Annotated in this window: 52 protein-coding genes (1 of these 52 running past the window's edge); 37 read left to right on the top strand and 15 right to left on the bottom strand. The window is 68.8% G+C overall.

Features of this window, described 5'->3' with window-relative positions; all coding sequences use genetic code 11:
* On the bottom strand, window positions 1–2,816 hold the 5' portion of the coding sequence (locus AC1DVU_RS11800; RefSeq protein WP_476922629.1) for an FtsK/SpoIIIE domain-containing protein. It extends 1,750 nt beyond the left edge of the window; only the first 2,816 of its 4,566 coding nucleotides appear in the window; its start codon is at window positions 2,814–2,816; its stop codon lies beyond the left edge, outside the window.
* A 188-nt stretch (window positions 2,817–3,004) separates the two neighbouring features.
* Here AC1DVU_RS11800 and AC1DVU_RS11795 point away from each other — a divergent pair, with 188 nt between their 5' ends.
* Genes AC1DVU_RS11795 through AC1DVU_RS11750 form a run of 10 tightly spaced genes read left to right on the top strand, consistent with a single transcriptional unit; the run spans window position 3,005 to window position 11,828 of the window.
* A complete protein-coding gene (locus AC1DVU_RS11795; RefSeq protein ID WP_476922628.1) occupies window positions 3,005–3,766 on the top strand; it encodes an SAF domain-containing protein in 762 nt (253 codons plus the stop codon).
* On the top strand, window positions 3,763–4,545 hold the full coding sequence (locus AC1DVU_RS11790) for a CpaE/TadZ family protein (protein WP_476922627.1): 783 nt from the start codon (window positions 3,763–3,765) through the stop codon (window positions 4,543–4,545). Before AC1DVU_RS11795 ends, AC1DVU_RS11790 begins: the two co-directional genes overlap by 4 nt.
* 2 nt (window positions 4,546–4,547) lie before the next feature.
* Window positions 4,548–5,855, top strand: a complete 1,308-nt coding sequence (locus tag AC1DVU_RS11785) for a CpaF family protein (protein ID WP_476922626.1) — start codon at window positions 4,548–4,550, stop codon at window positions 5,853–5,855.
* 2 nt (window positions 5,856–5,857) lie between these two features.
* Window positions 5,858–6,733 carry a type II secretion system F family protein gene (locus tag AC1DVU_RS11780; RefSeq protein ID WP_476922625.1) on the top strand — a complete coding sequence of 292 codons (876 nt, stop codon included), beginning with the start codon at window positions 5,858–5,860 and terminating at the stop codon, window positions 6,731–6,733.
* Entirely contained in the window at window positions 6,730–7,644 is a 915-nt protein-coding gene (locus AC1DVU_RS11775) for a type II secretion system F family protein (RefSeq protein WP_476922624.1), read from the top strand. The genes AC1DVU_RS11780 and AC1DVU_RS11775 overlap by 4 nt, the downstream gene beginning before the upstream one ends.
* A gap of 34 nt (window positions 7,645–7,678) precedes the next feature.
* The gene (locus tag AC1DVU_RS11770) at window positions 7,679–7,894 is read left to right on the top strand and encodes a hypothetical protein (RefSeq protein ID WP_476922623.1); all 216 of its coding nucleotides are present in this window, start codon (window positions 7,679–7,681) and stop codon (window positions 7,892–7,894) included.
* 6 nt (window positions 7,895–7,900) lie between these two features.
* Window positions 7,901–8,290 carry a TadE/TadG family type IV pilus assembly protein gene (locus AC1DVU_RS11765; RefSeq protein WP_476922622.1) on the top strand — a complete coding sequence of 130 codons (390 nt, stop codon included), beginning with the start codon at window positions 7,901–7,903 and terminating at the stop codon, window positions 8,288–8,290.
* 53 nt (window positions 8,291–8,343) lie between these two features.
* Window positions 8,344–8,718 carry a TadE/TadG family type IV pilus assembly protein gene (locus AC1DVU_RS11760; protein ID WP_476922621.1) on the top strand — a complete coding sequence of 125 codons (375 nt, stop codon included), beginning with the start codon at window positions 8,344–8,346 and terminating at the stop codon, window positions 8,716–8,718.
* Complete coding sequence (locus AC1DVU_RS11755) at window positions 8,715–9,140, top strand: Tad domain-containing protein (protein WP_476922620.1); 426 nt, start codon at window positions 8,715–8,717, stop codon at window positions 9,138–9,140. The genes AC1DVU_RS11760 and AC1DVU_RS11755 overlap by 4 nt, the downstream gene beginning before the upstream one ends.
* 9 nt (window positions 9,141–9,149) lie before the next feature.
* Complete coding sequence (locus tag AC1DVU_RS11750; protein ID WP_476922619.1) at window positions 9,150–11,828, top strand: hypothetical protein; 2,679 nt, start codon at window positions 9,150–9,152, stop codon at window positions 11,826–11,828.
* 3 nt (window positions 11,829–11,831) lie between these two features.
* On the opposite strand, the gene AC1DVU_RS11745 is transcribed toward AC1DVU_RS11750, so the two are convergent.
* A complete protein-coding gene (locus AC1DVU_RS11745) occupies window positions 11,832–13,148 on the bottom strand; it encodes an aminotransferase class III-fold pyridoxal phosphate-dependent enzyme (RefSeq protein WP_476922618.1) in 1,317 nt (438 codons plus the stop codon).
* 88 nt (window positions 13,149–13,236) lie between these two features.
* A complete protein-coding gene (locus AC1DVU_RS11740; protein ID WP_476922617.1) occupies window positions 13,237–14,745 on the bottom strand; it encodes a CoA-acylating methylmalonate-semialdehyde dehydrogenase in 1,509 nt (502 codons plus the stop codon).
* 95 nt (window positions 14,746–14,840) lie between these two features.
* Here AC1DVU_RS11740 and AC1DVU_RS11735 point away from each other — a divergent pair, with 95 nt between their 5' ends.
* The 12 genes from AC1DVU_RS11735 (at window position 14,841) to ligA (ending at window position 29,239) form a co-directional block, all read left to right on the top strand.
* A complete protein-coding gene (locus AC1DVU_RS11735; RefSeq protein WP_476922616.1) occupies window positions 14,841–16,439 on the top strand; it encodes a PucR family transcriptional regulator in 1,599 nt (532 codons plus the stop codon).
* A 150-nt stretch (window positions 16,440–16,589) separates the two neighbouring features.
* Window positions 16,590–17,438 (top strand): nitrilase-related carbon-nitrogen hydrolase, encoded by an 849-nt coding sequence (locus tag AC1DVU_RS11730; RefSeq protein WP_476922615.1) that lies wholly within the window; start codon window positions 16,590–16,592, stop codon window positions 17,436–17,438.
* A gap of 10 nt (window positions 17,439–17,448) precedes the next feature.
* Entirely contained in the window at window positions 17,449–18,885 is a 1,437-nt protein-coding gene (hydA, locus tag AC1DVU_RS11725; protein ID WP_476922614.1) for a dihydropyrimidinase, read from the top strand.
* Window positions 18,886–18,898: 13 nt separating this feature from the next.
* Window positions 18,899–19,915, top strand: coding sequence for a TIGR03842 family LLM class F420-dependent oxidoreductase (locus tag AC1DVU_RS11720; RefSeq protein ID WP_476922613.1), 1,017 nt, complete (start codon window positions 18,899–18,901; stop codon window positions 19,913–19,915).
* A complete protein-coding gene (locus AC1DVU_RS11715) occupies window positions 19,912–20,793 on the top strand; it encodes an ABC transporter permease (protein WP_476922612.1) in 882 nt (293 codons plus the stop codon). Before AC1DVU_RS11720 ends, AC1DVU_RS11715 begins: the two co-directional genes overlap by 4 nt.
* Complete coding sequence (locus tag AC1DVU_RS11710; RefSeq protein WP_476922611.1) at window positions 20,790–21,596, top strand: ABC transporter ATP-binding protein; 807 nt, start codon at window positions 20,790–20,792, stop codon at window positions 21,594–21,596. Before AC1DVU_RS11715 ends, AC1DVU_RS11710 begins: the two co-directional genes overlap by 4 nt.
* Entirely contained in the window at window positions 21,593–22,396 is an 804-nt protein-coding gene (locus AC1DVU_RS11705; protein ID WP_476922610.1) for an ABC transporter permease, read from the top strand. The genes AC1DVU_RS11710 and AC1DVU_RS11705 overlap by 4 nt, the downstream gene beginning before the upstream one ends.
* Before the next feature lie 51 nt (window positions 22,397–22,447).
* Window positions 22,448–23,590, top strand: coding sequence for an ABC transporter substrate-binding protein (locus AC1DVU_RS11700; protein ID WP_476922609.1), 1,143 nt, complete (start codon window positions 22,448–22,450; stop codon window positions 23,588–23,590).
* A gap of 102 nt (window positions 23,591–23,692) precedes the next feature.
* The gene (locus AC1DVU_RS11695) at window positions 23,693–24,904 is read left to right on the top strand and encodes a cysteine desulfurase family protein (RefSeq protein ID WP_476922608.1); all 1,212 of its coding nucleotides are present in this window, start codon (window positions 23,693–23,695) and stop codon (window positions 24,902–24,904) included.
* Window positions 24,905–24,941: 37 nt separating this feature from the next.
* Complete coding sequence (gene mnmA, locus AC1DVU_RS11690) at window positions 24,942–26,030, top strand: tRNA 2-thiouridine(34) synthase MnmA (protein ID WP_476922607.1); 1,089 nt, start codon at window positions 24,942–24,944, stop codon at window positions 26,028–26,030.
* A gap of 94 nt (window positions 26,031–26,124) precedes the next feature.
* Entirely contained in the window at window positions 26,125–27,090 is a 966-nt protein-coding gene (locus AC1DVU_RS11685) for a methionine synthase (protein WP_476922606.1), read from the top strand.
* A gap of 46 nt (window positions 27,091–27,136) precedes the next feature.
* Window positions 27,137–29,239: an NAD-dependent DNA ligase LigA gene (ligA, locus tag AC1DVU_RS11680; protein ID WP_476922605.1), complete on the top strand. Its 2,103-nt coding sequence runs from the start codon at window positions 27,137–27,139 to the stop codon at window positions 29,237–29,239.
* A 77-nt stretch (window positions 29,240–29,316) separates the two neighbouring features.
* Here the strand turns inward: ligA and AC1DVU_RS11675 are convergent, their stop codons facing one another.
* Both AC1DVU_RS11675 and AC1DVU_RS11670 read right to left on the bottom strand, forming a co-directional pair.
* A complete protein-coding gene (locus AC1DVU_RS11675) occupies window positions 29,317–30,657 on the bottom strand; it encodes an FAD-binding oxidoreductase (RefSeq protein ID WP_476922604.1) in 1,341 nt (446 codons plus the stop codon).
* A gap of 71 nt (window positions 30,658–30,728) precedes the next feature.
* Complete coding sequence (locus AC1DVU_RS11670; protein WP_476922603.1) at window positions 30,729–31,175, bottom strand: iron chaperone; 447 nt, start codon at window positions 31,173–31,175, stop codon at window positions 30,729–30,731.
* A 204-nt stretch (window positions 31,176–31,379) separates the two neighbouring features.
* Between AC1DVU_RS11670 and AC1DVU_RS11665 the strand changes: the two genes are divergently transcribed.
* Entirely contained in the window at window positions 31,380–32,192 is an 813-nt protein-coding gene (locus tag AC1DVU_RS11665; RefSeq protein ID WP_476922924.1) for a pseudouridine synthase, read from the top strand.
* Window positions 32,193–32,201: 9 nt separating this feature from the next.
* Here AC1DVU_RS11665 and AC1DVU_RS11660 read toward each other — a convergent pair whose 3' ends face one another.
* From AC1DVU_RS11660 to AC1DVU_RS11650, 3 genes are read right to left on the bottom strand one after another with little or no spacing between them, the layout of a single operon-like run.
* Window positions 32,202–32,549, bottom strand: a complete 348-nt coding sequence (locus AC1DVU_RS11660; protein ID WP_476922602.1) for a YrdB family protein — start codon at window positions 32,547–32,549, stop codon at window positions 32,202–32,204.
* A gap of 10 nt (window positions 32,550–32,559) precedes the next feature.
* Entirely contained in the window at window positions 32,560–33,396 is an 837-nt protein-coding gene (locus tag AC1DVU_RS11655) for an alpha/beta fold hydrolase (protein ID WP_476922601.1), read from the bottom strand.
* A gap of 45 nt (window positions 33,397–33,441) precedes the next feature.
* Entirely contained in the window at window positions 33,442–33,948 is a 507-nt protein-coding gene (locus AC1DVU_RS11650; protein ID WP_476922600.1) for a cupin domain-containing protein, read from the bottom strand.
* 111 nt (window positions 33,949–34,059) lie between these two features.
* Between AC1DVU_RS11650 and AC1DVU_RS11645 the strand changes: the two genes are divergently transcribed.
* On the top strand, window positions 34,060–35,187 hold the full coding sequence (locus AC1DVU_RS11645) for a helix-turn-helix transcriptional regulator (RefSeq protein WP_476922599.1): 1,128 nt from the start codon (window positions 34,060–34,062) through the stop codon (window positions 35,185–35,187).
* Between the two features lie 3 nt (window positions 35,188–35,190).
* On the opposite strand, the gene AC1DVU_RS11640 is transcribed toward AC1DVU_RS11645, so the two are convergent.
* Both AC1DVU_RS11640 and AC1DVU_RS11635 read right to left on the bottom strand, forming a co-directional pair.
* Window positions 35,191–35,955, bottom strand: a complete 765-nt coding sequence (locus AC1DVU_RS11640; protein ID WP_476922598.1) for an ABC transporter permease — start codon at window positions 35,953–35,955, stop codon at window positions 35,191–35,193.
* 29 nt (window positions 35,956–35,984) lie between these two features.
* The gene (locus AC1DVU_RS11635) at window positions 35,985–36,911 is read right to left on the bottom strand and encodes an ATP-binding cassette domain-containing protein (protein WP_476922597.1); all 927 of its coding nucleotides are present in this window, start codon (window positions 36,909–36,911) and stop codon (window positions 35,985–35,987) included.
* Window positions 36,912–36,972: 61 nt separating this feature from the next.
* Between AC1DVU_RS11635 and AC1DVU_RS11630 the strand changes: the two genes are divergently transcribed.
* The 4 genes from AC1DVU_RS11630 to gatB are packed head-to-tail and all read left to right on the top strand — an operon-like array spanning window position 36,973 to window position 41,122.
* A complete protein-coding gene (locus AC1DVU_RS11630) occupies window positions 36,973–37,722 on the top strand; it encodes a TetR/AcrR family transcriptional regulator (RefSeq protein ID WP_476922596.1) in 750 nt (249 codons plus the stop codon).
* 60 nt (window positions 37,723–37,782) lie between these two features.
* Window positions 37,783–38,091 carry an Asp-tRNA(Asn)/Glu-tRNA(Gln) amidotransferase subunit GatC gene (gene gatC / locus AC1DVU_RS11625; protein ID WP_476922595.1) on the top strand — a complete coding sequence of 103 codons (309 nt, stop codon included), beginning with the start codon at window positions 37,783–37,785 and terminating at the stop codon, window positions 38,089–38,091.
* Window positions 38,091–39,620, top strand: a complete 1,530-nt coding sequence (gatA, locus tag AC1DVU_RS11620) for an Asp-tRNA(Asn)/Glu-tRNA(Gln) amidotransferase subunit GatA (RefSeq protein WP_476922594.1) — start codon at window positions 38,091–38,093, stop codon at window positions 39,618–39,620. The genes gatC and gatA overlap by 1 nt, the downstream gene beginning before the upstream one ends.
* Before the next feature lie 8 nt (window positions 39,621–39,628).
* Window positions 39,629–41,122 carry an Asp-tRNA(Asn)/Glu-tRNA(Gln) amidotransferase subunit GatB gene (gene gatB / locus AC1DVU_RS11615; RefSeq protein WP_476922923.1) on the top strand — a complete coding sequence of 498 codons (1,494 nt, stop codon included), beginning with the start codon at window positions 39,629–39,631 and terminating at the stop codon, window positions 41,120–41,122.
* Window positions 41,123–41,211: 89 nt separating this feature from the next.
* On the opposite strand, the gene AC1DVU_RS11610 is transcribed toward gatB, so the two are convergent.
* From AC1DVU_RS11610 to AC1DVU_RS11600, 3 genes are read right to left on the bottom strand one after another with little or no spacing between them, the layout of a single operon-like run.
* Window positions 41,212–42,096, bottom strand: a complete 885-nt coding sequence (locus AC1DVU_RS11610) for an alpha/beta fold hydrolase (protein WP_476922593.1) — start codon at window positions 42,094–42,096, stop codon at window positions 41,212–41,214.
* 37 nt (window positions 42,097–42,133) lie between these two features.
* Window positions 42,134–42,988: an alpha/beta fold hydrolase gene (locus tag AC1DVU_RS11605; protein ID WP_476922592.1), complete on the bottom strand. Its 855-nt coding sequence runs from the start codon at window positions 42,986–42,988 to the stop codon at window positions 42,134–42,136.
* 37 nt (window positions 42,989–43,025) lie between these two features.
* A complete protein-coding gene (locus tag AC1DVU_RS11600) occupies window positions 43,026–43,877 on the bottom strand; it encodes an ATP-grasp domain-containing protein (RefSeq protein WP_476922591.1) in 852 nt (283 codons plus the stop codon).
* Window positions 43,878–43,973: 96 nt separating this feature from the next.
* Between AC1DVU_RS11600 and AC1DVU_RS11595 the strand changes: the two genes are divergently transcribed.
* From AC1DVU_RS11595 to ilvD, 3 genes are all read left to right on the top strand, one after another.
* Complete coding sequence (locus tag AC1DVU_RS11595; protein WP_476922590.1) at window positions 43,974–44,615, top strand: SatD family protein; 642 nt, start codon at window positions 43,974–43,976, stop codon at window positions 44,613–44,615.
* Window positions 44,612–45,301 (top strand): hypothetical protein, encoded by a 690-nt coding sequence (locus AC1DVU_RS11590; RefSeq protein WP_476922589.1) that lies wholly within the window; start codon window positions 44,612–44,614, stop codon window positions 45,299–45,301. The genes AC1DVU_RS11595 and AC1DVU_RS11590 overlap by 4 nt, the downstream gene beginning before the upstream one ends.
* Before the next feature lie 88 nt (window positions 45,302–45,389).
* Complete coding sequence (gene ilvD / locus AC1DVU_RS11585; RefSeq protein ID WP_476922588.1) at window positions 45,390–47,075, top strand: dihydroxy-acid dehydratase; 1,686 nt, start codon at window positions 45,390–45,392, stop codon at window positions 47,073–47,075.
* A 3-nt stretch (window positions 47,076–47,078) separates the two neighbouring features.
* Here ilvD and AC1DVU_RS11580 read toward each other — a convergent pair whose 3' ends face one another.
* A complete protein-coding gene (locus AC1DVU_RS11580) occupies window positions 47,079–48,398 on the bottom strand; it encodes an alpha/beta hydrolase (RefSeq protein WP_476922587.1) in 1,320 nt (439 codons plus the stop codon).
* A 130-nt stretch (window positions 48,399–48,528) separates the two neighbouring features.
* On the opposite strand from AC1DVU_RS11580, the gene AC1DVU_RS11575 reads away from it, so the two are divergent.
* The 6 genes from AC1DVU_RS11575 to AC1DVU_RS11550 all read left to right on the top strand — a co-directional run bounded on the left by AC1DVU_RS11575 (window position 48,529) and on the right by AC1DVU_RS11550 (window position 55,578).
* The gene (locus tag AC1DVU_RS11575; protein WP_476922586.1) at window positions 48,529–49,992 is read left to right on the top strand and encodes an SDR family NAD(P)-dependent oxidoreductase; all 1,464 of its coding nucleotides are present in this window, start codon (window positions 48,529–48,531) and stop codon (window positions 49,990–49,992) included.
* Window positions 49,986–50,612, top strand: coding sequence for a maleylpyruvate isomerase N-terminal domain-containing protein (locus tag AC1DVU_RS11570; protein ID WP_476922585.1), 627 nt, complete (start codon window positions 49,986–49,988; stop codon window positions 50,610–50,612). Before AC1DVU_RS11575 ends, AC1DVU_RS11570 begins: the two co-directional genes overlap by 7 nt.
* Before the next feature lie 225 nt (window positions 50,613–50,837).
* Complete coding sequence (locus tag AC1DVU_RS11565; RefSeq protein WP_476922584.1) at window positions 50,838–52,604, top strand: acetolactate synthase large subunit; 1,767 nt, start codon at window positions 50,838–50,840, stop codon at window positions 52,602–52,604.
* Entirely contained in the window at window positions 52,601–53,131 is a 531-nt protein-coding gene (gene ilvN / locus AC1DVU_RS11560) for an acetolactate synthase small subunit (RefSeq protein ID WP_476922583.1), read from the top strand. Before AC1DVU_RS11565 ends, ilvN begins: the two co-directional genes overlap by 4 nt.
* Window positions 53,132–53,153: 22 nt before the next feature.
* Window positions 53,154–54,179, top strand: a complete 1,026-nt coding sequence (gene ilvC / locus AC1DVU_RS11555) for a ketol-acid reductoisomerase (RefSeq protein WP_476922582.1) — start codon at window positions 53,154–53,156, stop codon at window positions 54,177–54,179.
* A gap of 169 nt (window positions 54,180–54,348) precedes the next feature.
* Window positions 54,349–55,578: an esterase-like activity of phytase family protein gene (locus AC1DVU_RS11550; RefSeq protein ID WP_476922581.1), complete on the top strand. Its 1,230-nt coding sequence runs from the start codon at window positions 54,349–54,351 to the stop codon at window positions 55,576–55,578.
* Between the two features lie 3 nt (window positions 55,579–55,581).
* Here AC1DVU_RS11550 and yczR read toward each other — a convergent pair whose 3' ends face one another.
* Window positions 55,582–57,030 (bottom strand): MocR-like transcription factor YczR, encoded by a 1,449-nt coding sequence (yczR, locus tag AC1DVU_RS11545; RefSeq protein WP_476922580.1) that lies wholly within the window; start codon window positions 57,028–57,030, stop codon window positions 55,582–55,584.
* Window positions 57,031–57,088 lie beyond the last annotated feature (58 nt).

Genomic DNA, 57,088 nt, shown 5'->3' with positions numbered 1-57,088 from the left:
TCGGCGCCACGCGGACGCCCACCGACGCGTGCGCTCTGGAACGGCGTGAGCGACGAGTGACCTAGGCGCGCGTACGCGCGGCCGGGGAAGCTCTTGGGGATCCTGGCCGCGGCGGGCGACTCGATGACGTCGTCGGAGTCGTTGCTGTCGGTGACCCGTAGTGCGATCCGCAGGTTGGTGTTGGACTTGATCTCGGCATTGACGACGCCGGCGGGGCGTTGCGTGGCGAGGATCAGGTGCACGCCGAGTGAGCGACCTCGTCGGGCGACGTCGACGAGCCCCGTGACGAAGTCGGGCAGCTCGGCGACCAGGGCGGCGAACTCGTCGATCACGATCAGGAGCCGCGGCATCGGCTCGTCACCGGGCTTGCGGCCGGCAAGGTAGTCCTCGATGTCCTTGGCGTCGGCGTCGGCCAGCTGATGCTCGCGGCGGCGCAGCTCGGCGCCGAGGGAGTCCAGGGCCCGGGTCGTCAGGTGCCCGTCGAGGTCGGTGACCATGCCGACCGTGTGCGGCAGGTGCTGGCAGTCCTTGAACGCCGCACCGCCCTTGTAGTCGATCAGGACGAAGTTGAACTCGTCGGGACGGTTGCCGACCGCGAGTGACGCGATGATGGTCTGCAGGAGCTCGGACTTGCCGGAGCCGGTCGTGCCGGCGACCAGGCCGTGCGGGCCGTCAGCGCGTACGTCGATCGTGAACGGCCCGTCGATGCCCTCGCCGATGACCGCGCGGGTCGTACGCCCGCCGGCCGACCAGCGCTCCGTGAGGGCCTCGCCGGTCGGGTGCTCGAGGCGCAGCACGTCGAGCAAACGGCTGGATGCCGGCAGGCTCGAGCTCAGGTCCTCCGTGCTGACATCGCGGATCGGTGCCAGGGCGCGAGCCAGGCGATCCAGCCAGGCCTGGTCGACGACGTCGGGACGGATCGCGTCGAGGTGGTGCTCCTCGGTGGTCTCGAGATTGAGCATGCCGTCGTGGTGCTCGACCACCGCGCGGCACTCCTCGGGCAGCTGGCGTGGCGTCCGGTCGAGGCACACGAAGTACATGTGGACCGCCGGGCCGTCCTTGAGCAGGGAGATCATGCCGGTCGCCATGCGCAGCTCCCGGGCGCCGTCGAGCACGACGAGGATGCGGGAGAGCCCGTCGCGGGCCTTCTCGTCGGTCTGCTTGCGGGCTTCCAGCTCGCCGCTCAGCTCGGAGATCATTCCGGCCCAGTTCTGCTCGTCGAGGGCGAGCTTGATGGGCCGGGGGTGGTCGTCGATGTTGCGGGTGTGCGGCAGCCACTTGGCCCAGTCCCACTGAGCCGCACCCTCGGGGTCGGTGAACACCCACACCGAGGCGTCAGTCGGGCTGTGCAGCGACGCGGTCTGGGCGATGAGCCAGGAGGCCGTTGACCGGCAGTCGTCCGCGGACCCGGCGACGCCGAGCACGCCGGTGCGGCCCATCGACACGATCACCGGGACGTCCGGCGCGGTCCAGCGCAGCGGACCCTCGTGCGCCTCGCGCGTGCCGTCCCGGACGACGACGTCCGACGGGAGATCGCTCGTGCCGAGGCGCAACGTCAGGAAGTCCGGATCCCAGCGCCGGCGCTCCCAGAGCCGCGCCCGTGGTCCGGTGGCGAACAACAGGACGGAGGCCGGATCAGGGTACGTGCTCCGGCGCAGCGAGCGCTCGGCCAGCAGGGAGTCGACCGCGGCCTCCTCGACCTGCACCCGTCGCTTGCTGAACTCCTCGAGCTGCTCCTGGTAGCGCCGCTTCTGCGTACGTCGCGAGCCGGACGCGTTGAGCAGCATCATCATCGGCATCATGACCATGAAGAGGAGCGAGTACATCGAGCGCGTCATGAAGAACATCGACCCGCTCATGATCATGGGTGACATCACCATGAGGAACGGGATGGGCATCTTGTCGGGGCGCCGTGGCTCGGTCGGGAGGCTGAACTCCTTGGTGCGCGGCGCGGGATGCAGGCGCGGTGGCCGGTTGTAGTCGAGCTCCGGCAGCGACGGCGAGCGCGACAGCGAGGCGTCGGGCTCGGTCACCTCGACGCGTTCGAGCAGGACATGGCCGACGCCGAGCACCTCCCCGGCACGCCAGACGACCTCGTCATCGGTGATCGGCCGACGGTCGAGATGGATCATCGGCACGGGCGCCATCGGGTCGACGCGGTCGCCGATCTTGAGCTCGGTCACGACCTTCTTGCGACGCCGACGCACCTTGTGGGTGTCGAGTGAGCTGGCCTGCAGCACGATCGGCTCCGTCGCCGGCTCGCGGCGCAGGGGCGCAGGGATCGTCAGGTCCGCGGTGCCTTCGGCGGGGGAGATGCGGATCGTGCCTTCGCGGTCGACCTCGAGACGAGCGACCTCCTCGGGCACGGCGTCGTCATCGAGTCGGATGGCACAGTGCTGGCCCGATCCGACGGTGCTCGACCCGATCCCGAGCCGGTGCACGCGACCGGCGCCTCGGCCCGAGCTGATCCGCACCTCGACCAGGCCCTGGGGCTCGGACTCCTGATGGGAGGACGGGCCCCGCAGGCCGAGAAGGGCGCCGTGGCGTACGTCGCTCGCATCGATCGTGACGGTCGGGTCGAGGCACGTCGTCCCGAGGTAGACGTCAGGTGCGTGACTCGAGCCCTGGAGCAGGCTGCCGGATCGGCGACGGGCGGGATCGATCGAGATCACGTTCGTCCCTCGTGTCGCAGGCTCGTCGAGCAGCTCCGCGAGGTGGTTGCCGAGATCGCCGACCGTGGACTCGGGTGAATAGCTCACGATCGCGTCGCGACGTTCCCCCGAAGTGGCCGACTCGACAGTGATGAAGAGTCGCATGCGGCTCAGCGTAACCAAGTGACACGTCGGGCGAGGTCGGCGACGGGTGGGACGGCAACCAATGGTCGAGTCGTCTGGGAGCCAGCGTGTCGCCTACACTGTGCGGGTCTGTGTCGGAGCCAAGGGGGACGACGGCCGCGTCTGCGAAGTGCGCTGTCATTCCTACACATATCGGGGGTAACAACAGCATGGCCAACGACTCCACACGCGTCGCGGATGTCACTGAGCAGGACCGGCAGCGCGACCGTGCGGCCCGCGGCATCCGGTCGCGGGACACCGCCACCCCATACGCCGGCCAGAGGCCCTCTCCGCCGCGTCGTCGCCGGCCCGCGCTCGCGGCACTCGCCGTCGTCCTGATCGTCGGTGGCGCGGCCCTCGCCGGGCTCCTCGCGCTGCGTCTCGACTCGCGCGAGCCCGTCCTCGTCCTCAACCAGGACGTCCCTGTCGGCACGAAGATCACCGCCGAGCAGCTCAGCACGACCGAGGTCGCCAGCGACCGCCTCAAGCTGATCCCCGAGAGCGACGTCAAGGTGGTGATCGGGACCTACGCGCGCACGTCGTTGACGCGTGGTCAGCTGCTCGACACGACGATGCTCACGAAGGCAGAGCCGGTCGGGTCGACCCAGGTCCAGGTCGGCGTCCCGCTGACTGCGGGCCACGTCCCGCCCGGGCTCCGGTCCGGCGACGAGATCCGCGTCGTACGCATCGGTGACGGCAGCAATCCGGTCCGGCCGCTCGCGGTGGGCCTGGTGCTGAGCGTCACCACCCCTGAGGACGACAACTCGTTCGGTGGGGGTGGGCGCGGTGGCTCGACGGCGACGGTCCTGGTGCCGGCCAGATCCGCCGACGGAGTCGTGGATGCAGCCGGGAGCGACGTGCTCGGCATGTCCCTCATCCGCCGTGGCGTCACGATCGACGATGCCAACCTGCTCTCGTTGGGGAACTCATGACGCTGATCTCATTCGTCTCGGCGAAGGGGTCGCCGGGGGTGACGCAGACCGTGGCTGGGCTGTCGATCGTGTGGCCGCGGCGCGCCTCGGTCGCCGACCTCGATCCGATCGGCGGTGACGTGAGCCTTCGCTATCAGGCCGAGGACGGCGGCCCCCTCGACCTCGATCGGGGGCTGGTCTCGCTGGGGGCAGCCCTGCGCGGCGGCAACCAGGCCGATCTGGGCGACCACCTCCAGACCACGGCGGACGGCATGCAGGTGCTCGTCGGCGTCACTGCTCCTGGCCAGGTCCAGGGTCTCGGTGCGACCTGGCCCCACATCGGTTCGACCCTGAGCAACCATCGGGATGACGTCCTGGCCGACTGCGGGCGCTTCACCCCTGGATCGCCCATCTTCCCGGTCATCGAACGTTCCTCCGCGCTCGTGTTCGTGGCGCGCTCCGAGGTCGCGGCGCTGGCCCACCTGCGTGAACGGCTTCGCTCGATGCGCGAGCAGCTCGCCATCGGCACAGTCGATGGGACTCCCATCGGCGTCGTCCTCGTCGGCGACCCGCGTGACACTCGCAGTGCCGAGGACGCCGAACAGCTCCTTGCCGCGGCAGGCCTGCCCGTGCGCGCTCTCGGCGTCGTCGCTGACGATCCCAAGACGGTTCGAGCGCTCCAGACCGGGACCGGCCGCAACATCGCCCGCTCCCCGTTGATCCGCTCGCTGATCGACGTGACGACCGCGATCCACTCCCTCATCGCCGACCGGGCACTGGCCCGCATGGAAGTTCGATAGTCATGGACCAACAGCTCCTGAGGCGGCTCCGCGAGCAGGTCGCCGACACGCTTTCCCGGCAGCGGCGCGAGGATGCCGAGGCCGGCCTCCCGATCATGACCAGCGAGGACGAGCGCCAGTTCGCCCGCGCTGTCATCGCCCGGGTCCTCGAGGCCCACGCCCGGCAGGAGATCGCCGCAGGACGTACGCCACCGGACCGCAGCGAGGAGGAAGAGCTCTCCGACGGCATCCACGCAGCGCTCTACGGCGTCGGCCGGCTGCAGCCGCTGCTCGACGACCCCAATGTCGAGAACATCGACATCAACGGCTGCGACCAGGTGTTCGTCGGCTACGCCAACGGTGAGGAGCGCCGCCTGCCGCCCGTGGCCGAGTCCGACGACGAGCTGGTCGAGCTGGTCCAGGTCCTGGGTGCCTACTCAGGCCTCACGAGCCGGCCGTTCGACACCGCCAACCCGCAGCTCGACCTCCGGCTCCCGGACGGCAGCCGCCTGTCGGCTGTCATGGGTGTGACCCAGCGACCGTCGCTGTCCATTCGGCGCGCCCGCCTGACCCGCGTGACGCTCGACATGCTGGTCGAGAGCGGGACGATGACCCCCGACCTCGCCTCGTTCCTGTCGGCCGCGGTCGGCGCCCGCAAGAACATCATGATCGCCGGGGCCACCAACGCCGGCAAGACGACGCTGTTGCGTGCACTCGCCAACGAGATCGACCCCAAGGAACGCCTCATCACCGTCGAGCGCGCTCTCGAGCTGGGACTCGGCGAGTTCCCCGACCTGCACCCCAATGTCGTGGCGTTCGAGGAGCGACTGCCCAACTCCGAGGGCCAAGGTGCGATCCAGATGGCCGACCTCGTACGCCGTTCGCTGCGCATGAACCCCAGCCGGGTCATCGTCGGCGAGGTGCTGGGCGACGAGATCGTGACGATGCTCAACGCGATGAGCCAGGGCAACGACGGGTCGTTGTCGACGATCCACGCCAACTCCTCGCTCGAGGTGTTCAACCGCATCTGCACCTACGCGATCCAGTCCGCGGAGCGCCTGCCGGCCGACGCCACGATGATGCTGATCGCCGGTGCGATCGACTTCGTGGTCTTCGTCGAGCGACGCAACGAGTACGCCGCAGGTGGCGCCCTTCGTCGTACGATCACGTCCGTCCGCGAGGTCAACGGCGTTGACGGCCGTGTGCTCTCCAGCGAGGTGTTCCGTGAGGGTGCCAACGGCTTGGCGGAGCCGGCTGCGTCGATCAGCTGCCAGGCCGAGCTCGAGGCAGCCGGCTACCGCCCGGGCCTGTTCTACGGGCAGGAGAACTGAGCATGCTGACCCCCGAGCTCCTCCTGATCGTGCTTGCCGGCGCGCTCGCCGGCGGCGGTGCCCTGCTGCTCGTCAACTCGCTGACCAGGCAGGAGCCGGCGCCTCACGTCAGCCAGTCGACGATCCTGCCGCGGATCGCCAAGCTCGGCGCCCGGGTGCCGTTTGCCGTGGGGGCCGGATTCATCCTGCTGCTGCTGACTCGTTGGCCCGTCCTGGCGATCGCCGGCGGCCTCCTGGTGTTCTTCGGGCCGGCCCTGTTCGGCGGTGCCGCGAGCGAGAAGCAGGCGATCGCCAAGCTCGAAGGTCTCGCTGCCTGGACCGAGTCGCTGCGCGACACGATCGCCGGCGCCGTGGGCCTCGAGCAGGCGATCCCGGCAACCGCCTATGCCGCATCCCCTTCGATCGCTCCTCAGCTGATGACGCTGGCCGACCGGCTTCGCGTCCGCACGCCGCTGCCGATCGCGTTGCAGCGCTTCGCCGACGAGCTCGACGACCCCAGCGCCGACCTCATCGTGGCCGCCCTGATGCTCAATGCCCGCCTGCGCGGTCCCGGACTGCGCGACGTGCTCACGTCGCTCGCCGGCTCGGCGCGCGAGGAGCTCGAGATGCGGCGTCGCGTCGGGTCGGGTCGCGCGAGCACGCGACGCAGCGTCCAGATCGTCGTGGGCATCACGGTCGTGTTCGTCCTGGGCCTCGTACTGTTCAACCGCGACTACGTCGAGCCCTATTCGTCGCCGCTCGGCCAGGTCGTCCTGCTCATCGTCCTGCTGTTCTTCGCCGCCGGTTTCATGTGGATGCGGCGCCTCTCGGTCTTCGACCTGCCCGAACGCTTCCTGTTCACCGCAGGAATCAGCCCGGGCAAGGGAGGCCACGGATGATCCTCGTCCTGTTGTGTGGCGCCCTGGCCGGCGCGGGCGTCTATGCCCTGGTCCTCCAGTACGACCGCGGCACCGGCACGGCCGCCGCCGAGCTCGCCCGTCTCGACGCGGCGCGTCAGCGTACGCAACGCCAGGCGTCGCTGACAGCCGACCGCCGGCACCTGAGCGAGCCAATCCGCGTACGCCGCCTGGGTGCCACGTTGCGTGCGGCCATCGAGTCTCGTGGGTGGGAGGTCCCGGCGGGTGTGCGGTCGGACCTCGCGGTCATGGGCCGCTCGATCGAGACTCATCTGGGCATGAGCGTGATGGCGGGCGTCGCCGGTGTGTTCGCGCCCTCGATCATGCTGGCGCCTGCGGTGTTGTTGTTCGGCACCAGTCTGAGCATCCCGCTCTGGCTGGCGGGCTTCGGCGCGGCGGGTGGCTTCGTGCTCACCACGGCGCAGCTGTCGTCGCAGGCCAAGGAGCGGCGACGCGACTTCCGGCACGTCGTCAGCGCCTTCCTCGACCTCGTGTCGATGAACCTCGCCGGCGGGCGGGGCGTCCCCGAGGCACTCGTCGCGGCCTCTGGCCTCAGCGACGGATGGGCCATGGTGCGCATCCGCGACACGATGGAGTCGGCCCGCCTGCAGGGCGTCACTCCGTGGGCGGCGCTCGGCGACCTCGGCGAGGAGATGGCGATCAAGGAGCTGCGTGACCTCGCGTCCGCGCTCGCCCTGGTCGCGGAGGACGGCGCCAAGGTGCGCGACTCGCTCTCGGCGCGGGCCGCCTCGATGCGTCAGCGCGAGCTTGCCGACTCCGAGGCCCGCGCAGCCCAGCGCTCCCAGTCGATGCTCGTGGCGCAGCTGCTGCTGTGTGTCGGCTTCCTGCTCTTCCTCATCTTCCCCGCCGTGTCAGAGATCATCGGACTTTGACATGCACCAGACCCCCAACCATGAAGGAAACACGATGAGCATGATCAATTCGGCCACCCCGGTCGGCTTCCTGCTGCTGATGCTCGACGCGGGGCGCCGACGCGTCCGTCAGGAGCGGGGAGCGTCCGCCGTCGAGTGGGTCATCATCGCGGCGATCGTGGTGGGCATCTGCATCGCGATCGCGGCGATCCTGCGGGCGGCCCTCGTCGGCGAGGCCGGCGACATCGGCGACCAGATCCAGAACCAGTAGGACCTCATGACATCGCGTCGTCGGGAGGAGGGCACCAGCGCAGTCGAGCTGGTGCTCTACATGCCTCTGCTGATGATCGCGATCATCTTCACGGTGCAGTTCGCCCTCGTGTTCCTCGGCAACCAGGCCGCATCGGCGTCCGCGCGTGAGGCCGCGCGGGTCGCCCGGGTCACCGACGATCCTGGACTCGGCCGGGCGAAGGGTGAGTCCTATGCCGCCAACCTCGGCCAGGGGGTCCTGGAGCGGGTCAGCGTCTCGGTGGTGCGCGTCGGCGACGACGAGATGCGTGCGACGGTGTCGGGTGAGGCGCCCCGGCTGCTGCCCTTCTTCGCGCCCCCACAGGTGAGCGAAGAGGTCCAGGGCCCGGTCGAGCGATTCATCGAGGATGGCCCGTGATGACTGTGGCCTCGCGATTCAGACGCGGTCGCAGCACAGACGAGCGCGGGTCCATGGCGGTCGAGATCGTCGTGCTCGTGCCGATCCTCGTGATGTTCACCCTCCTCGTCGTCGCCGGTGGGCGCTACGTCAGCGTGCGGGCCGACATCGAGGCGGCCGCTCGTGACGCAGCGCGCGCGGCGTCCTATGCGCGTACGCCCGACGAGGCGCAACAGGCCGCAGACACCGTGGCCAGCGGCTCCCTCGAGAGCCTCTCTGACTGCCGCGTCGAGCGCATCGGCGGCAACTTCGTGGCCGGCGGCATCGTCTCGGTGACGCTCAACTGTCACGTGACCAACAGCGGGCTCGGTCTGATCGGACTGTCCGGCAGCCTGTCCCTCAGCGCCACCGGCAGCGCGCCACTCGACACGTACCGGAGGACCGGATGACGTTCCTGCAGCGCACCCGGCGTGAGGCCGGCTCGGCCACGGTTTTCGTGCTGGGCATGTCGATCGTGCTGTTCATCTGCGCGGGTCTCGTCGTCGACGGCGGACTCGCGATCAATGCGCGGATGCGCGTCGCCGACGATGCCGAGCAGGCGTCGCGGGTCGGCGCCGACTCGATCAACCTCGACGTCCTGCGAGCCGGCGGCGGGATCGAGATCGATCCCGCGCTCGCGCAGCAACGGGCGAGCAACTATCTGCAGGACCGTGGCTACGGCACGGCACAGTTCGACGTCGAGGTGGACGGCGGCACCGTACGCGTGCAGGTGCGTGACATCTCAGAGACCAAGATCCTCCGAGCGTTGGGGATCATCGACCAGTACGACGTCCAGGCCGGCGCAGAGTCCGTGCCCGAGACCGGACCCTAGGGGACATTCATGACCGACACCTCGAACGAGCAGCAAGAACGCTCCACGGATCCGACCCGGTTCGCGAGCATGATGACACCGGCGCGGAAGCCCGAACGCCGCGCTGGTGAGGTCATCGGCTCCGGGCTGGCGCTCCTTGCGCTCCTCGTCGGGCTGCCCGCCCTGCTCCTCGTGCTGGCCGGTGCCCCGCCGATCCCCACGTCCTTCCCGTCGATGCGCGACTTCGCTCAGCAGCTGAGCTTCGAGGACCTGCTCGCGGTGCTGGTCGGAGTCGTCTGGCTGGCGTGGCTCTACTTCGTGGTGTGCGTCGTCGTCGAGGTCATCGCGGCTCGACGAGGCGGCATGGCCCGCGCGGTGCCGCTCGCCGGACCGCTGCAGAAGCTGGCACAGGTGTTGGTCGGCGTGCTGATGATGTCGGGCATCATGGCGGGCACGGCGCAGGCCGCCACACCGGCTGTGGCGCAGGCGGCGACCACGTCGTCGGTGGCCGCTTCGGTCACTGAGGGAGCCTCGGTGGCGGCGACCGAGAGCGTACGAGCCGAGGTCGCGACGCCGCAGTCCGAGCAGGCCCGCGACAAGGTCTACACCGTCAAGGCGCCGCGCAACGGCTATCACGACAACCTCTGGGACATCGCTGAGAAGCACCTCGGTGCCGGACAGCGCTACAAGGAGATCTACGAGCTCAACAAGGATCGCGTCCAGCCCGACGGCCGCAAGCTCGAGCTGGCTCGCCTGATCCAGCCGGGCTGGGAGCTCGTCATGCCGGACGATGCAGTCGGCGTGGCCAGGCAGAACGTCCCCGAGACGCCTGCGGTCGACGCCGCACCAGTCGTCGCGGACCTCGACACGGGCCTCGCCTCGGACGCGCAGGCCACCCCGGATGTCGCGGTCTCGTCGGACGCGCCGGAATGGGCCGCAGGAGCCGGACTGCTGGCAGCCGGCGTGATCGGCGCTCTCGCGATCCGTCGTCGCCGGCAGATCGGCCGCCGGCCCGACGACGATGCTCTCGAGGTCGAGACCGACTTCCGCATCGCTGCCGCACTCGCGCGCAGCTCCTGGCTCGACGGCAGCCTCCGCGCGCTGGCGCTGGAGTGCCGCCGCCACGGTGTTGCGTTGCCGCCCGTCTACGGCGCCGTCGTCGACGACGACTCGGTCGAGCTCCTGCTGGCGCCGGCGGTGCCCGAAGCCGTGGGGGAGTGGACCGCTCTGGAGAACGGTCGGCGCTGGCGCTACGAGCGCACCAGCAACGAGGCCCCCAGCCCACACGAGGTGGCGCCCTATCCTGCGCTCGTCAGCCTCGGCCTCGACGACCAGGGGCGGGACGTCATGGTCGACCTCGAGTCGGCCGGCGGCATCATCTCGCTCGTCGGCGACACCGACGTGGCCGAGGAAGTCGCCGCGGCGATCGCGGTGCAGGCCGCGACCACGGCATGGTCGGGCGCCGTGCGGGTCATCGCGAGCGGGCTGCCGAACGGCCTCGAGCAGATCGGCGACGAGCGGATCCGCGTCACCGACGACCTCAGAGCGGAGCTGCCCGAGCTCGAGGAGCAGATCGCCGGGTTGCGCGAGGAGGTCCTGAGTGGCCGGCTGCGCCGCCGCAGCCAGCTGCCGTCCTATCTCGTGGTGTGCGGCCATGCGCCAGAGCGCGAGGTGGCCGAACGGCTCGGTGCCCTCGCAGGGGTTGGCCGCCAGTCGTTCTCGGTCGTCGTCGCCGGCGACCACAAGGCTGCGCGGTGGCGTCTGCGGGTCGACGAGCACGGCACCTTGTCGGTGCCCCAGCTCGACCTCACGTTGACGGCCAACCGGATCGACCCGTCTCAGGTCAGCGCAGTTGCCGAGCTGTTCAACGCTTCGCGCGAGCCGGATCGTCCCGAGGACGGCACCCGCGTACGCATCCCCGAACCGCTTCGGCCGCACGACGACGCCGCCTGGACGACCGCCTCACGCCGGGTCGGAGTGCTCGGCCGGGTCACCGTCCAGGGTGCCGGTGACCTGCCGGCCGACCGTACGGCGATCGCGACCGAGCTGGTCACGTTCCTCGCTCTTCATCCCGAAGGCGTCCACCCGCACGTGCTCGGCGGGATCCTCTGGCCCCGGGGTGTCACGGCCGATGTGCAGGAGGCGACGATCGCGCGGGCCAGGCAGTGGCTCGGCAGCGCGACGGACGGGTCGCACCTGCTCCGCAGCGACGTCGACGGACGGCTGTCCCTCGCGGATGAAGTGGTCTGCGACTGGGACTGCGCTCGTACGCTGCTGATCAGTGCGCGCACGGCCGCCTCGCCTGTCGACGAGGTCGACCTCCTGCGTCGCGCGCTCAAGCTCGTCCGCGGCGAGGTCTTCGACGGGGTGCCCGAGGGGCGCTACGGCTGGATCGCTCGCGACGACGTGACGCGCACGATGGTCCGCGTCGTCGTCGACGGTGCCCACCGGCTCGCGGAACTGTTCTCCGATGACGATCCGGGCGGAGCGGCCCAGGCCGCCGAGTCGGGGCTGCGCATCAGCCCCGGGAGCCAGCTTCTCTGGCGCGACCTGATGCGGGCGCGCTACGCCGAGACCGGGGTTGCCGGTGTCCAGCGGACCCTCGACCAGATGGGCGAGGCGCTGCAGAGCATCCCGCTCGAGCCGCAGACGGAGGCACTGGCCCAGGAGCTCCTGCCCGACGCAGGGTCGATGGCCGCCGGCAGCTGAGCTTCAGACGACGGCGTCGCCGATCGCGAGCGCCTCGTCGATGATCGCGAGGCCACGGCGCGCGTCGTCGTCGTTGATGACGCACGGCGGGACGACGTGGATGCGGTTGTAGTTGGCGAACGGCAGCATGCCGGCCTTCTTGCAGGCCGCGATGATGTCGTTCATTGCCGGGCTGCTGCCGCCGTACGGCGCGAGTGGCTCGCGGGTCTCGGGATCGGCGACCAGCTCGATGGCCCAGAACGCGCCCAGCCCGCGTACCTCACCGACGCAGGGGTGGCGGTCCGCGATGTCAGCGAGTCCGGGGCCGAAGATCTCCGTGCCGAGCCGGGCGGCGTTCTCGACGATGCCTTCCTCGGCCATCGTGTTGATCGTGGCGACAGCGGCGGCCGCTGCAAGGGGATGGCCCGAGTAGGTCAGGCCGCCGGGATAGGCGCGGTGTGCGAACGTCTCGACGATCGCGTCGCTGACGACGACGCCGCCGAGTGGCACGTAGCCGGAGTTGACGCCCTTGGCGAAGGTGATGAGGTCCGGCACGACGTCGAAGTGGTCGATCGCGAACCAGGCTCCCGTGCGTCCGAACCCACTCATGACCTCGTCGGTGATCAGCATGATGCCGTGCTCGTCGCAGAGGCGTCGCACGCCGGCGAGGTAGCCCGGCGGCGGCACCATGATGCCGGCGGTGCCGGGGATGGTCTCGAGGATGATCGCCGCGATCGTCGACGGGCCTTCGTTGCGGATCACGTGCTCGAGGTGCTGGAGGGCGCGCTCGCACTCCTCGGCCTCGGTCGTCGCGTGGAACTCCGAGCGGTAGAGGAACGGTCCGAAGAAGTGCACCGTGCCCGTCGACGCCGAGTCGTTGGCCCAGCGTCGTGGATCACCCGTCACGTTGATCGCGGTCTGGGTGCCGCCGTGATACGACCGGTATGTCGACAGGACCTTGGGGCGCCCGGTGTGCAGGCGAGCCATGCGGATCGCGTGCTCGTTGGCGTCCGCGCCGCCGTTGGTGAAGAAGACGCGCTCGAGGCCGTCCGGCGTACGCTCGGCGATCAGCCTGGCGGCCTCCGAGCGTGCTTCGTTGGCGAACGGCGGGCCGATCGTGCACAGCTTGGCGGCCTGCTCCTGGATCGCCGCGACGACCTTGGGGTGCTGGTGCCCGATGTTGGTGAACACGAGCTGGCTCGAGAAGTCGAGGAAGCGGGTCCCGTCCTCGTCCCACACCTCGCTGCCGGACGCGCCGGCGATGACCATGGGGGAGATCTCAGCCTGCGCGGACCAGGAGTGGAACACGTGGGCACGGTCGAGGTCGTACGTCCTGCTCATGGTCTTCTCCTACGTTGCGTTTGTCGGCTTGTGAGGTTTCGAGGCTTCGGCCGCGGGCGGCCTACGCACCTCAACCGGCGGATTCCGCTCAGTCGTGGGTCGGGAAGGCGAGCTCGAGGCCACCGGACGGTGAGACCGCCGGATCTGCCCAACGGCTCGTGATGACCTTGCCACGCGTGAAGAAGTGGACACCCTCGACGCCGTGCGCGTGCGTGTCGCCGAACAACGAGTTCTTCCAGCCGCCGAACGAGTAGTAGGCCATCGGGACGGGGATCGGCACGTTGACGCCGATCATGCCGACCTCGACGTCGACCTCGAACTTGCGGGCTGCGCCACCGTCCTTCGTGAAGATCGCGACGCCGTTGCCGTAGGGGTTGGCGTTGACCAGCTCGACCGCCTCGTCGTACGTCTCAGCGCGCACGACGCTGAGGACGGGGCCGAAGATCTCCTCGGTGTAGATGCTCATGTCGGGCGTGACGTGGTCGAACAGCGTCGGGCCGAGCCAGAAACCGTTGTCCTCGCCGTCGACCGGCGACTCGCGGCCGTCGATCACGAGCTTGGCGCCAGCCTCGTCGCCGGCCTCGATGAACGACGCGACGCGATCGCGGTGGGCCAGCGTGACGAGCGGTCCCATGTCTGTGCCGCGGGTGCCGTCGCCGATGCGCAGCGTCTTGGTACGCGAGGCGATGCGGTCGACCAGGTCATCGGCGACTGGGCCGACTGCGACGACGACGCTGATCGCCATGCAGCGCTCACCCGCCGAGCCGTAGCCGGCGTTGACCGCGGCGTCCGCTGCGAGGTCGAGATCGGCGTCCGGCAGCACGAGCATGTGGTTCTTGGCGCCGCCGAGGGCCTGTACGCGCTTGCCGGCCTGGCTCGCGCGCTCGAAGACATAGCGGGCGATCGGCGTCGAGCCGACGAAGCTGATCGACTTGACGTCGGTGGAGTCCAGGAGCGCGTCGACCGCGACCTTGTCGCCCTGCAGGACGTTGAAGACACCGTCGGGCAGACCGGCCTCCTTCCACAGCTCGGCGGTCCACAGGACGGCGGACGGGTCCTTCTCGCTGGGCTTCACGACAACGGTGTTGCCCGCGCCGATCGCGATCGGGTAGAACCACATCGGCACCATGGCCGGGAAGTTGAACGGGCTGATGATGCCGACGACGCCGAGCGGCTGACGCTTGGAGTGCAGGTCGACCCCTGTCGAGACGCTCTCGGAGTGCGAGCCCTTGAGCAGGTGCGGCATGCCGCAGGCGAACTCGACGACCTCGAGCCCACGGCTGACCTCGCCGAGGGCGTCGGCGAGCACCTTGCCGTGCTCGGCGGTGATGATCGCGGCGAGCTCTTCCTTGCGCTCGTTGAGCAGCTCGCGGAAGCGGAACAGCACCTTGGCGCGGGTCGTGATCGACGCCGAGGCCCAGCCGGGCGCCGCTGCCTTGGCCGCCGCGATGACGCGCGCGGCGTCGGCCTCGTCGGCGAAGGCGACCTGCGCGGTGACCTCGCCGGTGGCTGGGTTCGTGACGTCGCCGAAGCGTCCGGAGTTGCCGATGTGGATGCTGTTGTCGAGCCAGTGCCCGATGGTCGTCTTCTCACTCATGCTGTCGATCCTGCGCCTCTGCGCCGCCGCGGGCAATGGGCAAGGTGTCGCCAAAGCCGCGATATGCCTTACACAGTGTCAACTAGACTCGGTGCATGATCCCGACCATCCGCTCGATCCTCGCCGGACCTGCCGTCCAGGCCGGTGAGCCCGAGGTGCTGAGCGGATCGACCCGCCTGGACCGCCCGGTGCGATGGGTGCACGTCAGCGAGGTGCGGGAGGTCGCCGACCTGCTCGAGGGTGACGAGCTGCTGCTGTCGACCGGCCTCGCGATGCGTGGCTCCGACGAGGAAGCCGTCGACTACGTCTCGGCCCTGGTCGACGCCGGGGCAGCCGGCCTCATCGTCGAGCTGGGCGAGCACCTGCGGTCGATTCCGGCTGCGGCGCTCGACTTCGCCAGGTCCGTGGAGTTCCCGCTCGTCGTGCTGCACCGGCAGGCGCGGTTCGTCCTCATCACCGAGGAGGTGCACCGCGGCATCGTCGCCGACCGGTTCGACTTCGTACGCTTCGCCCAGGACGTGCACGAGACGTTCACCGCACTGAGTCTCGAGGGCGCCGGCGTCGAGGAGCTCGTACGCGCTGGGGCCGAGATGGCCGGCTCCTCGATCGTGCTGGAGGACCTCAACCGGCGGGTCGTCGCGTTCCACGCCATCGGGCGCCCGGCCGAGGGTCTGCTCGCGGACTGGGAGCGACGCTCCCGCCTCTGCCCCCGGCGTGACGGCACCGGGCTCGCCGGCCTCGAGGGCTGGCTGACCACCGTCGTCGGCACGCACGGGCACGAGTGGGGTCGCTTGGTCGTCCCCAATCCGGCGGCTGACCAACAACGACTCGGCATGCTCGTCGAACGTGTTGCGCAGGCCGTGGAGCTGTCCCGCATGATCGAGCGCGACCAGCAGTCGGTGCAGCTCCAGGCGCAGGGCGGGTTCCTCAGCGAGCTGCTCGAGGGCCGTCTGGGCGACGAGCCGACCGCGCTGACCCGTGCGCGGGCGCTCGGGCTGCAGCCCGGTGCTTCGTACGTCGGCGCGGCAGTCCAGGCCGACATCGCCGCAGGGGAGGAGGCCACCCTGCACCGGGCGCAGCGGCGGCTGGGCGAGCGCGTCTCCAGGGCGTTGACCGCCTCGCGGCAGTCCGCGATCGCTGGTGTGCTCGGCGATGACCAGATCGTCCTGCTCCTCTCGGTGCCGCCGAGGTCGACCGACGACGCCGTGCTGACGGCATTCGCCGACGCCCTGCGAGTCGACCCCGGACGCGACGCCGTGACGATCGGTGCGGGCGCTTCCGAGCCGGATCTGCTCTCCACCGGCCGGTCGCTGCGGACCGCTCAGCACGTGGCGCGGGTCGCCCACGAGGCGCTGGCGCCGGGGCCCGCGTACTTCCGGCAGGCCGACATCCGGCTGCACGGCCTCATCGCGCAGCTCCACGACGATCCGCGGGTCCAGTCGTTCGTCGAGGCCGAGCTCGACCCGCTGCTGGCGTTCGAGGCTCGGCACGGCGGCGGGCTGCTCGACCTGCTGCGCCAGTTCCTCGCCGCGGGCGGCAACAAGTCGCGGCTGGCCCGCACCTCGCACCGCAGTCGACCGGCGCTCTACGCGAAGCTCGCACAGATCGAGAACGTCCTCGGCGTACGCCTGGACGATCCGTCGTCACAGCTGTCGCTCGGCGTCGCGATGATGGCCCACGACCACGCCCGCTGAGATTCCGGGGAGCATTCATACGAACGTCACACGAAGTCACTCCGGTGAAACGTTTGTGTCATTGAATCTCTGGACGGGCCGCTTCCACCTGCTTAGAGTGAGCGCTCTGACGAGGGTCTGTGATCTGGACCACAATCGAGAGGGAAGCACGTGACGGTCATCAGAGCCGCGATCACGCAGACGACGTGGACCGGCGACAAGGAGTCGATGCTCGCCAAGCACGAGCAGTTCGCACGCGAAGCCAAGGCGGAGGGCGCGCAGGTCATCTGCTTCCAGGAGCTGTTCTACGGCCCCTACTTCGGCATCACCGAGGACAAGAAGTACTACGCGTACGCCGAGCAGGCCGACGGCCCCATCGTGCAGCGCTTCGCGGCGCTAGCCAAGGAGCTGTCGATGGTCATGATCCTGCCGATCTACGAGGAGGACATCACCGGCGTCTACTACAACACCTCGGTGATCGTCGAGGCCGACGGCACCATCCTGGGCAAGTACCGCAAGCACCACCTCCCGCACCTCGACCGGTTCTGGGAGAAGTTCTACTTCCGCCCCGGCAACCTCGGCTACCCGGTCTTCGACACCTCTGTCGGCAAGGTCGGCATGTACATCTGTTACGACCGGCACTTCCCGGAGGGTTGGCGCGAGCTCGGGCTGAACGGCGCCCACATGGTCTTCAACCCCAATGCCACCAAGCCCGGCCTCAGCAACCGTCTGTGGGAGGTCGAGGGGCCGGCCGCCGCCGTGGCCAACGGCTACTTCGTGCTGCAGCCCAACCGGGTCGGCAAGGAGGACAACGAGTACGGCGAGCTCGCGGTCGACTTCTACGGGACCAGCCAGGTCATCGACCCGCGCGGCAACTTCGTCGGCGAGCGCGGCTCGGGCACCGACGAGGAGGTCCTGGTCCGCGACCTCGACATGGACATGGTGAAGCAGATGCGCGACGACTGGCAGTTCTACCGCGACCGCCGCCCCGACTCCTACACGTCGATCCCCAAGCCGTAGAGGAGAGCTCATGTCAACCACACTCATCACCGGCGGGACGGTCGTCACGGCGACCGGTAGCTCGGCAGCCGACGTCCTGGTCGACGGCGAGGTCATCGTCGGCGTGCTGGCCCCGGGGTCGACGCTCCTGGGCAGCGACCTCGCGAGCACGGTCGACACCGTGATCGACGCGACCGGCAAGTACGTCATCCCGGGCGGCATCGACGCGCATACGCACATGGAGCTGCCGTTCGGCGGCACCGCGGCTTCCGACACGTTCGAGACCGGCACCCGCGCGGCGGCGTGGGGCGGCACGACGATGATCATCGACTTCGCCGTGCAGACGTACGGCCAGCAGGTCATGGACGGGCTCGCGACGTGGCACGACAAGGCGCGGGGCAACTGCGCGATCGACTACGGATTCCACCAGATCATCGGCGACGTCAACGCCGACTCGCTCAAGGCCATGGACGGCCTCGTCGACGAGGGCATCACGAGCTTCAAGCTCTTCATGGCCTATCCCGGGGTGTTCTACTCCGACGACGCGCAGATCCTCCGGGCGATGCAGACGTCCGCCGAGACCGGCCTCATGACGATGATGCACGCCGAGAACGGGCCGGCGATCGACGTCCTCGTCGAGCAGCTGCTGGCGCAGGGCAAGACCGACCCGTACTACCACGGGATCGCCCGCGCGTGGCAGATGGAGGAGGAGGCGACGCACCGCGCGATCATGCTCGCCAACCTCACCGGAGCGCCGCTGTATGTCGTGCACGTCAGCGCCAAGCAGGCCGTCGAGCAGCTCGCCATGGCCCGGAATGCCGGGCAGAACGTGTTCGGTGAGACATGCCCGCAGTACCTCTACCTGTCGCTCGAGGAGCAGCTCGGCGCCAAGGGCGACACGTGGGGCGCGTTCGAGGGCGCCAAGTGGGTCTGCTCGACGCCGTTGCGCTCCCGTGCGGAGGGCCACCAGGACCACATGTGGCAGAGCCTGCGGACCAACGACATCCAGATGGTGTCGACGGACCACTGCCCGTTCTGCATGAAGGACCAGAAGGATCTCGGCCTCGGCGACTTCTCCAAGATCCCCAACGGCATCGGCTCGGTCGAGCACCGCATGGACCTGATGTACCAAGGCGTCGTCAGCGGACAGATCAGCCTCGAGCGGTGGGTCGAGATCACCTCGACGACGCCGGCGCGGATGTTCGGCCTGTACGGCAAGAAGGGCGTCATCGCGCCGGGAGCCGACGCCGACATCGTCGTCTACGACCCCAACGGGCACACGTCGATCGGCCTGGAGAAGACCCACCACATGAACATGGACTACTCCGCGTGGGAGGGCTTCGAGATCGACGGGCACGTCGACACCGTCATGTCGCGCGGCAGGGTGATCGTGGACGACAACGCGTACGTCGGCACCAAGGGCCATGGCCAGTTCGTCAAGCGCGACCTCTCGCAGTACCTCATCTAGCAGAAAGCCGATCATGGATTTCGGTGTCGTCCTCCAGACCAACCCGCCCGCGTGGCGCACGGTGCAGCTCGCCAAGCTCTCCGAGGCGCACGGCTTCGACTACGTGTGGACGTTCGACAGCCACCTGCTGTGGCAGGAGCCGTACGTCATCTACAGCGCGATCCTCGCCGAGACCAAGCGGATCATCGTCGGCCCGATGGTCACCAACCCGGCGACCCGCGACTGGACCGTGACGGCGTCGGTCTTCGCGACCCTCAACGAGATGTACGGCAATCGCACGGTCTGCGGCATCGGCCGCGGCGACTCGGCCGTACGCGTGACGAACGGCAAGCCGTCGACCCTCAAGGAGGTCCGCGAGGCGACCCACGTGATCCGCGAGCTCGGCAACGGCCGCGCCGTCGACTACAAGGGCTCGACCCTGCGGTTCCCGTGGACGACGAACACGTCGCTCGAGGTGTGGATCGCGGCGTACGGCCCGCTGGCGCTCAAGGCTGCCGGCGAGGTCGGCGACGGCTTCATCCTGCAGCTCGCCGACGTCGACATCACCAAATGGATGATCCAGACCGTCCGCGACGCGGCAGCCAATGTCGGGCGAGATCCGGACTCGTTGCAGTTCTGCATCGCCGCCCCGATGTATGTCGGCGACGACTGGGAGCACATGCGCGAGCAGTGCCGCTGGTTCGGCGGGATGGTCGGCAACCACGTGGCCGACATTGTGGCGAAGTACGGAGACAACGCGCAGGTCCCGCAGGCCCTCACGGACTACATCAAGGGGCGCGAGGGCTATGACTACAACGAGCACGGCCGGGCCGGCAACACGCACGCCGAGTTCGTGCCCGACGAGATCGTCGACCGGTTCTGCGTGCTCGGCACCGTCGAGGACCACGTCGCGAAGCTCAAGGCGCTCCAGGAGGTCGGCGTGACGCAGTTCGCCGGCTATCTCCAGCACGACAACAAGGAGGAAACGCTCCGGGTCTATGGCGAGTCGATCATCCCGCAGATCCGCGAGCACGTGACGGCGAAGGCGTGAGGGGGCGTTCCGCGCCGATCGGGCGCGCGGCACTCGGTGCCCTCGGCGTCGCTGCGGTCGTGGCTGTGTGGGAGGCATACAAGGCGCTCGCGCCTGACACCGGTGTCGTCTTCGGCGGCACCACTGTGCTGCCCCGATCGACCGACACCGCGATGCCGCACGTGTGGGACATGATCTCCCGCCTCTCCGATCCGGTGATCGGCACGGTCGGTGGCGACACGATGTGGCAGACCGTGCTCGACGGCGGCCTGTTCACGCTCCGGATCGCCGCACTCGGCTGGATCATCGGCGTCGTCGTCGGCTTCGCCCTGGCGCTCGTGATGCAGCGGTTCGCGATCGCGGAGGCCGCCGTGCTGCCGTGGATCGTGCTGAGCCAGACCGTGCCACTCATCGCGATCGCCCCGCTCGTACGCCGCTGGGGCTCGCAGATCACGATCGGCGGGTTCGAGTGGCAGAGCGAGCACTCGGTCGCGGTCATCGCGGCATACCTCGCGTTCTTCCCGGTCGCCGTCGGTGTGCTACGTGGTCTCAAGGCTCCGGACGCGACCCACGTCGACCTCATGCACACGTACGGCATCGGCTGGTGGCGCACGCTGTTCAGCCTGCGGCTGCCGGCCAGCGTGCCGTTCCTCATCCCCGCGCTGCGGCTGGCGGCCGCGTCGGCGGTCATCGGCACGGTCGTCGCCGAGGTGTCGATCGGCCTGCGCGGCGGTGTCGGCCGGCTCATCATCGAGTACGCCCAGTCGGCCAGCAGCGACCCGGCCAAGCCCTGGGCGCCGATCTTCGCCGCGATCGCGGTCGGCCTCGTGGCTGCCGCCTTCGTCGGCCTGCTCGGCCTTGCCCTCAAGCCCTATCGACGTTCGGAGATCCCCGCGTGAATTCAGCAGTGGAAGTCAGCGGCGTCAGCCGTACGTTCGGGGGTCGCAAGGGCGTGTCCGTCACGGCGCTCGAGTCGGTCGACCTCAGCGTCGCGCCGGGGGAGTTCGTGTCCTTGATCGGGCCGAGCGGTTGCGGCAAGAGCACGTTGCTTCGGCTCATCGCGGACCTCGACACCCCGACCTCGGGCGAGCTCAGCGTGTTCGGCAAGCCGGCCCGGCAGGCGCGGATCGACCAGGACTACGGCATCGCGTTCCAACAGGCCGGACTGCTGCCCTGGAAGACCGTGACCGGCAACATCGAGCTGCCGCTGGCGCTGCACGGTGCGGGTCGCAGCGAGCGCCGGGGCCGCGTGGCCGAGCTGCTCGAGCTGATCGGGCTGACCGACTTCGCCGGCCACTATCCCGACCAGCTCTCCGGTGGCATGCAGCAGCGCGTCGCGATCGCCCGGGCGCTCGCCGAGAGTCCCAAGCTGCTGCTGATGGACGAGCCGTTCGGCGCGCTCGACGAGATGACCCGCGAGCGCATGCAGAACGAGCTGGTCCGCATCTGCGCCGAGACCCAGGCCGCCGTGGTGTTCGTGACCCACTCGATCCCCGAGGCGGTGTTCCTGTCCGACCGCGTGGTCGTGATGTCACCGCGTCCCGGGCGGATCACCGATGTCATCGACGTCAGCCTCGGCGGACCGGCCGAGCGTGACGGCTCCCTCCGTGAGGACGACGCGTTCTTCCGCGCCGTCGCCCAAGTGCGCGAGGCGCTGCACGGCGTACCGCTCACCGGAGCGCGCGGGGTCGACAGCCGATGAGCACGACCACCGCCACCATCCCGGAGCGGGCGCTCGCGCGCGGATCGGCGTACCGCACGGTCCTCGCGCCGATCGTCCTCGGCGTCGCGCTCGTCGCGCTGTGGCAGGGCGTCGTCGACGGCTTCGGCATCGAGCAGTACATCGTCCCGACGCCGTCGGACATCTTCCACGAGATCACCGACAACGTCGGCTCGATCGTCGACGGGTCGGCGCGCACGGGCCTCAACGCACTGGTCGGCCTCGTCGTCGGCGCGTGCGTGGGCATTCTCGGCGCGATCGTCGCCGGCGTGTGGCGCATCTTCGACACGATCGTGGCTCCGCTCGTCGCGGCGCTTGCCGTGATGCCGATCGTCGCGCTCGCGCCGGTGCTCTACACGATGTACGGCGCCGACAAGGAGACCGCTCGCCAGATCGTCGCGGCGGTCGCGGTGATCGTGCCGGTCTACATCAACACTCTGCGTGGCCTGCGGCAGGTGCGCCCCGTGCACCGCGACCTGATGCGTGTCTATGCGGCATCGGCGCGCCAGCAGCAGCTCGCCGTCACGCTGCCGACTGCCGCCCCGTACGTCTTCACGGGCCTGCGCGTCGCGTCGTCGCTCGCGGTCATCTCCGCGCTGATCGCGGAGTACTTCGGCGGGCCGATCGGCGGGCTCGGCAAGTCGATCACGTCGTCGGCCGCCAGCAGCAACTACGCACTCGCCTGGGCGTATGTCTTCGGCGCGATCGTGCTCGGCCTGGTGTTCTACTGCGCGGCGCTCGCCGTCGAGATGTTCTTCACCCGGCACCGTCCAACCCCCTGATCGTCCGTCCGTGACCCACGGGCGGCTCTGCACCACCGACAAGGAGAATCGATGAAGCGCAACACGCGGAAGTGGTTAAGGGTCGCCGCCACGGTGGCCGCAGCATCGCTGGTCCTGAGCGCCTGCGGGGGCGGGAGCGACAGTGACGGCGACTCGGGCAGCGGGGACCTGAAGAAGGTCAAGCTCCAGCTGCAGTGGGTGCCCCAGGCACAGTTCGCCGGCTACTACGCCGCGGTCGACCAGGGCTACTACAAGGACGAGGGTCTCGACGTCGAGATCGTCGAGGGCGGTGCCGACATCGTCCCGCAGGACGTCCTGTCGGCCGGCGACGTCGACTATGCGATCTCATGGGTGCCCAAGGTCCTCGGCTCGATCGAGAAGGGCGCCAAGATCACGGACGTCGCACAGATCTTCGAGCGCAGTGCGACGACCCAGATCTCGTTCAAGGACAAGGGCATCACGAGCCCGGCCGACTTGTCCGGCAAGAAGGTCGGCAGCTGGGGCTTCGGCAACGAGTGGGAGCTCTTCGCCGGCATGCAGAAGGACGGCGTGGGGGTCAAGGACGTCAAGCTCGTCCAGCAGGCGTTCGACATGAACGGCTTCCTCGCCGGCGACATCGACGCGGCCCAGGCCATGACGTACAACGAGTACGCCCAGGTGCTGGAGACCAAGAACCCCAAGACGGGTGAGCTCTACACGCCCGAGGACCTCAACGTCATCGACTGGAACGACGTCGGCACGGCCATGCTGCAGGACGCGATCTGGGCCCAGTCGGACAAGCTCGAGGACAAGGCGTACGCGGACCAGACGACCAAGTTCATCAAGGCCTCGATCAAGGGCTGGGTCTACGCGCGGGACAACCCCGAAGAAGCCGCCAAGATCGTCACCGCTGCGGGTTCTCAGCTCGGGGAGAGCCACCAGCTGTGGATGACCAACGAGATCAACAAGTTGATCTGGCCCTCGACCGGCGGCGTCGGTATGGTCGACGAAGCGGCCTGGAAGCAGACCGTCGACATCGCTCTCGGCACCAAGAACGAGACCGGTGCGACGATCATCTCGAAGGCCCCGCCCGCGTCGGCGTACTCCAACACGTACGTCGAGGCAGCGCTCAAGGAGCTGAAGGACGAGGGCGTGGACGTCGACGGCAAGGACTACAAGCCGATCGACGTGACGCTCAAGGAGGGTGGCAACTAGCCCGGGGTGAAACGGGACCGGCGCGGCCCCTCGGGGGCCGCGCTGGTTCGCCCGCGGACGGAGGCTGCTCGACGTGTGTCACCGGGCTACGCTTGTTGAGCGATGAACAACCCTGAGCAGGTGGCCTACCTCGACCACGCGGCGACGACGCCGATGGTCCCTGAGGCGATTGCGGTGATGGCCGAGGAGCTGGCCCGCACGGGCAACGCCTCGTCGCTGCACGCCTCGGGGCGCGGGGCCCGGCGCACCGTCGAGGAGGCCCGCGAGCTGATCGCCGAGCGATTCGGCGCACGACCCAGCGAGGTCGTGTTCTGTTCCGGCGGCACGGAGGCCAACAACCTCGCGATCAAGGGTCTCTACTGGTCGCGGCGTGCCCAGGACCCGGCGCGCAACCGGGTCGTGTTCAGCTCGATCGAGCACCACGCACTGCTCGACCCGGTCACCTGGCTCGCCAAGCACGAGGGCGCCGAGATCGACATGACGCCGGTCGACGCCACGGGACGGATCCTGGTGGACGAGCTGCGGGCGAGCGTCGACCGAGACCCCTCGACCCTTTCGGCGGTCACGACGATGTGGGCCAACAACGAGATGGGCACGATCCAGCCGATCGCAGACGTCGTGCAGATCGCCCGTCAGCACGACATCCCGGTGCACAGCGACGCCGTGCAGGCCGCCGGATACGTGCCCCTCGACTTCGCGGCGAGCGAGCTCGACGCCATGACGATCACGGCGCACAAGCTCGGTGGCCCGGTCGGCGTCGGGGCGCTGCTGTTCCGCCGCGAGCTCGAGGCGACGCCGCTGCTGCACGGTGGCGGCCAGGAGCGCGACCTGCGCTCTGGCACCCTCAGCGTCCCGCTGATCGCCGCGTTCGCCGCCGCGGTCGACGTCACGATCGGCCGGCAGACCGAGACAGTCGAGCGCATCGAGGGGCTGCGGCGCCGGCTCGTCGAGGGCATCGTGCGGGTGGTCCCCGATGCGGTCATCAACGGCGATCCCGAGCCTGGCGCCGACCACCGGCTGCCCAACATCGCCCACGTGACCTTCCCCGGCTGCGAGGGCGACGCGATGCTGATGCTGCTCGACGCCCAGGGCATCGAGTGCTCGACGGGATCGGCGTGTGCGGCGGGCGTACCCCAGCCGAGTCACGTCCTGCTGGCGATGGGCTACGACGAAGTCGCCGCCCGCGGATCGCTGCGGTTCAGCCTCGGTCACACCTCGACGGAGGCCGATGTCGACCGGCTGCTCGAGGCGCTCCCGGCGGTGTGCCAGCGGGCGCACAAGGCCTCGTTGGTCAGGGGCGGGACCGGTGGTTGAGGTGCGGAGCGAAGCGGAGCCTCGAAACCACCAGCCGATGAAGGTCATCGCAGCGATGTCCGGTGGCGTCGACTCCGCGGTCGCAGCCGCGCGAGCCGTTGACGCCGGCCACGACGTCACGGGAGTGCACCTCGCGCTCAGCCGCAACCCTCGGTCATACCGGTCGGGCGCCCGCGGCTGCTGCTCGATCGAGGACGCCGGCGACGCCCGCCGCGCCGCCGATGAGCTCGGCATCCCGTTCTACGTGTGGGACATGAGCGAGGAGTTCGCCGACAACGTCGTGGACGACTTCATCGCCGAGTACACCGCCGGACGTACGCCCAACCCGTGCCTGCGATGCAACGAGAAGATCAAGTTCGCCGCGGTCCTCGACCGGGCGCTCGCGCTGGGGTTCGACGCGGTCGCGACCGGGCACTACGCGCAGCTCGAGACCGCCCCCGACGGCACGATCGAGATGCACCGCGCGATCGACATGGGCAAGGACCAGTCCTACGTGCTCGGCGTGCTGACGCAGGAGCAGCTGGCTCACTCGCTGTTCCCGCTCGGCGACACGACCAAGGACGTCGTGCGGGCCGAAGCAGCCCGCCGGGGCATCCAGGTCGCGCAGAAGCCCGACAGCCACGACATCTGCTTCATCCCCGACGGCGACAACGCCGGCTGGCTCGGCGAGAAGCTCGGGCCAAAGCCCGGCACGATCGTCGATGAGGACGGCACGGTGCTGCGTGAGCACGACGGGGCGTACGCGTTCACGATCGGCCAGCGGCGCGGGCTGCGCCTCGGCATCCCGGCCGACGACGGCAAGCCACGATTCGTCCTCGACATCGAACCGGTCAGCGGCACCGTCACGGTCGGCTCGCGCGAGTCGCTCGTCGTCGACGCGCTCGACTGCATCAAGCCGCTGTGGTGCGGCACGCCCCCGGCCGGCTCGCTCGACTGCACGGTGCAGCTGCGCGCTCACGGCGACGAGCACCGGGCAACGGTGCACGTGGATGGCGACGACGTACGCGTCGAGCTCCACGATCCGGCCACCGGCATCGCGCCGGGGCAGGCCTGCGTGATCTACGACGGCACCCGCGTCGTCGGCTCGGCCACCATCAGTCGTACGGCCCGCGTGGCGGTGAGTTAGGGCCCACCGCGCGTCGCGGGCGGTGACCTAGGGCCCACCGCGCGTACCGTTTTGGGCCCTAAGTCACCGCTCCAACGTCAGACGAAGGAACCAGATGAGCATCGCCACCGGCATCGGCTCGATGCCGGGCACCGACTTCGCCGAGTCACTACGCCTCGTCATGGGGGAGGTCGGCGACTTCGTGTACGTCCCTGAGCTCCCGGCCCGCGGCATCCACGCCGGCATGATCGGGCGCACCCTCGCGGTGCTGGATGGCCTCGACGCCGACCTGCAACCTGATGGCTGGCGCGTCGGCGTGGGGGAGGGTATCGACCAGCGCCGTGCCCGCTCCCTGCTCGCCCAGGACCTCGACGTCGCCGAGGAGCTCGCCGGTACGCACGAGGGTCCGCTCAAGCTGCAGGTCACTGGACCGCTGACCCTCGCCGCATCCGTGGAGCGTCCCCGCGGCGACAAGATGCTCGCCGACCACGGTGCCCGGCGCGAGATGGCCGAGTCGCTCGCGGAGGGCCTCCGTACGCATGTCACCGACGCGCGTCGTCGCTTCCCGCACGCTGACCTCGTTGTCCAGGTCGACGAGCCGTCGATCGTCGCGGTGCTCACTGGTGGCATCCCGACCGCGAGCGGCTTCTCCCGCCACCGCAGCGTTCATCCACCCGAGGCCGACGCGCTGCTGCGGCTCGTCGTGGACGCCATCACCGGCTCCGGAGCACGCCCGGCGGTGCACTCGTGCGCGCCGGACGTACCTGTCGAGCTGCTCGCCGGCGCGGGATTCACCGCGATCTCGTTCGACCTGTCGCTGGCTCGCCCCGACGACGTCTGGGCCGAGTCCTTCGAGAAGGGCGTCGACCTGTGGCTCGGCGTGGTCCCCTCGACCGACACGACGGGAGTCACCGACACGGCGCTGCTCACGCGCATCGCAGCGTTCTTCGGCCGCTTTGGCTTCGACGAGGAGGCGTACGCCGACCGCCTGGTCGTCACGCCCACCTGCGGGCTGGCCGGGGCATCGCCCGCGTGGGCGCATCAGGCGCTCAAGCTGGCACAGCGCGTCGCGGCAGGCTGACTCGACCAACGCGCCGAGTGTCACCTCGCGGCGATAAAGTCGACGCATGGCGACCGATGACGACCTGAGGCAGCGGCACAAGGAGCTCGCCGAGACGATCGAGGAGCATCGGCAGCGCTATCACCGCGACGACGCACCGGTCATCTCCGACTATGACTACGACCAGCTGATCCGCGAGCTCGAGGGCCTCGAGGAGCAGCTGCCCGAGCTCCGCACACCCGACTCGCCGACGCAGCAGGTCGGCGGCATGATCTCGTCGACGTTCGAGGCATACGAGCACCGTGAGCGCCTCTACAGCCTCGACAACGCGTTCTCGATCGAGGAGCTCGAGAGCTGGCACGCCCGCATCCTCCGCGAGGGCGTCGACGACGCCGAGTTCCTCTGCGAGCTCAAGGTCGACGGCCTGGCGATCTCGCTGACCTACGAGAACGGCGTGCTGACCCGCGGCGTCACGCGTGGCGACGGCCGGGTCGGCGAGGACGTCACGGCCAACGTCCGTACGATCGGCGCCATCCCGCACCGCCTGACCGAGACCAAGAAGTACCCCATCCCGGCCTACGTCGAGGTGCGCGGCGAGGTGTTCTTCCCGACCAAGGCGTTCGAGGAGTTCAACGCTGCCTGGGCCGAGTCCGGCAAGACGCCGTTCTCCAACCCCCGCAACGCCGCCGCCGGCACCCTGCGGATGAAGGACTCGTCGGTGACTGCGAGCCGGCCGCTGTCGATGGTGTGCCACGGTCTCGGCTACCGCGAGGGTTTCACGCCTACGCGACAGAGCGAGGCATACGACGCGCTCAAGGCGTGGGGACTGCCGACGAGTGACCGGGCCAAGGTGCTGCCCGACCTCAAGGCGGTCGAGGAGTTCATCGACTACTACGGCGAGCACCGCCACGACGTGATCCACGAGATCGACGGGGTCGTCGTCAAGGTCGACCAGGTCAACCTCCAGCGCCGGCTCGGCTCGACGTCGCGGGCGCCGCGGTGGGCGATCGCGTGGAAGTACCCGCCAGAGGAGGTCAACACCCGCCTGCTCGACATCCGGGTCAACGTCGGCCGCACCGGACGGGTCACGCCCTATGGCGTCATGGAACCCATCCGGGTGGCGGGGTCGACCGTCGAGATGGCGACTTTGCACAACCAGCACGAGGTCAAGCGCAAGGGCGTCCTGATCGGCGACATGGTCGTGCTGCGCAAGGCCGGTGACGTGATCCCCGAGATCGTCGGTCCGGTCGTGGCGTTGCGCGACGGCACCGAGCGCGAGTTCGTGATGCCGACCGAGTGCCCGTCGTGTGGCACCCCGCTGGCGCCCGCGCGCGAGGGCGACAAGGACATCAGGTGCCCCAACACCCGTTCGTGCCCATCCCAGCTGCGCGAGCGGCTGACGCACGTCGGCGGCCGAGGAGCGTTCGACATCGAGGTGTTCGGCTGGGAGGGCGCCACGGCGCTGCTCGACGCCGGTGTGCTGGTCGACGAGGGCAAGTTGTTCTCGCTGACCGCCGACGACCTGCTCCAGGTCCCGCTCTACACCCGTGCCGCCAAGAAGGGCGAGCTCGCCGGGGGTGCCGGCCCGCGGGTCCTCAGCGCGAACGGCCTGGCCCTGCTCGACAACCTCGAGAAGGCCAAGTCTCAGCCGCTGTGGCGGGTTCTCGTCGCGCTGTCGATCCGCCACGTCGGCCCCACCGCCGCCCGCGCGCTGGCCACGCACTTCGCGTCGATGGACCGCATCCGCGAGGCGTCCGTCGCCGAGCTGGCCGCGGTCGACGGTGTCGGGCCCACGATCGCCGAGGCCGTCGTCGAATGGTTCACCGTCGACTGGCATCGCGGCATCGTCGACCAGTGGCAGGCGGCCGGCGTACGCATGCGCGACGAGCGCGACGAGTCGGTCCCACGCACGCTCGAGGGCCTCACGATCGTCGTCACCGGATCCCTCGAGCGGTTCACCCGCGACTCGGTCAAGGAGGCGATCATCGCCCACGGCGGCAAGGCGTCGGGCTCGGTGTCCAAGAAGACCGACTACGTCGTCGTGGGGGAGTCAGCCGGGTCCAAGGCCGACAAGGCCGAGCAGCTCGGCGTCCCGATCCTCGACGAAGAAGGGTTCGAGGAGCTCCTCTCCAACGGGCCTCCCCAAGAGCCCGCCGGCGACGGCGACTGAGCCCTCCGCCGTGAGCGTGACGAGTTGCAGGCTCGCAGCGGCGTGTCGCCTGCAACTCGTCACTCCCAGCGGGGGGCCTACTCCGGTCGGATGTTGTGGTTGCGGGCGAACAGGTTGCCGGGGTCGTACTCGCGCTTGACCGCTGCGAGCCGCTGGTAGGTCTCCTCGGGATAGATCGCGGCCACGTCGTCATCTGTCGCCGACGCCAGGAAGTTGGCGTAGGCGCCGTTGACGTGCGGAGCGAGCCTCTTCCAGACGGCGTCGAGCCCCGGCAAAGCCGCGTCGACGACCGGTGCGGGGCCTCCGATCGTCGTCGTGAACATCAGCTCGGCCTGGCGGTGCGCGTATGCCGTGGCGTCCTCAGGCACGCGAGCCACCGCGCCGCCGACGCTGCGCACCGCGATGAACGGTGACCCTGCGGCTGAGCCGACGTCCGCGAGGATCTGAAGGACGTCAGACACCGATTCCTTGTCGACGAATGCGTTGCGCGTGACCAGTCGCATGCCCGGCGGCGGCACCATGCCCTCCACGAGCATGTCCGAAGCCGGAATGCAGGCGACGTCGTCCTCGATGACCGTGCCGAGCCGGCGGATCGGGTCGATGGCCTGAGCAGCCAGGTCCGGGTCGTCACCGTCGAAGGCCACGCGAACCTCGACCGGCGCCTCCGGCCCGCCGGCGAACGGGTTGGCGAACTCGACCGTCGAGGTGAGCTCGTCGGGGGCATTGCGGAGGTGGTCGGCCCACCCCTGCAGGACGACGGCCGCCTCGGAGGCCGGAAAGACGATCCGGCCGAAGAACACGTCCGTCGTCGGATGGGCCTCGAACTCCAGGGCGGTGACGACCCCGAAGTTGCCGCCGCCACCGCGGATCGCCCAGAACAGGTCGGGGTGCTGGGTCGCACTGGCCTCCAGCACATCGCCGCCCGCGGTGACCACCTCTGCGGCGACCAGGTTGTCGAGGGCCAACCCGTGCTTCCTGACCTTCCAGCCGATGCCGCCGCTCAAGGTGAGCCCGCCGACGCCGACACTCCGGGTGTCGCCCGAGGAGATCGACAGGCCATGACGCGCCAGCACGTCGGCAACCTGGCCCCATGTGGCACCGCCGCCGATCCGCACGAGGTGGCGTTCCTCGTCGATGACCTCGACCTCGGCGAGCCGGCCGAGATCGATGACGATCCCGTCGTCGTTGGTGCCGAAGCCGGGGAAGCCGTGACCCCCACCGCGTATGGACAAGGGGAGCCCGGTTGCCGCGGCAAACCCGACGGCGGCTTGCACATCGGCGACGGTCGCGGGTCGCAGCACGTGCGCCGGGGTGCCAGCGACCAGCACCGATCGGCTGGCGAGCTCATAGTCGGCGTGGCCCGGTTCGATGATGTCACCGCCGAAGTCACGGCGGAGAGTGTCAAGAGACGTGCTCATGAGATGCCTTCCCGAAAGTTTTTCTGGACTCGAATGCACACATGACGAACCAAACCCGGCCGATGTGACAGTCAGCCGGCAGCCTTCTTGACCAGGGCGGTGAGCTTCTTCTCGATGCTCGGGTTCATGGCGACGACGGCGAACGCCGTGGGCCACATCTCGCCGTCATCGAGCTGGGCGTGCTCGTTGAACCCGACCTCGGCGTACCTGACCTTGAACTTCGCGGCGGGCTTGAAGAACACGACGACCTTGCCCTCACGCGCATACGCGGGCATGCCGTACCAGGTCTTGGGTGCGAGGTCGGGCGCCGTCTCCCTGACGATGGCGTACAGCTTCTCGGCGATGACCCGGTCGGCCTCGGGCATCGCCTCGATCGCGTCGCGCACAGCCTTGTCGTCGGCCTCGGCCTTCTTGGCAGCCGAACCACCACGAGCGGCACCCTTGAGCTCGGCCGCGCGGTCCTTCATCGCGGCGCGCTCCTCTTCGGTGAATCCTTCGTACGTCGCGTTCTTGGCCATGGTTCCTGTCCTTCCGTGAGTGGGTATGTCGCCGAGCCTAGGTACGCGACGCCGTCCCTCGCTTCTTGATTCCTGACCGGATCGGCCGGCCCGTAGCATCGAGAGGTGCCTCCTCGCTCCCCGCTGCCGCCGCGCCACGGGCTCGGCGCTGCGTGGCTGCGTACGCCCGACCGCGACAAGCCCCGGCCGGACCCGTGGCCGACGATGGGCGCGTGGCTGCGTGAGCGACTGCCGGAGCGGGTCGACATCGCCGGGATGCTGGCCGACGAGCGATTCGTGTACGACAACGGCCGGGCCGTCGCGGAGGAGCACCCCTACACGCCGCACACGTTCGTGTGGTTCCACCGCGACCTGCCCGACGAGGCTGAGGTGCCGGGCGCGATCCAAGTCCTCCATCAGGACGAGCGGCTGGTCGTGGTCGACAAGCCGGCGTTCCTGTCGTCGATCCCGCGCGGTCGCCACGTACGCCAGAGCGTCGTCGTACGCCTGCGCGACGAGCTGGGCCTGCCCGAGCTCTCACCGCTGCACCGGCTCGACCGCATCACATCGGGCCTGCTGCTCCTGGCGACGGAACGCCGGTGGCGCGGTGCCTACCAGACGCTGTTCCAGGAGGGCGCGGTCCGCAAGACGTACCGGGCGCTGGCGCCGGTGCGCCCGGAGCTCGAGCTGCCGGTCGTGGTCCGCGACCACATCACGAAGCGTCGTGACACCTGGCGGGCCGAGGTCGTCGTCGACGCACCGGTCAACGCCGAGACGCTCGTCGAGCTCGAGTCACGACTGGGTGACGTGGGGGTCTACCGGCTCACACCACGCACGGGCCGGACGCACCAGCTGCGCCTGCACATGCACGGGCTGGGCATCCCGATCGTCGACGATCCGCTCTACCCGACGGTCCATGACATTGCGGTCGACGACTTCAGCCGGCCGCTCCAGCTGCTTGCCGCAGAGCTCGAGCTGACCGACCCGTTCGACGGCACGACGCGCCGATTCGCGAGCGTACGCTCGCTGCCACTCTGAGTGAGCGGATCAGTGGTCTGCGCGCGCGAGCGCACCGAACACGGCGATCGCGATCGCCGCGAAGGCGATGCCCCACCACGTCAGACCCGCTGCCGCGGCGTACAGCCCCACGGTCGCGAACATCATGGCCTGCACGACGAACCGGGTCGGGTTGTCCAGTCGCTTGTCGGAGGTCGGTGCCATCCACTGGGCCCAGATGCCCACTGCGACGAAGGCAAGGAATGCGCCAAGCGCCCAGCCCTGCCATCCGCCGGCGAGGCCGTGACCAGCGAAGATCAGCAGGATGACCATCGCGAGCTCGACGAAGAAGGCGATTGCGTCGAGGATTCCGACGTCCTCAGGCTTGGCGGGAGGCATGGGACGCAGCCTAGATGCCGACTCGCTTGATGATGCTGGCGGCCAGCTCGGCGGGCCGCTCGTCGAGCAGCCAGTGGGTCGCGCCCTCGAAGATCTCCAGCTCGTACGGCCCGGTCATCCATCGATGATTGATCTCCGCGCCCTTGCGGCCGAGCGCCACGTCGTCATCGCTCCACACGTACGTCGTGGGCACGGAGATCTTCTTGCCGAGCTGCCCGGGAGAGGCGCGGAAGATCGAGCGGTAGTAGCCGAGCCCGCCTCGCAGTGCGCCGTAGTCGACGATCTCGGTGTGGAACCGCTCGACCATCTCGCGACTCATCCCGCCCTTGCGGAGGGCGGCATCAGCGCGGCCGCTGGCGAGCACGCGTTCCGGCAGGACGGGGAGCTGGAACAGCGCCATGTAGTACGACTTCAGGACCTGGCTGCTGGTCAGCAGCGACCTCGCGAACGCCGCCGGGTGGGCGACCGAGGCCGCGGTCAGCGTCGCAAGACGGTCAGGATGGTTGGCCGCGACGGACCACGCGACGGCCGCGCCCCAGTCGTGACCGACGAGGTGCACGCGCGGGGCGCCGATCGCGTCAATGAGCGCCACGACGTCCGACACCAGCGCACCTATGCCGTACGCGAACCGCGACCGCGGCCGGGCGCCGGGGGAGTAGCCCCGCTGGTCAGGCGCATACGTTCGCAGGCCCCGCTCGTGCAGGAGCTCAGCGACCGCGTTCCACGACGAAGCCCGCTGCGGGAAGCCGTGCAGGAGCACCACGGGCGTCCCGTCCAGCGGGCCGCTGTCGATGACGTCGAAGGTGTGGGGGCCGTTGCGGAACTGCGTCAGGCGTGACTCGGTCATCCCCGCATCCTCCCAGAGAATCCAGTTATCTCAACGGGGCACCCCTCAGAAGCTGAGCCCGTGCCGCTCCATCAGGGGACCAGTGGTCTCGAAGTCGACCTCGCACCCGTAGCCGGCGGCCATGGCGGCCATCTCCTCCGGCTCCGGCTCGTGGGTCATCAGGCCGAGCACCTTGAACAGCTCCTCGAGGCCGCCCGGGCAGATGATCTCCAGGACACGTGCGGGCGCGTCTCCCGCGTTCCAGAACGTGTGCCACTGCCCCCGCGGTTTGGACACCAGGTCGCCGACGCCGGGGAACACCTCCTGCTCGCCGACGAGGATCCCGGGCTGCCCCTCGAGGACGAACGTGTACTCGTCCTCACGGCTGTGGCGGTGCACCGGTGCGGCGAGCGATCGCGGAGCCAACAGGTGCTCCACAAGCGAGAAGCCGCCGCCGGTGTCGGTGACGTTGATCATGAAGCGGTCTCGCACCCCCTCGGGGGAGCCGAGAATCTGGCCGTCCTGGGGGCCGAGCACCTGGGCCCTCGGACCGCTGTCGGTATGTGTCGTCATGGTGTCTCCTCAACGTGTGGTCGGTCGCTATCGACCGTAGGTACGTCTGAGGGCCATGCCCATTCCACAAAAGTGGTAGGTGCTAGAGGGAGCGACACCTAACCTGATGGGATGAACGCGTACGCGAAGCAGCGGGCCGTTGATCGACTCGCACAGCTCTCCGGCCAGGGCCTCGACCTGGTGTCGTTCTGGCGTGCGGCCTCCGATGTGTTCATGACCGCCGTCCCGCACTACATGGCGCCGTGCTGGTACACCATGGACCCGGCATCGTTGCTGGTCACCAGCCATTTCAGCGAGGACCTGCCCGAGCTGCCGCCGGAGTGGCTGGCCGCGGAGTACTACGAGGACGACGTCAACCAGCTGGCAGACGTGGCGCGCTCCGAGCGGGGGATCTCGACCCTGTTCGAGGCCACTGGAGGCAACCCGTCGAGCAGCCCTCGCTGGCACGAGAACATGGTCTACGGCGGTGACCAGGAGCTGATCGCCGCACTTCGCACGGATCGCGGGGCGGTCTGGGGCGCGCTCGGGCTCTACCGCGAGACGGGCCAGGCGCCGTTCGATGCCGAGGACTTCGCGTTCATCGAGACCGTCTCACCGTTGCTGGCCGAAGGCGCGCGGCGCGCTCTGCTGGTCGGCCAGGCGACCGACCCCGAGTCGCCCGACGGCCCGGGCCTGGTCGTGCTCACCGAGAGCTGGGAGGTCGACTCGCTGACCCCCGGCGCCCGGCGATGGCTGTCAGACCTCCCCGACGGGGACTGGGACGCCGGGATCCTGCCTCCATCGGTGCTGGCGGTCGCGGGCCAGGCCCTGAAGCAAGCCGACCGGCCCGCAGCCGTGGCCCGCGTGCTGACGAAGTCCGGCGTATGGGTGGTCCTGCACGGGGCGACCCTCGTGACCGGCGGCGGACCTCGCCGGGTGACCGTCATCATCGAGCCGGCGCATCCGGCGCGGATCGCGTCGCTGCTGATGTCGGCATACGGGCTCACCGACCGCGAGCAGGACGTCACCCGCCTCGTCCTCCAGGGCAACGCGACGACCGAGATCGCAGCGGCGCTCCACGTGTCAGCGCAGACGGTCCAGCAGCACCTCAAGAGCGTGTTCGACAAGACGGGCGTACACAGTCGACGCGACCTGGTCGGGAAGGTGTTCTTCTCGCACTACGAGCCCCGCGTCCGCGACAACGAGAGCCGCGCCCAGGCCGCCAGGCCGTTGCGCGGAGAGCCCCTCGCCCGCACCTGATCCCTATCTCAACGTGCGCCGGCCGAAGAGCCACGCCGATGTCGGGATCGAGACGACCAGGATGCCGGCGCACCACGCCGCTGCGATCCACGCCTGGTTGCCGATCGGCGTACCCATCCACAGGCCGCGCAGCGTCTCGATGACCGGGGTGAGCGGCTGGTGCTCGGCGAACCCGCGCATCCACGAGGGCATCGTGTCGGCCGGAACGAAGGCCGTGCTGACGTATGGCAGGAACATGAGGATCATCGAGAACCCGTTGGCTGCCTCGGGACTGCCGAGGAGTAGTCCGGCGGTTGCCGCGAGCCACGAGATCGCGAGAATGAACATCAGGACCACACCGAAAGAGGCGACCCACTCAAGCGGTGAGGCGTTGGGTCGCCAGCCGACGAGCAGTGCCACGCCGATCACCAGGGCGGTGGCGATGAGGTTGCGCACGATGCTCGCCACGATGTGCCCGACCATGACCGAGGAGCCGTGGATCGGCATCGAGCGGAACCTGTCGACGATCCCGTTGCTCATGTCCTGGGCGACGCTGACCGACGTCGTGCCGGCGCCGAACCCGGCGCACAACAGCAAGAGTCCCGGCACGACGTAGTCGACGTAGTCGCCGCCGGTGTTCATCGCGCCGCCGAAGACGTACACGAACATCAGCATCAGGATCACGGGCAGCATCAGGGCCGTGAAGAACGCCTCGGGGTCGCGGAACGAGCGACGGACGCTGCGCGTGACCATCACGCGGGAGTCGAGCACGGCTGTGGAGATCGTCATGAGGGGTTTCCTTGTCGGTGTCGTGGTGATCATGCGGCGGGTCGTTCGGTGAGGGAGAAGAACACGTCGTCGAGGCTCGGGTGGACCGTCGTGACCTTGCGTACGGCGAGACCTTCGCGCTCGAGCCGGGCCAACAGCGCAAGGATCTCGGCGGGGGAGCCGTCGGTCGGCACCTCGATGCTGCGGAGCCGCTCGTCCGTACGCTCCGCGCCCAGGTGAGCCGTCGCCCGTACGTACGACTCGTCGTCCGCGAGCTCGATGCGCAGCAACTCACCGCCGATCGTCGACTTGAGCTCGGCGGCCGTCCCTTCGGCGACGATCGAGCCGCCGTCGAGCACAGCGATGCGGTCGGCGAGCTGGTCGGCCTCCTCGAGGTACTGCGTCGTCAGCAGGATCGTGACTCCGTCGTCGACGAGGCGGTGCACGGTGCCCCACACCTGCTCCCGGCTGCGCGGGTCGAGGCCTGTCGTCGGTTCGTCGAGGAACAGCAGCTCAGGGCGCTCGATCATGCTGATCGCGAGGTCGAGCCGGCGGGTCATGCCGCCGGAGAACGTGCCGACCCGGCGGGATCTCGCATCGACGAGGTCGAACTCGACGAGAAGCTCCTCAACCCGCTGCCGGGCGGCCTTGCGGGGCAGGTGCCTCAGTTGCGCCATCATGTGCAGGTTCTCCTCGGCGGTGAGGACCTCGTCGACCGCGGCGTACTGGCCGGTGAGGCTGATGACCCCGCGGACGCTGACCGGGTCGGAGACCAGGTCGTGGCCGGCGATCGTGGCGGAACCCGAGTCGGGGGCCAGGAGCGTCGCGAGGATGCGGACCAGGGTGGTCTTGCCGGCGCCGTTGGGCCCCAGCAGCGAGAACACGGACCCGGAGGCGACGTCGAGGTCGACGCCGTCGAGGACCACGTGCTCCCCGTATGCCTTGCGGATGCCTGAAGCGGTAACTGTGTATGTCATACACGAAACTGTATATGACGTACACTGAAAGTCGCAAGAAGCCATCTGGAAGGGTGTGATCATGGCTGAATCCGACGACCAGACCGTCCTCCCGCCGGGCCTCGACCTGCTGTGGGGTCGCCGCGAGGTCGGTCGGCGTGGCCCCAAGCCCGGACTCAATGTCGAGGCGATCGTCGCCGCCGCAATCGACATCGCCAACGCCGAGGGGCTCGCCGCGGTCTCGATGGCACGCGTCGCCAAGGCTGTCGGGTTCACCACGATGTCGCTCTATCGCTACGTGACGAACAAGGACGAGCTGCTGCAGCTGATGTGGAACGCGAGCGCCGACGGAGTCCTGGAGTTCGAGCTCGAAGGGGAGTCGTGGCGCAGCCGGCTGCACGGCTGGGCGATGGCTCAGCGGGAGGCCATCGCCCGCAACGTCTGGATCGTCCAGATGCCGATGGCGACCCCGCCATTGGCGCCCAACTCGTTGACCTGGATGGAGCGCGGCCTCGAGGCGCTCGACGACACCGGCCTGAGCGACGGCGACAAGATGCGCGTCCTCGGCCTCATTGCGTCCCACGCGCTGATCGACGCTCGTATGGCCTTCGACGCGCAACAGGCCATGGGGGCCGGCGCCAAGCCGGTCGACTACACCGCGATCCTGCGCGACGTGGTCGAGGAGGAGCGCTTTCCGCGCCTGCACCGGATGGCCTGGTCCGGCGAAGCCGATGAGCCCGAGCCGGGCGGCGACCCGTTCGCTGAGTACCGCTTCGACCTCGAGGTCATGCTCGACGGCATCGAGGCACTCATCGCACGCTCCCAGTCCTGAGCGTGCCGCGACGGTCACTAGGATGGATCGGTACCCCCGACTCCACCCGCAAGGATCTGTATGTCTGAGCCCGCCAAGGGTATTTCGCGCGCCGACGTCAGCCATCTGGCCGGCCTCGCCCGCATCGACCTCAGCGAGGCCGAGCTCGACCATCTCGCCGCCGAGCTGCCCGCCATCCTCGAGCATGTCGCGGTCGTCCAGCAGGCTGCCGGCGACGACGTCGAGGCGATGAGCCACCCGCTCCCGGTCAACAACGTCTTCCGTGAGGACGTCGTCGTCCCGTGCCTGACGCCTGAGGAGGCGCTCGCCGGCGCCCCCGCGGCCGAGCAGCAGCGGTTTCTCGTCCCCAAGATCCTCGGGGAGGACTGATGACCACAGATCTGACCCGCCTCAGCGCATCTGAGCTCGCCGCCAAGCTGGCCAGCAAGGAGGTCTCGAGCGTCGAGGCCACCCAGGCCCAGCTCGACCGCATCGCGGCGGTCGACGGCGACATCCACGCGTTCCTGCACGTCGACGGCGAGGGCGCCCTGGCGACTGCCGCCGACATCGACGCCCGCCGCGCCGCCGGAGAAGGCCTGCACGCGCTGGCCGGCGTACCGATCGCGGTCAAGGACATCGTCGCGACCAAGGGCATGCCCACGACCTGCGGCTCGGCGATCCTCGACGGCTGGATCCCGCCCTACGACGCCACCATCACGCAGCGCATCAAGGCTGCCGGCCTGCCGATCCTGGGCAAGACCAACATGGACGAGTTCGCGATGGGTTCGTCGACGGAGCACTCGGCCTACGGACCCACCCGCAACCCCTGGGACCGGACCCGCATCCCGGGCGGCTCCGGTGGCGGCTCGGCTGCCGCCGTCGCTGCCTTCGAAGCACCGCTCGCGATCGGCACGGACACCGGCGGCTCGATCCGCCAGCCCGGCGCACTGACCGGCACGGTCGGCGTCAAGCCGACGTACGGAGGCATCAGCCGCTACGGCCTCGTGGCGCTGGCCAGCAGCCTCGACCAGGCCGGACCCGTCACGCGCACGGTCCTTGACGCCGCCCTGCTGCACGAGCTCATGGGCGGTCACGACCCGATGGACTCGACCAGCATCGACGCTCCCGCACCGCTCGTCGTCGCGGCCGCGCGCCGCGCCGACGTCAAGGGGCTCAAGATCGGCATCGTCACTGAATTGAATGGTGGGGGCATGGGCGTCGAGGGCTTCCAGCCCGGTGTCATGTCACGATTCCACGAGGCTGTCGAGCTGTTGACCTCCGCAGGTGCCGAGGTCGTCGAAGTGTCGCTCCCGAGCCTCGAGTACGCCCTCGCGGCCTACTACCTCGTGATGCCGAGCGAGGCGAGCAGCAACCTCGCCCGGTTCGACGCGATGCGTTACGGCGTACGCGTCCCGCCCGCCGGTGCCGACGACCCCAGCGCCGAGCAGGTCATGGCGTCGAGCCGCGATGCGGGCTTCGGCGATGAGGTCAAGCGCCGCATCATCGTCGGCACCTACGCCCTGTCGAGCGGCTACTACGACGCCTACTACGGGTCGGCGCAGAAGGTACGCACGCTGCTCGCGCGCGACTTCGCGTCGGCGTTCGAGCAGGTCGACGTTCTCGTCTCGCCGACCTCACCGACGACGGCATGGACCCTCGGCGCGAAGCTCGACGACCCGCTGTCGATGTACCTCCAGGACGTGGCCACGATCCCGGCCAACCTTGCCGGCATCCCGGGTCTGTCACTCCCCGTGGGGCTTGCGGAGGAGGACGGCTTGCCTGTCGGCCTGCAGTTCCTCGCACCTCAGAAAGCCGACGACCGGCTCTACAACGCCGGCGCGGCCCTCGAGAAGCTCCTCGAGGACAAGTGGGGCGGCCCCATGCTTGCCCAGGCACCCGATCTGGAGGTGATGATGTGAGTACCGACATGGCTGGGCTCCTTGTTCCGGTGGATGAGGCCCTTACGCGCTATGACCCAGTTCTCGGACTAGAGATCCACATCGAGCTCAACACCGCGACCAAGATGTTCTGCGGCTGCCCGACCGAGTTCGGCGCCGAGCCGAACACGCAGGTGTGCCCGGTGTGCCTCGCGCTGCCCGGCGCCCTTCCGGTCGTCAACGCCAAGGCGATCGAGTCGGCGATCCGGATCGGCCTCGCGCTCAACTGCGAGATCGCCGAGTGGTGCCGGTTCGCGCGCAAGAACTACTTCTACCCGGACATGCCCAAGAACTTCCAGACCTCCCAGTACGACGAGCCCATCGCGTTCGACGGACACGTCGACGTCGAGGTCGACGGCGAGACCTACCGGATCGAGATCGAGCGGGCACACATGGAGGAGGACACCGGCAAGTCGCTGCACGTGGGCGGCTCGACGGGTCGCATCCACGGCGCCGACTTCTCGCTGGTCGACTACAACCGCGCCGGCATCCCGTTGATCGAGATCGTGACCCGCACGATCGAGGTGCCCGGCGACAAGGCTCCGGCGGTCGCGCGTGCGTACGTGTCGTACGTCCGTGACCTGATCGGCGGCCTGGGGGTCTCCGACGTACGCATGGACCAGGGTTCGCTGCGCGCCGACGTCAACCTCTCGCTCAAGCCCAAGGGCTCGACGACGCTGGGCACGCGCTCGGAGACCAAGAACGTCAACTCGTTCCGCTCCGTCGAGCGCGCGGTCCGCTACGAGATCTCGCGCCACGCGGGCATCCTCGACGCGGGCGGCTCGGTGCTGCAGGAGACCCGTCACTTCCACGAGGACACCGGCACGACGTCCTCGGGTCGCGAGAAGTCGGACGCCGACGACTACCGCTACTTCCCCGAGCCCGACCTCGCGCCGGTCTCGCCGTCACGCGAGTGGGTCGAGGAGCTGCGGGCCACCTTGCCGGAACCCCCGGCCGTACGCCGCGCGCGCCTGCAGGCCGACTGGGGGTTCACAGACCTCGAGATGCGCGACACGATCGGCGCCGGCGCGCTCCAGCTCGTCGCCGAGACGATCGAGGCAGGCGCCAGCCCCCAGGCCGCCCGCAAGTGGTGGCTCGGCGAAATGGCTCGTCGTGCCAATGAGCAGGGCGCCGATCTCGACTCGCTCGGCATCACCCCGCTGCAGGTCGCCGAGATCCAGGCGCTGATCGACGCCGGCCGGATCAACGACAAGCTCGCGCGCTCGGTGTTCGACGGTGTCATCGCCGGCGAGGGCACGCCTGAAGAGGTCATCGTCGGACGCCAGCTCGAGGTCGTCTCTGACGACGGTGCGCTCGGCGAAGCGGTCGACCGGGCGATCGCGGGTGACCCTGATGCCGCGCAGAAGATCCGCGACGGCAAGCAGGCTGCTGCGGGCGCGCTGATCGGTGCCGTCATGAAGGAGATGCGCGGTCAGGCCGATGCCGGCCGGGTCCGCGAATTGATCCTCGAAAAGCTCACCTGATCCTCAGCCCCCGCGATTTGTGACGATCTGCACGCCTTGGGGACAGCGAACCCGTGCACTCCGTCACAAATCGCGGAGGTTGAGGCGAGTCAGGCGGTGCGGGCGATCAGGTGCTTGAGCTCGTCGAGGACGAGGTCGGGGAACTCGATCGGGATGAAGTGCGTCGCATCGAGCTCGAGATAGCGTGACCCCGCGAGCCGGTCGGACGCCGAGAGCATGTCGCGCGCGCCGGTGAGCATGTCCCACTTGCCGGCGATGAATGTCACCGGCACCGTGATGTTCGACAGTGACACCCGCCGGTGTTCCGACACCCCGAGGGCGAGCTTGGCGTACCACGAGGGATGCGTCGTGCAGAACTCCTGCATCAGCGTCCGCAGCTCGGCGGTGTCCGCCGACGGGTTGATCAGCCGGGTCATGCGGAGCATGTTGGCCGTCGCATTGGTCCACGGGATCCGCCGGGTCAGTGGTGCCAGCGCACGGCCAGAAGCCCCTGCCGTACGCGCGAGGCCGACCATGAGCTGCTTCGAGACGACCGGTGGCAGGCGCAGGGGAGCCAGCATCGTGGCGAACGTGTTGCCCGGCACTCCTGCCACGGCGAGGATCCCCTTGACCCGTTCGGGGTGACGACCGGCCAGCTCGAACGCGATCGTGACACCGGCCGACCAGGAAGCGACGACCGCTGAGTCGATGCCCGCGTCGTTCATGACCGCCAGCGCGTCCTCGACGAACGCATCGAGGTCGACCCGGCCGTTCGGCGGTCGCTCCGATCCGCCGACGCCGCGGTGGTTCCACGAGACGACGTGCACGCCGCAGTCGGGCCGCAGGAGCGAGGGCCACGCGTGGGGATTGGTGCCGAGGCCGTTCGACAGGAAGACCGTCGGCCCTTCGGCATCGTTGGTCCAGGCCCGGAGGCGGGTGCCGTCGGCGCTCTCGACGTCGTAGTAGCGGACGAAGGCGGCCGCGGGTGACTTCACAAGCGCTGATTGTCCACGGCGGGTCGACCCGCCGCAATCAATTCCCCAGATCCTTGTCTTGCACAGCTCCGAGCACCGTTGAGATCGCCGAGACCACGATCTCGGGTTGGTCGTGCGGGACGTCGTGCCCGCTCTCTTTGGCGATGACCTGCGTCCCACCTGGCACTGATGCCGCGAGTTCCTTCTGCTGCGCGGCGCGGAGGCGATCGAAGACCTGGTCATCCCAACCTGGGGGCCAGGGCTCCGACTTCCCGGCGGTCACGACGACCAGTGGGACCTCCGGGAGCGCAACGGGATGCGCCGGCGTGAAGCTGGCGACCAGATCGAGGCGCTCGGTGTTGGTATTGGCTTGGGCGCGGTCCTCCTCGATCTGTTCAGGCGTGAGGTGTTGTTCGAACTGCTCGGACTCCTCGGGATGGTTGGCCTCCACCAGCACGAGCCCTGCGACGTTCTGGGGGTGTTCTGCGGCGTAGAGCTGGGTGATCAGGCCGCCGATCGAGAATCCCACGACTACGTACGGCCCTTTCTCCTTGGAAGCCTCCAGCATCGCGTCGAGGTCGGCGGCGCTGTCCGCCGCGGTGTGCATTCCAGGCCGCTCGTCGCTCGGTGGGATGTTGGCCCGGCTGTAGGTGCATACGCGCGAATCGGCCTTGAACTCGGCCGCGATGTCGTTCCAGGCCGACTCCTCCCCGTCGAGTCCGGATTCGAAGACGATGGTGGGCGTGCCTGAACCCTCGCAGTGCAGGTGCAGCGAGCGACCGCCGACGTCCACCATGCGATCGGCTGGCACGCTCGACTTGGATTTTGCCGGGTCCTGTTCATCACTCCCGGAGCAGCCGGCGAGGAACGTGGCGCAGACCAGTGCGACAGCGGCGTACGTCCGACGAGTCATGGGAGCCTCCTAGTGCCCCCAGTCCCTGACCAGCAGTCTAGATCCGTGCTGCGATGGCGTCCACGAGTCGGCCTGCGCCACCCTCGGCCAGCGTCAGGAACAGGTAGGGCTCGGCGAGCTCGAGCTCGATGACCAGCGGAGATCCGTCGGCGCCGGTGACCAGGTCGACCCGGGCATAGAGCGGGTCGGCCGCGTGTCCGAGGACCTCATCGACCGCGGCAAGGGCGGCTGCCGCGACCTCGTGCTGCGCTGGGGTTGGCGTCCGTACGTCGTTGTCGCCGCGCCCGTCGCGGTCCTGGCGAATGCCCTCACCCCGCACCAGGATCGGGCCCTTGCGGATCGCATGGGAGAACTCGCCTCCGAAGAACAGCATCGCGGTCTCGCCCTCATCGTCGACCGAGGCGATGTAGGGCTGCGTCATGGACGTACGCCCGGCGCCGACCAGAGTCGCGCTGTGGGCATAGACGTCGGCGGGGGACTCCCAGCGTGCAGTGTCCAACGAGCCGGCCGAGACCGTGGGCTTGACGACCCATTCGGCGTGGTCGCCGAGGTCGCCGCCATCAGCGACGTTCCAGCGGGTCTCGATGATCGGCACGCCGGCTGCCTCGATCTGCTGGAGATAGATCTTGTCGGTGTTCCACGCCAGCACCTCGTGAGTGTTGTGCAGGCGGGGGACCGACGCCGCCCAGGCCAGGAACTCATCGCGTCGGGTGGTGTAGTCCCAGCACGAGCGGACGACCACGGCGTCGTACGCGTTCCAGTCGACCGTGGTGTCGTCCCAGAGCGTGATCTCGGCGTCGATCCCGCGGTGGGCGGCTGCCTCGAGGAGGAGCGGGAGATCGGCGTCGAGCTCGAGGGCCCATGAGGTGCTGACGAACGTGATGGTCACAGGCTCACACTAATGAGCCGTCGCCTCGTCCTGATCACGGGCGGTGAGGTAGCCAATGGCTTATATCTTGGCAAGTTCAGTGATAGCCTTATATTCATGACCGAACACGTCGGCATAGCCGTCATCGTGGACCTGGTCGGCTCCCGCAAGCAACCCGATCGGGCCGCCGCCCAGCAGGACTTCGTGGCCGCCCTCGCCGAGGTCAACGAGATCGTCCCCGCGTTGCAGCCCCTCGCGGCCACGATCGGCGACGAGAGCCAGGCTGCGTACGTCGACCTGTCCGCGGCCCTGCAGGCGACGCTGCTGTTGAGGCTGGCATTGCCGCATCCGCTCGACTGCCGCTTCGGGCTGGGCGCGGGCACCTGGCAAAGCGTCGGCAGGAGCGACTACGGTCCGATGCAGGACGGTCCCGCGTGGTGGGCCGCCCGTGACGCGATCGTCGAGGCCAAGGCGCGCGAGGTGCGGCGACACCGGTCGCTACGCAGCTGGTACGGCGTGGCCGAGGGGAGGGCGGGGGACTTTCCTCCGGTGGGCCTGACCAACGCACTGCTGATGTGCCGCGACGAGATCGTCAGCGGCATGAACGACCGCAGCCGGCGACTCGCGCTGGGACTGCTGAAAGGACGGACACAGGTGGAGCTGGCCAACGCGGAGGGCATCTCGCAGTCTGCGGTGTCCCAGAACCTGCAACGCAATGGCGCGCTCGCGCTGCTCGGCAGCGCCGAGGTTCTGCGTTGATCCTCCTCGCTGCCCTGCTCCTCGCGATCGGCCTCGCCGACTTCGCGCGCCCCCAGGACCGTCCCGCCGATCGACCTGCACTCGTTCGGGCGTCGGTCGTCGGCGCTGTGGTCACAGTGCTCGCGGTCTGGGGCACCGGCGTCGACTGGTGGTGGGCGCCGATCGGCATCGTCGCGATCATCGCGTGGGTTGCGTCGACCCCGGTCGACCGGGCATACCCGTGGCCGATCGTCGGGCTTGGGCTTGCCGTGACCTCGATCCTGGCCGGCAGCGCCAGGCTTCACGTGGACGGCGGCTGGCTCACGGACTGGTACGACTCCCTCGAGCTCCAGTCGCTGCATGGCATCTCGTTCGAACGATTCGCACTGACAGTCGGCTGCCTGGTGTTCCTGGTCGAGTCGGCCAACATCATCGTGCGTATGGTGCTGGCCGGCACCGACGCCGGGGTCATGGCGAGCGAGCAGACGCTCAAGGGCGGCCGGGTGCTCGGGCCGATCGAGCGGATCTTCATCTTCGCGATGGCACTGTCAGGGCAGTACGCCGCGTTGACCGCCGTCGTCGCGGCCAAGGGCATCCTCCGATTCCCCGAGATCTCGCGCGACGTCGCCGGTCGCAAGGCCGAGTACGTCCTGGTGGGCAGCTTCGTCAGCTGGGCAGTCGCGCTGATCTTCGTGCCGCTGCTGTAGCGCAGGGCTGATATCGGCCGCAATCAAGCCAGTGGCTGATACCGATCCTGCTCGACGGGCGCCACGGACTGAGCCGTAATCTTGGGGCATGGCCTCCGAGAACCCGATCGACATCAAGCCCCGCAGCCGCACCGTCACCGATGGCCTCGAGGCCACCGCGTCGCGAGGCATGCTCCGCGCGGTCGGCATGGGCGACGACGACTGGGAGAAGCCCCAGATCGGCGTCGCGTCCAGCTGGAACGAGATCACCCCGTGCAACCTGTCCCTCGACCGCCTCGCCAAGGCCGTCAAGACCGGTGTGCACAGCGGCGGAGGCTACCCGCTGGAGTTCGGCACGATCTCGGTCTCTGACGGCATCTCGATGGGCCATGAGGGCATGCACTTCTCCTTGGTGAGCCGCGAGATCATAGCCGACTCGGTCGAGACCGTCATGATGGCCGAACGCCTCGACGGATCAGTCCTCCTCGCCGGTTGTGACAAGAGCCTGCCCGGCATGCTGATGGCCGCGGCACGCCTCGACCTGGCGAGCGTGTTCCTCTACGCCGGCTCGATCATGCCGGGCAACGTCGATGGCAAGGACGTCACGATCATCGACGCCTTCGAGGCCGTCGGCGCGTGCATCAAGGGGCTCATCACTCGCGAAGAGGTCGACAAGATCGAGCGCGCCATCTGTCCCGGCGAGGGTGCGTGCGGCGGCATGTTCACCGCCAACACGATGGCGACAGCCGCTGAGGCCCTCGGCATGAGCCTGCCCGGATCGGCCGCCCCGCCGGCGATCGACAGCCGACGTGACGACTTCGCGATCGCCTCCGGCGAAGCTGTCGTCGAGCTCCTCCGCAAGGGGATCACGGCGCGACAGATCATGACCAAGGAAGCCTTCGAGAACGCGATCACCGTGACGATGGCGCTCGGCGGGTCGACCAACGCCGTGCTCCACCTGCTCGCAATCGCCCGCGAGGCCGAGGTCGACCTCACGCTCGAGGACTTCAACCGCATCGGCGACAAGGTCCCGCACCTGGGCGACCTCAAGCCGTTCGGCCGCTACGTCATGAACGACGTCGACAAGGCCGGCGGCACCGCCGTCATCATGAAGGCGCTCCTGGATGCCGGCCTGATGCACGGCGACGTCATGACGGTGACCGGCAGGACCATGGCCGAGAACCTTGCCGGCATCACCGAGAAGCTCGACGGTGACGTCATCCGAACGATGGACCGCCCGATCCACAAGACCGGTGGCCTGACGATCCTCAAGGGCTCGCTCGCTCCCGACGGCGCCGTGGTCAAGAGCGCCGGATTCGACTCCGACGTGTTCCGCGGAACGGCTCGGGTGTTCGACGGCGAGCGCGCCGCGATGGATGCGCTCGAGGATGGCACGATCGTCGCCAACGATGTCGTGGTGATCCGCAACGAAGGTCCCAAGGGCGGACCCGGCATGCGTGAGATGTTGGCGATCACCGGTGCCATCAAGGGCGCCGGTCTCGGCAAGGATGTCCTGCTGCTGACCGACGGGCGCTTCTCCGGCGGCACGACCGGACTCTGCGTCGGCCACGTCGCTCCCGAGGCGGTCGACGGCGGCCCCATCGCGTTCGTCAAGGATGGCGACCCGATCGTCCTCGACATGGCCAACCGGACCCTCGAGGTCGAGGTCGACGCCGAGGAGCTCGAGGCTCGCAAGGTCGGGTGGGAGCCCATGCCGCCCAAGTACACGACGGGTGTCCTCGCGAAGTACCGCAAGCTCGTCAGCTCAGCCGCAGACGGCGCCGTCTGCGGCTGACCGTCACGGCTGGGCCGGCAGAGCCTGGTCGAAGAAGCCCACGACGCGGCGTTCGTACTCCTCCGGGTGGGTCTGCAGCCCACGGATGTGCTTGACGTCGTCCATCTCCCAGACGCTGGCGGACGGGCCGATGAGTCGGGCGTACTCCGGCGACATGGTCTCCTTGTTGCCGCCGTTGGGCGCCCAGATCATGAGGGTCGGTCGCGGTGCGATGCGCGGGGCCAGGTCCGTCAGGCTCTCGGGCGGCAGGTCACCCGAGAACAGGGCGGTCCCGGCGTTCAGGGTCACCATCTGGTGAAATCCGCGGACCAGGTCGAACCCGTCGTACTCCTGAATCTGCTCGCTCAGCGTCCGAGTCCCAGCGCCTTCCGACACGACAGCAGCGATGTCCTTGTTCTTGGCCGCCGCCTCGAGCATGAGCTCTCCGCCGACGGAGAACCCGATGCCCCCGATGCGGCCCTGATCGACGTCGGCGCGCTTCTTGAGGAAGTCGACGGCGGCATCGATGTCGCGCGCGCCACCCCAGCCCAAGAGGTTGCCGTCTCCGTCGCTGGCGCCTTCGCCCCGACGGTCGAACAGCAGCACGCCGTATCCGTGCTCCGCGAGCATCCGGGCATGAGCCTGCGGGCCCTTGCGCCCGGGGAAGGCGATGACCGCCGCGCCGTTGCGGGACGGGATGTACCAGCCCTCAAGATGCAGTCCGTCTGTCGTCGTGAGGGTGACGTTCTCATGGGCGGTCCCGAGGTGCGGGGTCTGGAGCTCGGCGCGCGAGACGTGGGTGATCGCGTAGCTGAAGCCGAGGATCATGACGACCTCCATCATGAGGGCCACCGTGACGGCGCCCTTGACCGTACGCCGGATGTACCGACGTGTCCTGCTGTCGTCGAGTCGGCGGGACCGCCACAACGTCACGGCTGACAGGCCGAGCAGCAGCAGCCCGGCAACGGCGGCAAGGACGCCGGAGTAGTCGTCGTTGCGGAGGCCGACATTGCCCCAGTGGCTGACCGGCTCGACGAGCCCGACGACGAGGCCGGTGATGGCGGTGCCGAAGGCGATGAGCGCCCGGTTGCCGGCGCGGACGCGGTCGTACGCCCACGCTCCGAGTCCGAGCAGACCCAGTGGCACGAGGCCGCTGACAAGGTGATCGGCCGGCGAGACCCCGGGGTTGGGCTGGAAGAAGTTGTCGTCAGCGATGTGCAGCATGACGGCCGCGATGGCGGCGAAGAACAGCCAGTGCTGACGGAGGACGGATTCCGGGCGAGCGTGGGTCGCCGGGATCAGGTCGTCGGTCTCGGCTGGCAGGGTGGTCGTAGTCGTGGTCATGACGTCGACGCTAGAAGCGCGCGAGCTCGCAGGACATCGCGTTTCCCGCACACCGGGTGGGGATGTCCGCACGGCTCGGGAGGCCAGCACGTCCGAGCCGTCGGGCCACGCCGACTACGATGGGTGGGTCATGAGCGCTGATCCGTCCCTCCCCGTCGAGGCCCAGGACGACTCCATCGATCCTGAGGAGCTCGAGGTCGCGCTGAAGGTCCTGGCCGCCGCCGAACGGCTCGCGGAGGACGATCCGGACTACGTCGCACTGCGCCGCGCCTGCGGCAAGTTCTACAAGAACGTCAAGAAGCACCGCCGGCTCGACAAGCGCGCCCAGGTCGCCGCCGCCGACCGCGCCGTCGTCGCCGCAACGGCGACCGGCTCGCCGCGACGCATCGACGACGAGACCGAGGGCCTGCCGCTCGTGTCGAACGCCGCCGGCGCGACCGCTGGCACTCTGCTCGTGGCTCGTCCGTGCTACATCTGCAAGCAGAAGTACACCGTCGTCGACGCGTTCTACCACCAGCTGTGCCCGGACTGCGCTGCGCTCAACCGGTCCAAGCGCGACGCGCGCACGGACCTCACGGGCAAGCGCGCGTTGCTGACCGGTGGCCGCGCCAAGATCGGGATGTACATCGCGCTGCGGCTGCTGCGCGACGGTGCGCACACCACGATCACGACCCGTTTCCCGCACGACGCCGTGCGGCGCTTCACCGCGATGCCCGACAGCGCCGAGTGGATCGATCGGCTCCGCATCGTCGGCATCGACCTGCGTGATCCGGCTCAGGTCGTGGGGCTCGCCGACTCGGTTGCCGCGCAGGGGCCGCTGGACATCCTCATCAACAACGCCGCGCAGACCGTGCGACGTACGCCCGGGGCGTATGCACCGCTGGCAGAGGCCGAGTCCGCGCCACTGCCGGAGGGACCCCTGCCGGAGCTCCTGACCTTCGGTCATACGAGCGACGCACACCCTGCGGCGCTCGTCGGGTCGGTGTCGTCGCATCCCGTCCTGGCCGGCGACGCGCACACCGCCGAGGAGCTGACGTCGATGGCGCTGAGTGCCGGGTCGGCGGACCTGGCGCGGATCGATGCCGGGGGCCTGGTCCCCGACACGGTCGACGTCAACAGCTGGACCCAGCGCGTGCACGAGGTCGACGCGCTCGAGCTGCTGGAGGTCCAGCTCTGCAACACGACGGCGCCCTTCATCCTGGTGAGCCGGCTGCGGCCCTCGATGGCCGCTGCCGAGGCGCGGCGCACGTACGTCGTCAACGTCTCGGCGATGGAGGGACAGTTCAGCCGCCGCTACAAGGGGCCCGGCCACCCGCACACCAACATGGCCAAGGCCGCGCTCAACATGCTGACTCGCACCAGCGCGGGGGAGATGCTCGAGCAGGACGGCATCCTGATGACCGCCGTCGACACGGGCTGGATCACCGATGAGCGGCCGCACCCCACCAAGGTGCGGCTCGCCGAGGAGGGGTTCAAGGCACCGCTCGACCTGGTCGACGGCGCTGCCCGGGTCTACGATCCGATCATCCGCGGCGAGGCAGGAGAAGACATCCACGGGGTGTTCCTGAAGGACTACGAGTCCTCTCCGTGGTGACCAACGAGGAGCTGCTGCGGTCCCAGTGGACGGCGCTCCGGAGGTGGATCGAGTCCTCGGGCCTGCTGGCGCATGCCCAGGAACAGAGCGTGCTCGAGGCGTGGAACGTCCACGAGCTCGTCACGCACGTCGGCCGCTCGTTCCTCGACATCCCGTTGCTGGGTCCCGCGGCAGGCGCCGACCCGCTCACGCTTCGACAATGGATTGCGGACTACGGCGCGGCGGCGCGCGAGATCGCCGACGGCACCAAACAGCTGGCGCGCTCGTTCTCCGGCGACGTCCTCGCCGGCATCGACAACTGCGCAAGGTTGGGCTTCCGGGCCCTCGACGCGCTGCGCACCGATGTCGTACGAGGTCCACGCGGGGCGATCACCCGCGATGACTTCATCCTCACTCGGCTGATCGAGCTCGTGGTGCACGGCGACGACCTCGCCCGGTCGGCTCCCGACGTGGCCGCGCCGCCGTTGCTCGAGGAGGCGGTCGCGGCGGTCTCGGGCACCCTTGCGGAGGCGTACGCCGAGGTCACTGAGCGCGAGCCAAAGATCGGCGACCACCTCGACTGGATCAGGCTGGCAACGGGTCGCGTCGCGTCCGAGGACGAGTCACTCCCGCTGCTCTGACAAGTCGGTCCACATGCTGGTACTTCTTGTCTCACCACTTGACCACTGGAGCCTCGGGGACGAGACTGAACGCGTGCATGCAGAGATTCTCGTAGTACACCGCTGACGCGATGGCCTGATCCGGCCCCGCGTCTCCCTCGAATGCCTCACGGCCGAGGGATTTTTTTATGCGAACAGCCGGGTCACTCAACGACATACGATGGACCGAAACAGAAGGACAACATCATGACCGAGCAGCTCACGGGGGCTCAGAGCCTCGTGCGGGCGCTGGAGTACGCCGAGGTGGACACCATCTTCGGCATCCCGGGTGGCGCGATCCTGCCCGCGTACGACCCTCTCTTCGACTCCGAGAAGATCCGCCACATCCTCGTCCGGCACGAGCAGGGCGCGGGGCACGCCGCGCAGGGCTACGCGATGGTGACCGGCAAGGTCGGCGTCTGCATGGCGACCTCCGGCCCCGGGGCGACCAACCTCGTCACGGCGATCGCCGACGCCCACATGGACTCGGTCCCGATCGTCGCGATCACGGGCCAGGTGCCCAGCGGAGCGATCGGTTCCGATGCGTTCCAGGAGGCCGACATCCGCGGCATCACGATGCCGATCACCAAGCACAGCTTCCTGGTGACAGATCCCGACGAGATCCCTCTGGTCATCGCCGAGGCGTTCCACATCGCCGGCACGGGCCGACCCGGCCCGGTCCTGGTCGACATCGCCAAGGACGCGCTGCAGGCCAAGACCACCTTCACGTGGCCCACCGAGCTCGCGCTCCCCGGTTACCGTCCGACGACCCGCCCCCACGGCAAGCAGGTCCGCGAGGCCGCTCGGCTCATCGCCGCGGCCGAGCGCCCCGTGCTGTATGTCGGTGGTGGCGTGATCAAGGCCGAGGCGTCCGCTGAGCTCAAGGTGCTCGCCGAGATGACGCAGATCCCGGTTGTCACGACGCTGATGGCCCGCGGAGCGTTCCCCGACTCCCACGAGCTGCACCTGGGCATGCCGGGCATGCACGGCACCGTGGCAGCCGTCGCGGCGCTGCAGAAGAGCGACCTGCTGATCTCGCTGGGCGCCCGATTCGATGACCGCGTCACCGGTCACCTGCCCTCGTTCGCGCCGCTCGCCAAGATCATCCACGCCGACATCGATCCGGCGGAGATCTCCAAGAACCGCGCGGCCGACGTCCCGATCGTCGGCGACTGCCGCGAGGTGATTGCCGACCTCATCTCGACGCTGCAGAAGCAGGCGTCCGAGGACGGCGTCGAGGGTGACTTCGCCGCGTGGAAGGCCCAGATGCTCGGCATCAAGGCGAAGTACCCGGTCGGCTACGACAAGCCCGAGAAGGGGCTCGCGCCGCAGACTGTTATCGAGCGCATCAGCGCGATCGCCGGCCCTGAGGCGACCTACACCGCAGGGGTCGGGCAGCACCAGATGTGGGCGGCGCACTACATCGACTTCGAGCGTCCGCGTCAGTGGCTCAACTCCGGTGGCGCCGGCACGATGGGCTATGCCCTCCCGGCCGCGATGGGCGCCCAGGTCGGGCTCCCCGGCACGGTCGTCTGGGCGATTGACGGCGACGGCTGCTTCCAGATGACCAACCAGGAGCTCGCGACGTGCGCGATCGAGGGCATCCCGATCAAGGTCGCGGTCATCAACAACTCATCGCTCGGCATGGTGCGCCAGTGGCAGACCCTGCTCTACGAAGGCCGTTACTCCAACACCGACCTCAACACCGGGCCGGAGTCGATCGGTGCCCGTCGCATCCCTGACTTCCTCAAGCTCGCCGAGGCGTACGGCTGTGTCGGCCTGCGCTGCGAGACCGAGGAGGACCTCGACGCGACGATCGAGAAGGCCATGGCGATCACCGACCGCCCGGTCGTGATCGACTTCGTGGTCGAGCGCGACGCCATGGTGTGGCCGATGGTCCACGCCGGCACCAGCAACGACGCCATCCAGATCGCCCGCGACCTGGCGCCCGAATGGGATGAGGAAGACCTGTGACCAGTCATACGTTGAGCGTTCTCGTGGAAAACACCCCCGGTGTTCTCGCGCGAGTCTCGAGCCTGTTCATGCGCCGCGGCTTCAACATCGACTCGCTCGCGGTCGGTCCGACCGAGATCCCCGAGATCTCGCGGATGACGATCGTGGTCAACGTCGACGAGCTGCCGCTGGAGCAGGTCACCAAGCAGCTCAACAAGCTCGTCAACGTCCTCAAGATCGTCGAGCTCGACTCGCACAGCGCTGTCGAGCGCGAGCTCATGCTGATCAAGGTCAAGACCGACCCCCAGACCAGGGGGCAGGTGCTGGAGACCGTCCAGCTCTTCAGGGCTAAGGTGGTCGACGTTGCCACCGATGCCGTGACGATCGAGGCGACCGGAGACGCGGGCAAGCTCACCGCGATGCTGAACGTTCTCGAACCGTTCGGCATCCGCGAGATCGCCCAGTCGGGACGCGTGGCCATCGGCCGCGGATCCCGTTCCATCACCGACCGCACACTTCGTGCCGTTCCCGGCACGCAAGCAGGCTGAACACTTCAAGGAGAAGTACCCCGTGGCTGAACTGTTTTACGACGACGACGCAGATCTGAGCATCATCCAGGGCCGCCATGTGGCGGTCATCGGCTATGGAAGCCAGGGCCATGCGCATGCGCTGAACCTGCGTGACTCCGGCGTCGACGTACGAGTGGGCCTCCTCGAGGGCTCCAAGAGCCGGGCCAAGGCCGAGGAGCAGGGTCTCCGCGTCCTCGGTGTCGCCGAGGCGGTCGAGGAGGCTGACGTCATCGTCATCCTCACGCCCGACCAGGTCCAGCGGCACGTCTACGCCGAGTCGATCGAGCCCAACCTGGTCGACGGCGACGCCCTTGTCTTCGGTCACGGCTTCAACATCCGCTACGGCTACATCAAGCCGCCGGCCGGTGTCGACGTCACGCTGGTCGCCCCCAAGGCACCCGGTCACACGGTGCGCCGTGAGTTCGTCGCCGGCCGTGGCATCCCGGACATCATCGGTGTCGAGCAGGACGCCACGGGCAAGGCGTGGGAGCTCGCGCTGTCGTACGCCAAGGCGATCGGTGGCACGCGGGCCGGCGTCATCAAGACGACGTTCACCGAGGAGACCGAGACCGACCTGTTCGGTGAGCAGGCCGTGCTGTGCGGCGGCGTCTCGCACCTCGTCCAGGCCGGTTTCGAGACGCTGACCGAGGCGGGCTACCAGCCCGAGATCGCCTACTTCGAGGTGCTGCACGAGCTCAAGCTCATCGTCGACCTCATGTGGGAGGGCGGCATCGCCAAGCAGCGTTGGTCGGTCTCCGACACCGCTGAGTACGGCGACTACGTCTCCGGTCCGCGCATCATCGATGCCTCGGTCAAGGAGCGCATGCAGGACGTGCTCAAGGAGATCCAGGACGGCACGTTCGCCACGCGCTTCATCGCCGACCAGGACAACGGCGGCAAGGAGTTCCTCGAGCTGCGTGACAAGGAGGCCGGACACTCGATCGAGGCCACCGGCAAGGTCCTGCGCTCGCACTTCTCGTGGAAGCAGCAGGACGCCGACTACGTCGACGGTCAGGCCGCGCGCTAGCCAACCAGCTCGAGAGGGGCGTCACCGCATCAGCGGTGGCGCCCCTTCGTCGTTCCTGTGTGGGGAGTTCAACGGGTACTTGCCCGGCGTTGGTCTGGCCGTTGCCATGGCCGTGTTGCCTCGGTGTGGGCGGGGGAACCGCTCGACTCGGAAATCAGAGGAGTCGTTCATGGTCACATTCGTCCCATCCCGCCGCCGCGTCGCCTGGAGCGTCGCCATCACCCTCGCGTGCGCGGTGTTGGTCCCGGTCGCGGCATTTGGACAGGCGACCCGCCATCACGAGAGCGTCCACGAGCCGCGGCTGCTGGCCAGGGCTCTGCTCTCCGCTGACTACCAGGCACCCGGCCCGCCGTCCGGCGCCAAGGCGACGCCGGCCAATGGTCGTCAGGGACCGTTCCCCGGACAGGTGATTCCCGGGTTCTCTGCGGCGATCGACAACCGGGACGGGACGTTCTGGGCACAGCCAGACAACGGGTTCGGAGCCAAGGGCAACTCGGCTGACTTCCTGCTCCGGCTCTACCTGGTGAAGCCGCGCTGGAAGACCGCTGATGGTGGGGTGGGCGAGGTCGAGGTGTTGCGTCACATCACCTTGTCCGACCCGCGCCACAAGATCGAGTTTCCGCTCGTCAACGAAGCGACCAGCGACCGGCAGCTGACCGGTGACGACTTCGACATCGAGTCGGTCCAGCGCGGCCGGGACGGATCATTCTGGATCGGCGATGAGTTCGGTCCCTTCCTGCTGCACGTCGACTCCCGCGGCCGCATCCTCTCGGCGCCGGTGCCGTTCCCGCTCGGCAAGTCCCCGCAGAACCCGGACCTCGGGGACGACCAGGCCAACGTCCAGCGCAGCGGCGGATTCGAGGCCATGGCGCAGTCCCAGGATCGGCGCTACCTCTACCCGATCGTCGAGAACTCCCTCGTCAATGACGCAGACAAGCGCCGGCGGGTCATTTCGGAGTTCGACACCCGTACGAGCCGCTACACCGGGAAGACGTGGGCCTACCACGTCGATGCCGACGCCAACCTTGCCGCCGATGCCCAGATGATCAGGCCGGGAGTGCTCCTCGTCCTCGAACGGGACAACTTCGACGGCCCGAGTGCCGTGACCAAGCGGGTGTACGAAGTGCGGCTCGCAGAACCCTCCACGAAGACGCCGCTCGCCAAGTCACTTGTGGTTGACCTGTTGAAGATCGCTGATCCTCGGGGGATCAGCGAGGGTGGAGGCTGGGGCACCGGCGGTCAGTTCTCGTTCGGCTTCCAGTCGGTCGAGACCTTGGTGCCGCTGTCACGGGGCCGCCTGCTGATCGCCAACGACAACAACTACCCGGGCAACTCAGCGCGTCAGCCAGGCACGCCGGACGACACCGAGATGATCATCATCGACACCGGCCGCGATTGAGCGTCAGGCGATGAGCTCGAGGATGTCGGTGCGTTCGCGGCGCGAGTCACGTGTGGTGTCGGTGACCACGTCCTCGTACGCCAGACGCAGGCGCTGCACGGCTTCCGTCAATGTCTCGTGGGACTGCGTGTAGGGCAGACGGAGGTGCCGTTCGCCGACCGGCCCCGCGTGGGTGAAGAAGCGAGGACCCGGCGTGAGCAGCAGCCCGTGACGGCTCGCGGCTGTCGTGAGCCGGGACGACATCCGCCCTGGAAGGGTGACCCACAGGCTCAGGCCACCGGGTGGGCACGGCGCCTTGATGTCAGGGAGCTCCCGCGCGAGCTCGGCAAGCAGGTGGTCACGCGCCGCGCGCAGCCGCGCCCTTCCCGCCGCCGCAGTCTGGCCACCCTCGGCCAGGAGCTCGGCGAAGACGAGCTGGTCGAAAGCAGAGGAGCCCAGGTCGTCCATCATGCGGGCCTGGATGATCGGCATGACCGCAGCCTTCGGCGCGCGGATCCAGCCCACGCGAAGGCCGCCCCAGAAGGACTTCGAGGACGAACCGATCATCAACGCTCGTGGGTTGTAGGTGGCGAACACCGGCGGCAGCTCGATGCCATCGAGGTTCATCTCGCGCAGTGACTCGTCGACGACGGGGACGACATCGTGGCGGCGCATCTCGTATGCCCACGCACTTCGCTCGTCGTCAGTCATGACGGCTCCGGTTGGATTGTGGAAGTCCGGCACGATGTACGCCGCGCGGTGCGGAGATCCCTCGAGGGCGGCCCGAAGCGCCGTGGGGTTCCACGGCCTGTCGTCGATCGGCAGGGGAGTCAACCGACCGCCGGCCGCCGCGAACGACTCATGAGCGTGCGGATAGCTGAGGCCTTCGACCACCACCCGCTGTCCGGGGTCGAGGAGCGTACGGGCCAACAGCGAGACGGCGCCCATGGCCCCGGACGTCACGATGATCTGGTCGGGATCGGTCGGCAGTCCGCCTTCGGTGTAGCGCTGCGCGAGAGCCTCGCGCAGCGCAGGCAGACCGTCGGGCAGGTAGCCGGTCGTCGCCAGCAGGCCCGGAAGCTTCTCGGCAGCGGCCTCGAACGCACGGGCGAGCCCCGGCGGGCCGACTGGCGCCGAGTACGTCAGCGCGATCGTGTCGGCGTCGTCCGGCGTGATGATCAGGCTGCTGGTGCTGGAGGACGTCATCGGGAGATGGACGACGCTGCCTGAACCCTGCCGGGACAGCAGCAGACCTGAATCGCGCAGCTCTGCATAGGCCCGGCTCGTGGTCGTTCGGCTGACGTCCATGGCTGTGGCGAGCTCTCGCTCGGACGGCAGCCGGCTGCCATCGATGATCCGACCATCGACAGCGAGGAGGCGGATGCGGTCCGCGATTTCTCGGTATGCCGGACCGGCAAAGTCCTTCGGTCCGAGGAGGCGGGCCAGGGCAGCAGCGGAGATCGATGTCGTCACGATGCCACTGTTTCACAATTGGCTATGTAACTCCATGCCAATTTGGATCAATCTGGAT

It is taken from the genome of Aeromicrobium sp. P2_G6 (genome assembly GCF_056403535.1).
Note: the sequence above shows the minus strand (reverse complement) of the source record. Positions and strands in the feature narration are given on the sequence as shown.

Bases quoted from the DNA above. Each gene is read 5' to 3' on its own strand.
- AC1DVU_RS11695 (WP_476922608.1), top strand. From the start codon at position 23,693: ATGAACAACCCTGAGCAGGTGGCCTACCTCGACCACGCGGCGACGACG.
- AC1DVU_RS11550 (WP_476922581.1), top strand. From the start codon at position 54,349: ATGGTCACATTCGTCCCATCCCGCCGCCGCGTCGCCTGGAGCGTCGCC.
- AC1DVU_RS11745 (WP_476922618.1), bottom strand. From the start codon at position 13,148: ATGAGCAGGACGTACGACCTCGACCGTGCCCACGTGTTCCACTCCTGG.
- AC1DVU_RS11660 (WP_476922602.1), bottom strand. From the start codon at position 32,549: ATGCCTCCCGCCAAGCCTGAGGACGTCGGAATCCTCGACGCAATCGCC.
- AC1DVU_RS11785 (WP_476922626.1), top strand. From the start codon at position 4,548: ATGGACCAACAGCTCCTGAGGCGGCTCCGCGAGCAGGTCGCCGACACG.
- gatA (WP_476922594.1), top strand. From the start codon at position 38,091: ATGACCACAGATCTGACCCGCCTCAGCGCATCTGAGCTCGCCGCCAAG.
- ilvD (WP_476922588.1), top strand. From the start codon at position 45,390: ATGGCCTCCGAGAACCCGATCGACATCAAGCCCCGCAGCCGCACCGTC.
- mnmA (WP_476922607.1), top strand. From the start codon at position 24,942: ATGAAGGTCATCGCAGCGATGTCCGGTGGCGTCGACTCCGCGGTCGCA.
- AC1DVU_RS11795 (WP_476922628.1), top strand. From the start codon at position 3,005: ATGGCCAACGACTCCACACGCGTCGCGGATGTCACTGAGCAGGACCGG.
- hydA (WP_476922614.1), top strand. From the start codon at position 17,449: ATGTCAACCACACTCATCACCGGCGGGACGGTCGTCACGGCGACCGGT.
- AC1DVU_RS11770 (WP_476922623.1), top strand. From the start codon at position 7,679: ATGAGCATGATCAATTCGGCCACCCCGGTCGGCTTCCTGCTGCTGATG.
- AC1DVU_RS11790 (WP_476922627.1), top strand. From the start codon at position 3,763: ATGACGCTGATCTCATTCGTCTCGGCGAAGGGGTCGCCGGGGGTGACG.
- AC1DVU_RS11630 (WP_476922596.1), top strand. From the start codon at position 36,973: ATGGCTGAATCCGACGACCAGACCGTCCTCCCGCCGGGCCTCGACCTG.
- AC1DVU_RS11635 (WP_476922597.1), bottom strand. From the start codon at position 36,911: ATGACATACACAGTTACCGCTTCAGGCATCCGCAAGGCATACGGGGAG.
- AC1DVU_RS11670 (WP_476922603.1), bottom strand. From the start codon at position 31,175: ATGGCCAAGAACGCGACGTACGAAGGATTCACCGAAGAGGAGCGCGCC.
- AC1DVU_RS11720 (WP_476922613.1), top strand. From the start codon at position 18,899: ATGGATTTCGGTGTCGTCCTCCAGACCAACCCGCCCGCGTGGCGCACG.
- AC1DVU_RS11650 (WP_476922600.1), bottom strand. From the start codon at position 33,948: ATGACGACACATACCGACAGCGGTCCGAGGGCCCAGGTGCTCGGCCCC.
- AC1DVU_RS11675 (WP_476922604.1), bottom strand. From the start codon at position 30,657: ATGAGCACGTCTCTTGACACTCTCCGCCGTGACTTCGGCGGTGACATC.
- AC1DVU_RS11760 (WP_476922621.1), top strand. From the start codon at position 8,344: ATGGCGGTCGAGATCGTCGTGCTCGTGCCGATCCTCGTGATGTTCACC.
- AC1DVU_RS11685 (WP_476922606.1), top strand. From the start codon at position 26,125: ATGAGCATCGCCACCGGCATCGGCTCGATGCCGGGCACCGACTTCGCC.
- AC1DVU_RS11755 (WP_476922620.1), top strand. From the start codon at position 8,715: ATGACGTTCCTGCAGCGCACCCGGCGTGAGGCCGGCTCGGCCACGGTT.
- AC1DVU_RS11780 (WP_476922625.1), top strand. From the start codon at position 5,858: ATGCTGACCCCCGAGCTCCTCCTGATCGTGCTTGCCGGCGCGCTCGCC.
- AC1DVU_RS11700 (WP_476922609.1), top strand. From the start codon at position 22,448: ATGAAGCGCAACACGCGGAAGTGGTTAAGGGTCGCCGCCACGGTGGCC.
- ligA (WP_476922605.1), top strand. From the start codon at position 27,137: ATGGCGACCGATGACGACCTGAGGCAGCGGCACAAGGAGCTCGCCGAG.
- AC1DVU_RS11765 (WP_476922622.1), top strand. From the start codon at position 7,901: ATGACATCGCGTCGTCGGGAGGAGGGCACCAGCGCAGTCGAGCTGGTG.
- AC1DVU_RS11735 (WP_476922616.1), top strand. From the start codon at position 14,841: ATGATCCCGACCATCCGCTCGATCCTCGCCGGACCTGCCGTCCAGGCC.
- AC1DVU_RS11645 (WP_476922599.1), top strand. From the start codon at position 34,060: ATGAACGCGTACGCGAAGCAGCGGGCCGTTGATCGACTCGCACAGCTC.
- AC1DVU_RS11655 (WP_476922601.1), bottom strand. From the start codon at position 33,396: ATGACCGAGTCACGCCTGACGCAGTTCCGCAACGGCCCCCACACCTTC.
- AC1DVU_RS11605 (WP_476922592.1), bottom strand. From the start codon at position 42,988: ATGACTCGTCGGACGTACGCCGCTGTCGCACTGGTCTGCGCCACGTTC.
- AC1DVU_RS11580 (WP_476922587.1), bottom strand. From the start codon at position 48,398: ATGACCACGACTACGACCACCCTGCCAGCCGAGACCGACGACCTGATC.
- AC1DVU_RS11775 (WP_476922624.1), top strand. From the start codon at position 6,730: ATGATCCTCGTCCTGTTGTGTGGCGCCCTGGCCGGCGCGGGCGTCTAT.
- AC1DVU_RS11575 (WP_476922586.1), top strand. From the start codon at position 48,529: ATGAGCGCTGATCCGTCCCTCCCCGTCGAGGCCCAGGACGACTCCATC.
- gatB (WP_476922923.1), top strand. From the start codon at position 39,629: ATGGCTGGGCTCCTTGTTCCGGTGGATGAGGCCCTTACGCGCTATGAC.
- AC1DVU_RS11750 (WP_476922619.1), top strand. From the start codon at position 9,150: ATGACCGACACCTCGAACGAGCAGCAAGAACGCTCCACGGATCCGACC.
- AC1DVU_RS11640 (WP_476922598.1), bottom strand. From the start codon at position 35,955: ATGACGATCTCCACAGCCGTGCTCGACTCCCGCGTGATGGTCACGCGC.
- AC1DVU_RS11595 (WP_476922590.1), top strand. From the start codon at position 43,974: ATGACCGAACACGTCGGCATAGCCGTCATCGTGGACCTGGTCGGCTCC.
- AC1DVU_RS11665 (WP_476922924.1), top strand. From the start codon at position 31,380: ATGGGCGCGTGGCTGCGTGAGCGACTGCCGGAGCGGGTCGACATCGCC.
- AC1DVU_RS11565 (WP_476922584.1), top strand. From the start codon at position 50,838: ATGACCGAGCAGCTCACGGGGGCTCAGAGCCTCGTGCGGGCGCTGGAG.
- AC1DVU_RS11740 (WP_476922617.1), bottom strand. From the start codon at position 14,745: ATGAGTGAGAAGACGACCATCGGGCACTGGCTCGACAACAGCATCCAC.
- gatC (WP_476922595.1), top strand. From the start codon at position 37,783: ATGTCTGAGCCCGCCAAGGGTATTTCGCGCGCCGACGTCAGCCATCTG.
- AC1DVU_RS11705 (WP_476922610.1), top strand. From the start codon at position 21,593: ATGAGCACGACCACCGCCACCATCCCGGAGCGGGCGCTCGCGCGCGGA.